Below are 56,456 nucleotides of genomic sequence, written 5' to 3'. Positions count from 1 at the left end.
GGACAGCGGCGGCGAGGACATGGTCGACCTCCAGGACGGAGGCGTGCCGGTGACCGGCAGGCGCGGGACGCCGGGTGCTCGACGCCCGGCACCCCGGCCCCACGCGGGACCGGACCTCCCGAACACGGAGACCGTACGTCGGCCCGGCGGTGCCCGCCAGCACGGTTCAGACGACGGTCAGCGGGCGCGGCGGCCCGGCGGCCGCGGGCGGGCGGGCCGCCCGGTCCAGGCGGGCCAGCACCCCGACGGCGGCCCGCAGCCGGTCCGGCGGCAGGGTGAACGGGAGCCGGAGGTGGTCGTCGAAGGCGTGCCCGGTGCCGAAGGCGCGGCCCTCGGCGAGCAGCAGCCCGTGCTCCGCGGCGGCCGCGGTCAGCGCCGTCGAGCTGGTCCCGGGGGGCAGCCGGCACCACACGGCCAGGCCGCCGGTGGGGACCGGCGCCGTCCAGCCGGGCAGCTGCTCGGCGAGCTCGGCCAGCAGGACGGCGCGCCGCTCGCGGAGCAGGGCGCGCCGCTGCTCGAGGATCTCGTCCAGCTGCCGCACGAGCACCGTGGCGGCCAGCTGGTCGAGCACCCCGACGGAGAGCTGGCGGCGGCTCAGCGCCTCGCCCAGCCGGGTGGCCAGCCCGGCCTCGGTGCGCAGCCAGCCGATGCGCAGGCCGCCCCAGACCGCCTTGGACAGCCCCCCGACGGTCACCGTGGCCGCGTCGGGCACGCCGGCGGCGAACGGCGGCGCGGTCGGGGCGTCCAGCTCCAGGCCGGTGGAGACCTCGTCGGCCAGCGTCACCACGCCGTGCTGCCAGAGAGTGGCCGCCAGCCGCCGCCGGCCGGCGGCCGAGAGGGCGATGCCCGTGGGGTTGGAGCAGTCGGGCATCAGGTACGCCAGGCGGGGGCTGCTCTGCCGGGCCACCAGCTGCGCGGTGCGCACGAGCGCGTCGGGGTCGGCGGGGTCGACCGCGGCCGGGACGCAGCGCCCACCGGCCGCCGCGACCAGGCCCACCGCGCCCGGGTACGTGGGGTGCTCGACCAGCACGCGGTCACCGGGCTCCAGCAGGGTGTCCAGGGCGAGGGCGGCGGCGTCGCCCACGCCCGCCGTCACCACCACCTGGTCGGCGTCGGTGGGCAGCCCGCGGGAGGTGAACCAGCCGGCGATCGCCGCGCGCAGCTGCGGCAGCCCGCTGGGCGCGTAGCCGTGGGCGGGCAGGTGCGCCGGCAGCTCGGCGAGCGCCTGCTCGTAGGCGGGCAGGAGCTGGGGCGCCGCCTCCGGTGCCGCGTGGGCCAGGTCGAGCACGCCCGGGGTGGTGCTCGGCGGGGTCCAGCCGGACGGCGCCTCCGGCAGCGCGGTGACGGTGCCCGACCCGTGCCGGGTGCGGGCGAACCCCTCCTCGCGCAGCACCCGGTACGCCGAGGCGACGGTGACCCGGCTGACGTCCAGCTCGCCGGCCAGCTCGCGCTCCGCGGGGAGCCGCACCTCCGAGGGGAGCGCCCCGGCGGTCAGCAGGTCGCGGACCCGGCGCGCCAGCCCCGCGTACAGGGGCGTGGGCAGCCCCGCGACCGGGCCGACGAGCGTGGCGAGCTCTCTGGCCGCGGTGGACCGCTCCGATCCGGGTGGCATGCGGCCACCATGCCGGATTGGCCTGCGAAAAGCCAGCGTGGACGATGCCACTCTCCTGGTCATGGATGCAGGCGGAACCGTCGCGCTGCTGCTGGTCCTGCTCGGGCTGGGCTACCTGTCGGTGGCCACGCTCCGCGTCACGCTGCGGGGTGGCCTCGGCCCGGGTGATCCGCCGGCCAGCCATCCCCGCGTCGACCCGGCGGGCTTCCCGGTGCTCGCCCGGCCGCGCGGCGCGTTCGACCGGCGTCGTCAGCGGCGCGACCGGCGGGCCAGGACCGCCGCCGTCGCCGCGGCGGTCCACACCGTGCGCGAGAGGGCCACGGCGCGCGGGACGTCGGCGGGGACCGGCGGCCGGCCGTCCCCGAGCGCCGGCCGCTCCTCGACCCTGCTGCCGTAGACGTTGCGGCCGCCCAGGCGCAGGCCGAGCGCACCGGCGAGCGAGGCCTCGCAGCGCCCGGAGTTGGGGCTGGGGTGGGCCGCGCCGTCGCGGCGCCAGGCGCGCAGGGCGCCCGTGGCCGACCCGCCCACCAGGGGCGCGCAGCCGACCGTCAGCGCCGCGGTCGCCCGGGCGGGCAGCCAGTTGGCGACGTCGTCGGCGCGGGCGGCGGCCCAGCCGAAGCGGGCGTACCGCGGCGACCGGTGGCCGACCATGGCGTCGAGGGTGTTGACCGCGCGGTAGCCCAGCAGCCCCGGGAGGCCGGCAACCGCACCCCAGAACAGCGGGGCGACGGCGGCGTCGGAGGTGTTCTCGGCGACCGACTCCACCGTCGCGCGGGCCAGCTCGCCGGACCCGAGCCCGCTCGGGTCGCGCCCGGCCAGCGCGGGCAGCGTGGCCCGGGCGGCGGGCAGGTCACCGGTGGCCAGGGCCCGGTGCATCCGCGCGGCCACCCGGCCGAGCGACGTGCCGCCCAGGACGGCCCAGGTCGCCGCGGCGGTCACCGCGGTCCGCAGCGCGGGGCGGGAGCGGGTGGCGCGGTCGGCGGCCAGCCCGAGCGCGGTGGCGCCGCCGACGAGCAGGGCCCAGTGACCGGCGCCGGCCGCGCGGGAGTCGCGCCACGTTCGGCGCTCGAGCGCGGCGGCGGCCCGCCCGAAGCCGGCCACCGGGTGCCCCCGCCGCGGGTCGGCGAGCGCGAGGTCGGCCAGCGCGCCGAGGGCCAGCCCCAGGGCGGTCGCGGGATCGGAGCTCGGGCGCACCGCGCCATGGTGCCAAGCCCGGGCCGGCACCCCCTCCCTAGGATCGGCGCATGCGCCTGTTCGGCCGTTACGACGGCGTCGCCCGGCCGATCGTCACCTACGGCAGCAACCCGGTCCTGCACCGCCGCTGCACCGAGGTGACCGCGTTCGACGACGCGCTGCGGCGGCTGGTGCTCGACATGTTCGCCAGCATGGAGGCCGCCGACGGCGTCGGGCTGGCCGCCAACCAGATCGGCGTGGACGCCCGGGTGTTCGTCATCGACTGCCCGGACGCCGACGGCGAGGACGTCGTCGGCTACGTCGTCAACCCCGTGCTGACGGTGCTCCAGCCGGTCGGCGACGACCCCGCCGAGGAGGTCACCGAGGAGGGCTGCCTGTCGGTGCCCGGGCCCTACGCCGAGCTGCCGCGCGCCTTCCGGGCCCGGGTCGACGGGGTCGACCTGCACGGCGACCCGGTGTCGATCGAGGCCACCGGCATGGCCGCCCGCTGCCTGCAGCACGAGGTGGACCACCTCGACGGCACCGTCTACGTCGACCGGCTGCCGGCGGAACTGCGGGAGCGGCTGCTGGCCGAGGCCGCCGGCCCCGGTGGGGAGCTCCCCGCCTGATCGCGCAGCGGAAAACCAGGTGAGCGCGCCGGGAGGATCGCCGATGATCTCCGCCGGCACCCGCACCGCAGGAGAGAAGGCACCACCCGTGACACCGCTGACCGAGGCCGAGATCCGGCGCTCGTTCGTCAACTGCTCGCGCGGCGAGGCGAAGACCCTCACGCTGCCCAAGGACCTCGACGGGCTCGACTGGGCCGAGCAGGAGGTGCTGGGCTGGCGCGACCCGAAGGCGCCGCTGCGGGGCTACCTGGTCGCGCAGGTCGACGGCGAGACCGTCGGGATCGCCGTCCGCGCCGCCGAGAGCAGCATGTCCGGCCGCACGACGGCGATGTGCCTGCTCTGCCAGACCGCCCAGCCGGGTGACGCCGTCTCGCTGTTCACCGCCCGCCGCACCGGTGAGGCCGGGCGCAACGGCAACACCGTGGGCACCTACATCTGCGCGGACCTGCGCTGCTCCACCCGGGTGCGCGCGGAGATCCCGCCGTGGCTGAGCGACCGCGACCCCGACGAGGTCGTCGCGGAGCGGGCTCTCGAGCTGCGCGAGCGCGTGCGGGGATTCCTGGGTTCGGTGCGCCGGCCCTGACCGGCCGGTGGGTGGACCGGCCCCCGGCGGGGTAGCCAGCCGCCCATGGCGCTCCCGCGGACCCTCGTGCTCGTGCTCGCCGGTGGCAAGGGCAACCGGCTGGAGCTGCTCACCGAGACCCGCGCCAAGCCCGCCGTGCCGTTCGCCGGGGTCTACCGGCTCATCGACTTCCCGCTGTCGAACTGCGAGCACTCGGCGATCTCCGACGTGTGGGTGTCGGTGCAGTACCAGCCGCAGTCGGTGAACGAGCACCTGGGCGGCGGTCGCCCCTGGGACCTGGACCGCACCAACGGCGGCCTCATGATGCTGCCGCCGTTCCAGGGCAGCGAGCGGGGTGGTTTCACCGAGGGCACCGCCGACGGCCTGTGGCGGCAGGCCGAGCTGATCCGGCAGTTCGCCCCGGACGCGCTCGTGGTCGTGAGCTCCGACGCCGTCTACAAGCTGGACTACCGCGAGGTCGTCGACAGCCACCTGGGCTCCGGTGCCGAGGTGACGATGGTGACCACCGAGGTGGAGCCGGACGACGCCTCCCGCTACGGCATCGTCGAGGTCGGGGAGGGGGGGCGGGTGACCGGCTACGCCTACAAGCCCGACGACCCGGCGACGACGACGGCGACCAACGAGGTGTTCGTCTTCTCCCCGCAGCCCACGCTGGACCGGCTCGAGGCGCTGAGCCGCGATGTCGGCGAGGAGGGCCTGGAGGACCTCGGCGACCACCTGCTGCCGGCGCAGACGAAGGACGGGCTCGCCCGCGCCCACCCGCTGGACGGCTACTGGCGCGACGTCGGCACCATCGAGTCCTACTGGCGGACGAACCGCGAGTTCCTCGACGAGGACCCGCCCCTGGACCTCGACGACCCGCGCTGGCCGGTGCACACGCGGGGCGGGCGGCACAGCGCCGCCCGGGTGCTCGACGACGGGAGGATCGAGAACAGCCTGCTGGCCGGCGGTACCCGGATCTCCGGCGACGTGCGCGGCTCGGCTCTCTCCCCGGGCGTGGTGGTCGAGCGGGGCGCCACCGTCGTCGACTCGGTGCTCCTCCCCGGCGTCCGGGTGCGCGCGGGCGCGACGGTGACGCGGGCGGTCCTCGACGACGGGGTGGACGTCGGGCGGGGCGCGTCGATCGGCGGCGACGGCGAGATCACCCTGGTGGGCCGGGCGGCGCGGGTCGCCGGCGGCACCGAGCTCGCCGCGGGGGCCCGGTTCCCCGAGCCGGAGGGGTGACCGGCGGGAAGCCGCCGCCGCGGGCGGGCGTTGCAGGCGGCATGACCCAGCCGTTCGAGATCGACCTGCACTCGGAGTTCCTCCGCGCCGACCTGCTCCTCGCCATGGGGCAGCCGGACGCGGCGGCGCGCATCCTGCAGCCGGTCGTGGACGCCGAACCGCGCAACGAGGCGGCGCTGGAGCTGCTGGCCCGCGCCTACTTCGGCTCGGCGCAGCTGGGGCCGGCCGAGGCGGCGCTGGCGCGGCTGGTGGAGCTGGCGCCGAGCAACGGGTGGGCGCGCCGCGCCCTCGCCCGCACGCTGGAGCGGCAGAGCCGGGGCGGCGAGGCGGCGGTGCACCACCGGGTCGCCGACGCCCTGGGCGCCGCCTGACCGGGCTGGCCGGCCCCGGCGGCGCGCTCTGGGAGCATGGCGGCAGGGCCGCGCCGCCCCGTGGCCCTGCCCGCGGCGCGCGCCGGCCGTCCCCCACCCCGATCCGAGCGCCCGCTCGTCCAGGAGATCCGATGACCCGCCGCACCGTGCCCGGCACCCTGCTCGCCCTCGCCCTCGCCCTCGTGCTGACCGCCTGCGGCGGGGAGGACGGGACCGGCTCCTCGATCCAGGAGCCGACCTCGGTGGTCGCCGAGCAGATCAGCACCGACCTCTCGGAGGCCCCGCAGGTCCCGGCCTCGGACGCCCCGGCCCCGACCGAGCTCGTCGTCGAGGACGTCGTCCGGGGCGGCGGCGAGGAGGCCGTGGAGGGCACCACCGTCGCGGTGAAGTACGTCGGCGGCTTCTACGAGACGGGCGAGGAGTTCGACTCGTCCTGGAGCCGCGGCGCGGACGAGACGCTGCCGGTGACCCTCGGTGCCGGCCAGGTGATCCCGGGCTTCGAGCAGGGCATCGCCGGCATGCAGGTCGGTGGCCGCCGCGTGATCACCATCCCCAGCGAGCTGGGCTACGGCGACCAGGACCGCGGGCCGATCCCGGGCGGCTCGACGCTCGTCTTCGTGGTCGACCTGGTGGAGGTCAGCGGCTGACCTGGCGTTCCGCACCGGCGGCTGCGCGGGCTGTCACGGCGCGCGCGTCCGCCGGCCCGGCGGCGCTTCCGGCGGGGCACCGGTGGGCACCGACACCCGCATGAGCATCCTCGGCAAGCTGATGGGCACGGCGCAGAGCGCGACTCGGGGCGGGCGGGGCACGGGCCGTGCTGCCGCCGGGCGGGGGATGGGCCGCGCGACCTCCGCGCGCCGCGGCACCGGGCGCGGCCGCGCGGCCCCCACCTCCGGCGGCGGCATCGGGCGGATGGTGCAGGGCCTCCTCCGCGGGCGCTGAGCTGGCCCGCCGGGTTCACTCGCAGATCTCCAGCCGGGTCACCGTGCCGTTGTGCGGGGTGACCGCGGGCATCGCGTCGGGCCCGAGCCCGGCCGCGACGGCCTGGGCGGCGCGGATGGTGTCGCCGTGCGTCACCAGCGCCACCACGTCGGCCGGGGGCTCGGCGCACAGCTGGGTGAGGTAGGCGGCCACCCGCGCGTGCAGCTCGGCCAGGCTCTCGCCACCCTCGGCGGACCAGTGGGCGTCGGACCAGTCGACGACGTCCCACAGCTCCCGGGACGGCCGCCCCTCGAGCACCCCGTAGCCCTGCTCGCGCAGCGCGGGGGTGGTGGTGAAGGGCAGCCCCGTGGCCCGGGCGCAGTGCTCGGCGGTCTGCACCGCCCGCAGCAGGTCGCTGGAGAGCAGCACGCCCGGCCGCAGCCGGGCCAGCTCCGCGGCGGCCGCCTCGGCCTGGGTGTGGCCCAGGGGCGTCAGCGGCACGTGGGCCACCTGGCCCTGCATGCGGCCGGCCGCGTTCCACTCGCTCTGCCCGTGGCGCACGAGCAGCAGGGTGAGGGGTCGGGCCATGGCAAGGAGGCAGCGTAGGGCAGGGGTCCGCGGGCCCGCGCGCGCCGCCTCGTACCGTCGTGGGTGTGAGCATCCCCGTCCGCCCCGGCGCGGCCCGTCCCGCGACCGCCCCGGGCGCCCCGGATCCGCTGGCCCCCCTGCTCGACCTGCCGGGCGTCCGGGACGCCGCCGACGCGGCGCGGGCGGGTGTCGACCGCCTGCTGGGGCACCGGGTGCTGCGCCGGGAGTCCGCCGGGGTGAGCACCGAGTCGGCGCTCCGCGGGGCCCGCGCCTCGGCCGCGCTGGCCGGCGTCGACGTGCCGCTCGCCGAGCTGCGGGCCGGGTCGGTCCACGACCCGGTGGTGCAGGGTGCGCTGCGGGTCTCGGCGGGGCTGGGCTCGATGGTCGAGACGTGGCCGCGGGCGCCCGGGCAGGTGCTGGCCCGCCTGCACGTGCTGGCCGCCGCCGACCTCACCGACCGGGCCGACCTCGGCCGCCCCGCCCCGCACGCCGGTCCGCGGCTGGCCGGGCTGTTCTCGCTGGCCGGCGCCCCCACCGCCGTGCCCGCGGTGCTGGTCGCCGCGCTCGTGCACGGCGAGATCGCGGCGCTGGCCCCGTTCGGCACCGCCGACGGCGTCGTTGCCCGGGGCGCGGCCCGGCTGACGGGGATCGCCCGCGGGCTGGACCCCAAGGCGGTCTCGGTGCCCGAGGTCGGCTTCGCGGAGCTGGGGCGGGAGGCCTACGGCGAGGCGCTCGCCGGCTACGCGGCGGGCAGCCCCGAGGGCGTGGCGGCCTGGCTGGTGCACTGCTGCCGGGCCACCGAGCACGGCGCCCTGGAGGGCCTGGCCATCTGCGAGAGCCTGCTCCGCGGCTGAGACTGGGGGCATGCGCACCCTCGACGTCCCGGGGCTCGGCCCCGTCAGCCGCATCGGTCTGGGCACCTGGCAGTTCGGGTCCCGCGAGTGGGGGTACGGCGACAGCTACGCCGACCGGGCCGCCCGCGACATCGTGCGCCGGGCCCGCGAGCTCGGCATCACGCTGTTCGACACCGCCGAGGTGTACGGCTTCGGCCGCAGCGAGCGGATCCTCGGCGAGGCGCTGGGGGAGGAGCGCGACCAGGTCGTCCTCGCCAGCAAGATCTTCCCGGTGGCGCCCTTCCCGAAGGTGGTGCAGCAGCGCTGGGCCGGCAGCGCCCGCCGGTTGGGCGTGGACCGCATCCCGCTCTACCAGGTGCACCAGCCCAACCCGGTGGTGCCCGACACCGTGACGATGCCCGGGCTGCGGGCGCTGCTGGACGAGGGGCGGATCGGCGCGGCCGGCGTCTCCAACTACCCGCTGGACCGCTGGCGGGCCGCCGACGCCGCGCTCGGCGCCCCGGTGGTCGCGAACCAGGTGCAGTTCTCCCTGGCGCACGCCGGCCCGCTGGAGGACCTGGTGCCCTTCGCCGAGCGCGAGGACCGGCTGGTCATCGCCTACAGCCCGCTCGCGCAGGGCCTGCTCGGCGGGAAGTACTCGGTGGGGAACCGGCCCGGGGGCGTGCGCGCGGTGAACCCCCTGTTCGGCACCGAGAACCTGCGCCGGGTCGAGCCGCTCCTCGACGTCCTGCGCCAGGTGGCCGACGCGCACGACGCCACCCCCGCGCAGGTGGCGCTGGCCTGGCTGGTCGCCCAGCCGCGGGTGGTGGTCATCCCCGGCGCCTCCAGCGTGGAGCAGCTGGAGTTCAACGCCGCGGCCGACGAGCTGGCGCTGGCCGACGACGAGGTGGCGGCGCTGACCGCGGCCGCGCGGGCGTTCACCCCGGTGTCCGGCGTCCGGACCCTCGTCGACGGGCTGCGGGAGCGGTTCGGGCGCTGACCTCAGGCGCCGCGGCGGCGACGCCGGCCCGGGGCCGGGTCGTCGGGCAGCAGCCCGGCGCGCAGCGCCCGGTGCCGGGCGTACCAGGCCAGCCCGACGACGGCGGCGCCCACGCCCATCGCGGCGCCGGTGACCACCGGCGCGGGCGGCACCGAGAAGCGGGAGCGCATGCTCACCGGCCGCTCGAACCGCAGCACCGGCCAGCCGTGCTGCAGCGCGGCCTTGCGCAGCCCGCGGTCGGGGTTGACCGCGGTGGGGTGGCCGACGACGGAGAGCATCGGCAGGTCGGTGATCGAGTCGCTGTAGGCGTAGCAGTCGGCCAGGTCGTAGCCGCCCTCGGCGGCGAGCCGGCGGATCGCCTCGGCCTTGTTCTCGCCGTAGGCGTAGAACTCGATCTCGCCGGTGTACCGGCCGTCCTCGGTCACCATGCGGGTGGCGACGACGCGGTCGACGCCCAGCATCTCGCCGATCGGCTCGACCATCTCCGCACCGCTGCTGGAGACGATGACGATCTCCCGGCCGGCGGCGCGGTGCTCCTCGATGAGGTCGGCGGCCTCGGCGTAGACCAGCGGGTCGACGATCTCGTGCAGCGTCTCGCGCACGATCTCGTGCACGGTGGCGGCGTCCCAGCCGGTCACCATCGCGGTGAGCTGGGTGCGCAGCCGCTCCATCTGCTGGGCGTCGGCTCCGGCGAGGGAGAAGACGAACTGCGCGTACGCGGTCTTGAGCACGACCCGGCGGTTGATCAGCCCGCCGTTGAAGAACGGGCGTCCGAACGCCAGGGTGCTGGACTTCGCGATGACCGTCTTGTCCAGGTCGAAGAACGCCGCGGAGCGGGACACGTGAGCCACGGTAGCTGGATCGGCAGGTAGCGGACCGGGGTGGACGGTGTCCACACCCGAAGGGGTCATCCACAGTTCTGCTCCCGTGCTGGTCCCGGCCGCCCGGGGTCCGGTGGGCTCGCCCCGTGCCCGCCCCACCGCCCTCCCGCCTCCTCGTGGTCAGCACCGACGAGGACCTCCTCGACGAGCTGCTGCGGCTGGTCGCGGCCGCCGGTGCCGAGGCGGAGCTCGCCACCGGTGGCCCGGCGCTGCGGCGCGCGCACCGGGAGGCGGCGCTGGTGCTGGTCGGCGCCGAGGCGCTGGCCACCGGGGTGCTGCGCGCGCTGCCCCGCCGTCCGGGGGTGGTCGTCGTCACCCCCGCCGAGCTCCCCTCGGAGGGGTGGGCGGCGGCCGTCGAGGCCGGTGCGGAGCGGGTCGCGGTGCTCCCGTCGGACGAGGGGTGGCTGCTCTCCCGCTGCGCCGCGGCGGTCCGGGCGCCGGCCGAGCGGGGCCGCCTCGTCGCCGTGGGCGGTGCCTGCGGCGGTGCGGGCGCGAGCACCCTGGCCGCCGCGGTCGCCCTCGCCGCCCCCGGGGGTGCCCTGCTGGTCGACGCCGACGCCTGGGGCGGCGGGCTGGACCTGCTGCTGGGGGCGGAGCTCGCCGAGGGGCTGCGCTGGCCGGAGCTGGCGGGGCTCCGCGGCGAGGTGGCCGGCGACGCGCTGCTGGCCGCGCTGCCGGGGGTCGGGGGCGTCCACCTCGTCTCCGCCGACCGGGCCGGCGCGGCACCGATCCCCGACGCGGCGCTGGGCGCGGTGGTGGCGGCCGGCCGCGGCACCGGACGGTCCGTCGTGGTCGACCTGCCCCGCCCGGGCTGCGCGGGCCCGGGGCGCGCGGCGCAGGAGGTGCTGGCCGACGCCGACCTCGCCGTGCTGGTGGTGCCCGCGCGGCTGCGCGCCGCCACGGCCGCCCGGCAGCTGGTCGGGGCCGAGGGCTCTCCGTGGTCGGCGGCGCGCCTGGTCGTGCGCACCCAGCCCGGCGGTCTGCTGGCCGGCGACGTCGCCGAGGTGGTGGGCCGGCCGGTGGTCGCCGAGCTGCCGCACGACCGGGGTGCCGTCGCCCGGGCCGAGCGCGGGCAGCCGCCCGGTGCGCAGCCGCGGTCGCCGCTCGCCGTCGTCGCCCGGCGGCTGCTGACCGAGGTCGCCGGCCGGTGACCGAGCCGTCGCTGCTGGACCGCGTGCGCGCGCGGCTCGCCGTCGTCGACGAGGTGCCCTCGCGGGCGGGGGTGGCCGCGCTGGTGCGTGCCGAGGCCGGCGGGCTGCTGGGCGACCGCGACGTGCTGCTCGCCGCGCGCGACGCCGCCGACGAGCTGGCCGGCGCCGGGCCGCTGGAGCCGCTGCTGCGGCTGCCCGGGGTCACCGACGTCCTGGTCAACGGGCCCGGCGAGGTGTGGCTCGACCGCGGGGCCGGGCTGGAGCGCGCTGCCGGCGTCCGCTTCGCCGACGACGACGCGGTGCGCCGGCTGGCGGTGCGGCTGGCCGCCTCGGCCGGGCGCCGCCTCGACGACGCCGCGCCGTGGGTGGACGTCGGTCTCCCCGGGGGCACCCGGCTGCACGCCGTGCTGCCGCCGGTCTCGGCGGGTGGCACCTGCCTCTCGCTGCGGGTGCTGCGCCGGTGCGCGCAGGCGCTGGCCGACCTGGAGGCGGGCGGGGCGCTGCCCGGCGAGAGCGGGGCGCTGGTGCGCGCGGTGGTGACCCGGCGGATGGCCTTCCTGGTCACCGGCGGCACCGGCTCGGGCAAGACCACCCTGCTCTCGGCGCTGCTGGGCGAGGTCGACGCGGCCGAGCGGCTGGTGCTCTGCGAGGACGCCGCCGAGCTCACCCCGCCGCACCCGCACGTGGTGCGGCTGCTCACCCGGCCGCCCAACGTGGAGGGCGCCGGCGCGGTGGGCCTGCGGGACCTGGTGCGGCAGGCGCTGCGGATGCGTCCCGACCGGCTGGTGGTGGGGGAGGTGCGCGGCGCGGAGGTGGTCGACCTGCTCGCCGCGCTGAACACCGGGCACGACGGCGGCTGCGGCACCCTGCACGCCAACCGGGCCGCCGAGGTGCCGGCGCGGCTGGAGGCGCTGGGCGTGGCCGCCGGGCTGGGCCGTGCCGCGGTGCACAGCCAGACCGCGGCCGCCCTGGACGTGGTGCTGCACCTCCGGCGCACGGCCGCCGGCCGGCAGGTGTCCGAGATCGGGCTGCTGCGCCGCCAGGGGGAGCTGGTGGTGGTGGAGCCGGGCTGGCGGGCCGACGGCGGGGCCTGCCCGGCGGGTGACGCCCTCCGGCGGCTGCTGGCCGGCCCGTGAGCGCGGCGCTGCTGGCCGTGGCGGGCGCGGTGCTGCTGTGGCCCGACAGGCGCGCGGTCGCCCGGCGGCGGTTGCACCGCCCCGGTCCGGCCGCCGGGCTCCGCTGGCGGGTGCCGCTGCCGGTCGTGGCCGCGGTCGCCGCGGGCGGGGCGGGCGCGCTGCTGGCCACACCGCTCGTCGCGGCGCTCGCCGCCGGCTGCGCCGGGCTCGCGGCGCAGGCCCGGCTGACCGGCCGCCGGGCCGCCGGTGACGTCACCCGCCAGGCGGTGCTCGCCGACGCGCTGGGTGCCGTCGCGGCGGAGCTGCGCGCGGGCCGGACGCTGGCGGAGGCGGTGCGCTCGGCCGCCGCCGACTGCCCCGATCCGGTCGTCGGCTCGGCGCTGGTGCGGGCCGTCCGCGCCCCGGCAGCGCAGGGGGACGGCACGCAGGACGACGCCGACGGGACGCCCGCCGCGCTGGCCCGGCTGTCGGCCGCGGTCGCCCTCGGCAGCCGCACCGGCTGCTCGCTGGCCGCGGTGGTGGCCGCGGTCGAGGGCGACCTGCGGGCCCGGCTCGCGCGGCGGCGGGAGCTCCTCGTGGCCACCGCCGGGCCCCGGGCGAGCGCCCGGCTGCTGGCCGGCCTACCGGTGCTGGGGCTGGCGATGGGCAGCGGCGTCGGCGCCGACCCCTGGCACGTGCTGACCACCACGGCGACCGGGCAGGGGCTGCTGGTGGCCGGGGTGCTCCTCGAGGTGGCCGGCGTCGCGTGGACCGGTCGCCTGGTGCGCCGGGTGGCGCGGTGACCGTCGCCCTCCCGGTGCTGCTGCTCGCCGCGGCGGTGGCGCTGTGGGTGCCCGGCGCGGCCGTGGCCGGGGAGCGGGTGCGCCGGGTGGCCGCGGGCGCTGCATGCCGCGGCGCCCGACCGGGACGCCGAGGAGCGGGCCGCCCTGCTGCGAGAGCTCCCCGTGGCCTGCGAGCTGCTCGCCGCCTGCCTGGGGGCGGGGCTGCCGCTCGCCGGCGCGCTGGCCGCGGTCGCCGGGGCGGTGCCCGGGCCGCTGGGCCGGCGGCTGCACGGCGTCGCCGCGCTGCACCGCATGGGTGCTCCCCCGCGGCGGGCGTGGGCCGGCCAGCCGGCCGAGCTCGGCGGCCTGGCCCGCGTGCTGGTGCGGGCGGGCGAGTCCGGCGCCGCCGCGGTGCCGGCGCTGCACGCGCTGGCCGGGGAGACCCGCGCCGCGGCCCGCGCGCAGGCCCAGGCGGCGGTGCAGCGGGCCGGGGTGCGGGTGCTGGCCCCGCTCGGGCTGTGCTTCCTGCCCGCGTTCGTCTGCCTGGGCGTGGTGCCGCTGGTCCTCGGCATCGCCGGCGACGTCTTCGGCTGAGCGTCCACAGCGCCCGCCCTCCTCCACAGATCGCGCGCGCGGCTGGGACCGGCCCGTCCCGCCCCGGAGGCTCGGGGCACCGCCCCGCCGGGGCCCGACCGAGAGGACCGCGATGACCGCCGACCAGACCACCCACGCCCCTGCCACCGCCTCCGAGCCGATCGCCCCCCAGCCCGCTGCCCCCGGACGCCGCCCGGGTCGCCTGGCCCGCCTGCGGAGCCGGGCGGAGGCGGGGATGAGCACCGCCGAGTACGCCGTCGGCACCGTGGCCGCCTGCGCCTTCGCCGCCGTGCTGTACCGCGTGGTCTCCGGCGACAGCATCGTCGACGGCCTCACCGACCTGGTCGAGGCCGCGCTGGCCACCCTCTCCTGAGCGTGCGACGCCGGGGGCCCCGGCGGGGCGAGGCCGGGATGGTCACCGCCGAGACGGCGGTGGTGCTGCCGGTGCTGCTCCTCGTGCTGGCCGGGGCCGTCGCGGCCGTCACCGTGGTGGGTGCCCAGCTCCGCTGCGTCGACGCCGCCCGGGAGGGCGCCCGGGCGGCGGCGCGCGGGGAGGGCGCCGCGGTCGTGGCGGAGTGGGCCGGCCGGGCCGCGCCGGCCGGTGCGCGCACCGGGCTCAGCGGCACCGGCGAGGAGGTCCGGGTCACGGTGACGGCCGAGGTGCGCCCGCTGGGGCCGCTGCCCTGGCGGGTCACGGTGGCGGCGGAGGCCGTCGCGTGGCGGGAGCCTGCCGCGAGCGTCCCGGGATGAGCGGCGAGCGCGGCTCGGCCACGGTGTGGGTGGTGGTGCTGACCGCCGTCCTCGTCGCCGTCACCGCCGGTGCGGTGCTGGTCGGGCTGGCCACGGTGACCCGCCACCGGGCCGGGACGGCGGCGGACCTCGCCGCGCTCGCCGCAGCCGGCCGGGCGGTGCTCGGCGACCCCGCGCCGTGCGGTGCGGCGGCCGAGGTCGCCGCCGCCAACGGCGCCGACCTCGTGGGCTGCCGGATCGGGCCCGGGGCGGTCGTGGCGGTCGAGGTCCGCGTCGCCCTCCGGCTGGGCCGGCTGGGCGTGCACGACGCCACCGGCCGGGCGCGCGCCGGGCCGGTGCCCGCCGGGTCAGAAGACGAGGTCCTCCTCGGCCGGCCCGGGCGGGTCACCGGCGACCGCGGTGGCCGGCGGTCCGGCGGGGACCGGCGTCCCCGCGGGCGCGTCCTCCCCGTCGTCGGAGGCGTCCCCGTCGTCCGTGCCGTCATCCGCCGCCGGGCGCTCGTCGGCCGCGACCAGCTCGTCCAGCACGACGTCGAGCACCCGCACCGCGCCGGCCTTGTCCAGCGGGTCGTTGCCGTTGCCGCACTTGGGCGACTGCACGCACGACGGGCAGCCGGCCTCGCACTCGCAGCTGGCCACGGTCGCCCGGGTGGCCTGCAGCCACCGGCGCAGCGCCGCGTACCCGCGCTCGGCGAAGCCCGCGCCGCCCGGGTGCCCGTCGTAGACGAACACCGCGGCGGTGCCGGTGTCGGGGTGCACCGCCGTCGACAACCCGCCGAGGTCCCACCGGTCGCACGTCGCCAGCAGCGGCAGGATGCCGATCGCCGCGTGCTCGGCGGCGTGCAGCGATCCGGGCAGCGCCGCGTCGTCCACGTCGGCCCGCTGCACCGCCTCGGAGTCGAGGGTCAGCCAGACCGCCTTGGTGCGCAGCTGGCGCGGCGGCAGGTCCAGCGGGAACTCCGCCAGCACCTCGCCGGTGCCCAGCCGCCGCCGCTGGTAGGCCACCACCTGGTTGGTCACGTCGACGACGCCGGTGTGCGCGGTCACCGTGCCCAGCCGCCGCGTCCGCTCGACCGAGACGATCGACAGGTCGGTCACGTCGCGGGCCACGGTGGTCCAGTCGGGGCTCTCCGGGTGCACGACGGCACAGGCGTCGTCGAGGTCGAACTCGTCGACGACGAAGGTGTCGCCGCGGTGCACGTAGAGCGCGCCCTCGTGCACCGTCGAGTGCGCGGCCCCGCCGTCGACGGTGCCCAGCAGCCGCCCGGTGCCCGCCTCGATGATCGCCACGGGCTCGTCGCCGCTACCGCGGATGTCGACGTCGGGTCGGCCGCGCCCGGCCCAGTACCAGCCGGCGGGGCGGCGGCGCAGCTGCCCGGCGGCCACCAGCTCCTCGAGCTGCGCCTCGGCCACCGGACCGCCGAAGTCGGCGAGGTCTTCGGGCACCAGCGGCAGCTCGGCCGCGGCGCAGCACAGCTGCGGGCCCAGCACGTAGGGGTTGGCCGGGTCGGTCACGGTGGCCTCGACCGGCCGGCCGAACACCGCCCGCGGGTGGTGGGCCAGGTAGTGGTCCAGCGGGTCGTCGCGGGCGACGAAGACGACCAGCGACTCCCGCTGCGCCCGCCCGGCGCGGCCGGCCTGCTGCCACAACGAGGCCAGCGTGCCCGGGTAGCCGGCCAGGACGACGGCGTCGAGCCCGGCGATGTCGATGCCGAGCTCCAGGGCGTTGGTGGTCGCCACGCCCAGCAGGTCGCCGGCCGACAGCGCCCGCTCCAGCTCCCGGCGCTCCTCGGGCAGGTAGCCGCCGCGGTAGGAGTCCACCCGGGCCACCAGGTCGGGACGGCCGCGGTCGTGCAGCAGCCGGCGGGCCTGCTCGGCCACGGACTCGGCGCTCCGGCGGGACCGGACGAACGCCAGCGTGCGGGCGCCGCGCTCGACCAGGTCGGCGAGCAGCCCCGCGGCGTCGGAGGCGGCCGAGCGGCGCAGCGGCGCCCCGTGCTCGCCGGTCCGCTCGGTCAGCGGCGGCTCCCACAGCGCGAAGGTGGCCCCGGGGCGCGGCGAGCCGTCGTCGGTGACGGCGACGACCTCCGCGCCGACCAGCCGGGTGGCGGCGGCGGCCGGGTCGGCGACGGTGGCCGAGGCGAGCACGAACACCGGCTCGGCGCCGTAGCGCCGGCAGATGCGCCGCAGCCGCCGCAGCACGTGGCCCACGTGCGACCCGAAGACGCCGCGGTAGGCGTGGCACTCGTCGATCACCACGTAGGCGACCCGGCGCAGCGTGCTCGACCAGCGCTGGTGGGCCGGCAGGATCCCGCGGTGAAGCATGTCGGGGTTGGTGACGATCCACCGCGAGTGCCGCCGGACCCAGTCCCGCTCCTCGGCCGGGGTGTCCCCGTCGTAGGCGGCCGGCCGCACCGACGGGTCGGCCAGCTCGGCCACCAAGGCCAGCTGGTCGCGGGCCAGGGCCTTGGTGGGGGCGAGGTAGAGGACGCAGGCGCGCGGGTCCTCGGCCAGCCGGGACAGCGCCGGCAGCTGGTAGGCCAGCGACTTCCCCGAGGCGGTGCCGGTCGCGACGACGACGTGCCGGCCGTCGCGGGCCGCCTGCGCCGCCGCCACCTGGTGCTGCCACGGGGCGCGCACGCCGCGGGCGACCAGCCGGTCGCGCAGCCCGGGCTCGACCCACCCCGGCCAGCCGGCGGTGCGGCTCTCGCGCACCGGCAGGTGGTGGACGTGGGTGACGGGCTGCTCGTCCTCGGCCGTGCCGGCGAGCAGGGCGGTCAGCAGCTCGCCGCCGCCCGGCACCTGCCCACCGGACGCCACGCCACCCCCGGACCGTTCGTCCGTGCCGGGAGGGGGAGCCGACCGGACCGGGTGGAGCGTGGTCACGGACCCCACTGTCACACCCCGGCGCAACTCCCGGCGGCCCCGGAGAACACGGGGGCGGAGGGGCTCACACGGAGTGTGATCTGTCTTACACTTCGCCGCGTTCGTGTCCCGGCGGGTCCCTCCGGTGCGCGGACGCCGACCTCCGCCCGGGCAGGGGAGCACGGCGCCTCCCGGGCGGCCGCCGACGCCTGGAGGACCCATGTCCGAAGGTTCGCTGTCCGGCGGGGAGACGGCGCTCGTCGCCGTCGTCCTCGTCGTCTCCCTCGCCGCCCTGGGCTTCGCCGCCTACCTGGTCCGCGCGGTCGTCGCCGCCGACCAGGGGACGGAGAAGATGCGCGAGATAGCGCGGGCGGTGCAGGAGGGGGCGGCGGCCTACCTGCGCCGGCAGTTCCGGACGCTGGCGTTCTTCGCCGTCGTCGTCTTCGCCCTGCTGCTGGTGCTCCCGGTCGCCGAGGGCGGCCTGGGCACCCGGCTGGGCCGCGCGGTCTTCTTCCTCGTCGGCGCGCTGTTCTCGGCGCTGGTGGGCTTCATCGGGATGACGCTGGCCACCCGCGGCAACGTCCGGGTCGCCGCGGCGGCGCGCGACGGCGGCTACCGGCCCGCCTTCCGCATCGCGTACCGCACCGGCGGCGTCTGCGGGATGATCACGATCGGGCTGGGCCTGTTCGGCGCCGCGCTCGCCCTGCTCCTGTTCGACGAGACCGCACCGGTGGTCCTCGAGGGCTTCGGCTTCGGCGGCGCGCTGCTGGCGATGTTCATGCGCGTGGGCGGCGGGATCTTCACCAAGGCCGCCGACGTCGGCGCCGACCTCGTCGGCAAGGTGGAGGCCGGCATCCCGGAGGACGACCCGCGCAACGCCGCGACCATCGCCGACAACGTGGGCGACAACGTCGGCGACTGCGCGGGCATGGCCGCCGACCTCTTCGAGTCCTACGCCGTCACCCTCGTCGCCGCGCTCATCCTCGGGCAGGTCTTCTTCGGCCCCGTGGGCATGGTGTTCCCGCTCGTGGTCGCCGCCATCGGGGTCGTCGCCTCGGTCGTCGGCGTGCTGGCCACCAACCCGGGCAAGGCCGACCGCAACGGCCTGGCCCCGATCAACCGCGGCTTCTTCGTCTCCGCGGCGGTGTCGCTGGTGCTGGTCGCGGTCGCCGCCTTCACCGTGCTCCCGGCCACCGGCGGGGGCGTCGACCTCCCGGTCAGCCCCCAGGTGCTCGGGCTGGTCGCGGTGCTGGTCGGCGTCGTCCTGGCCGCGGCGATCCAGCAGCTCACCGGCTACTTCACCGAGACCAGCCGCAAGCCGGTGAAGGACGTCGGCCGCAGCTCGCTCACCGGCCCGGCCACCGTCATCCTGTCGGGCATATCGCTCGGGCTGGAGTCGGCGGTCTACGCGGCGCTGCTCATCGGCGGCGCGGTCTACGGCGCCTTCCTCATCGGCGGCGGGGCCGCTCTCTACGCCGTGGCGCTCGCCGGCTGCGGCCTGCTGACGACGGCCGGCGTCATCGTCTCCATGGACACCTTCGGCCCGGTCAGCGACAACGCGCAGGGCATCGCCGAGATGTCCGGCGACATCGACGACGAGGGCGCGCGGGTGCTCACCGACCTCGACGCCGTCGGCAACACCACCAAGGCGATCACCAAGGGCATCGCCATCGCCACCGCCGTCCTCGCGGCCACCGCCCTCTTCGGCTCCTACAACGCCCAGGTCGCCCTCGCGCTCGAGGAGGCCGGCACCACCCTCGGCGACGCCTTCAGCCTGGTGAACCCGAACAACGTCGTCGGCGCGGTGCTGGGCGCCGCGGTGGTCTTCCTCTTCTCCGGCCTGGCGGTCAGCGCGGTGTCCCGGGCCGCCGGGCGGGTGGTCTTCGAGGTGCGCGAGCAGTTCCGCACCCGGCCCGGGATCATGACCTTCGCCGAGCGCCCCGACTACGGCGCGGTCGTCGACATCTGCACCAAGGACTCGCTGCGCGAGCTGGCCACGCCCGGGCTGCTGGCCGTGCTCGCCCCGGTCGCCGTGGGCTTCGGCCTGGGCATCGGGCCGCTGGCCGCCTACCTCGTCGGCGCGATCGCGGCCGGCACCCTCATGGCGGTGTTCCTCTCCAACTCCGGCGGGGCGTGGGACAACGCCAAGAAGATGGTCGAGGACGGCAGCTACGGCGGGAAGGGCAGCGAGGCCCACGCCGCCACCGTCATCGGCGACACCGTCGGCGACCCGTTCAAGGACACCGCCGGGCCCGCGATCAACCCGCTGATCAAGGTGATGAACCTGGTGGCGCTGCTCATCGCGCCCGCGGTGGTCGCGCTGTCGGTGGGGCAGGACGCCAACACGCCGGCGCGGGTGGCGATCGCGCTGGCGGCCGTGCTCGTCGTCGTCGCCGCGGTCGTCGTCTCCAAGCGCCGCTCGGTCGTCGTCGGTGACGCGGCGCCGGCCCCGGCGGGCTCGGAGCTGACCGCCAGCGCCCCCTGAGGCTGCCCCCTTCGCGGGACGCCGTCTTCCACCTGCGGGAACACCGCCGCACGATCCACGTTGGTCGGGGTGGCGGCACGCCCACGGAAAGGTTGCGCCCGGCACACCGTCACCGGCGTGGCTTACCGTGGCCCGCCGAGGGGCGTTCCGCGGTGGCGCCCGCCCGGTCCCGGACCCCCGGAGCCGGTGCACCCCGGGCCGTCCGGCCCGGACCGGCACACCGCACCCGCACCACCTCAGCACCACCGACAGGAGTCCCGTGCCCACGAAGACCACGCAGCCCGGCACCGAGAACGAGCCCACCACGGGCGGCGCCGCGAAGACGCCGGCCCGCCGGGGCTCGGCCGCGTCCGGCGGCCGGCCGCTGGTCATCGTCGAGTCGCCGACGAAGGCCAACAAGATCGCCGGCTACCTCGGCAACGGCTACGTCGTCGAGGCGAGCGTCGGCCACATCCGCGACCTGCCGCGCAACGCCGCCGACGTGCCGGCCGAGCACAAGGGCGCTGCCTGGGCCCGGCTCGGGGTCGACGTCGACAACTCCTTCGAGCCGCTCTACGTGGTCAGCCCCGACCGCAAGCAGCAGGTGACCCGGCTCAAGCAGCTGGTCAAGAACGCCAGCGAGATCTACCTCGCGACAGACGAGGACCGCGAGGGCGAGGCCATCGCCTGGCACCTGATCGACACGCTGAAGCCGCGCGTCCCCGTGCGCCGGATGGTCTTCCACGAGATCACCCCCGAGGCGATCGCCCGCGCCGTCGCCAACCCGCGCGACCTGGACACCCACCTGGTCGACGCGCAGGAGACCCGCCGCATCCTCGACCGGCTCTACGGCTACGAGGTCAGCCCGGTCCTCTGGAAGAAGGTGCTGCCCAAGCTGTCGGCCGGCCGCGTCCAGTCGGTCGCGACCCGCATCGTGGTCGAGCGCGAGCGGGAGCGGATGGCGTTCACCTCGGCCGACTACTGGTCGCTGGAGGGCACCTTCGCCGTCGCCGGTCAGCGCGCCGGCGCCGACGCGGGCGAGCCCACCACCGTGCGGGCCAAGCTGGTCAGCGTCGACGACAGCCGGGTGGCCACCGGCCGGGACTTCGACGCCGCCACCGGCCGGGTCACCGGCGACGTCGTGCACCTCGACGAGGCCGGCGCCCGCGGCCTGGCCGCCCGGCTCGAGGGCCGGCAGGTGGGCGTCAGCCGGGTCGACGAGAAGCCCTACCGCCGTCGCCCGTACGCACCGTTCACCACCTCGACGCTGCAGATGGAGGCCGGCCGCAAGCTCGGCTGGTCGTCGGCGCAGACCATGCGGGTGGCGCAGCGGCTGTACGAGAACGGCCACATCACCTACATGCGCACCGACTCGACGAACCTGTCGCAGGAGGCGATCAACGCCGCCCGGCAGCAGGCCCGCGAGCTCTACGGCGACGCCTACGTGCCGGCCGAGGCCCGCCGCTACGCGAAGAAGTCCAAGGGCGCCCAGGAGGCGCACGAGGCCATCCGCCCCGCCGGGGACAGCTTCCGCACGCCGGGCCAGCTCGCCGCCGGGCTCGCCCGCGACGAGTTCCGGCTCTACGAGCTGATCTGGCAGCGCACCGTCGCCTCCCAGATGGCCGACGCCGTCGGCCAGACCGTCAGCGTCCGGCTGGCCGGGCGCAGCGCGACCGACGAGGCGGTCGAGTTCACCGCCAGCGGCCGCACGATCACCTTCCCCGGCTTCCTCCGCGCCTACGTCGAGTCCCGCGACGAGGGCGCGCAGAAGGACGGCGACGACGACCACGGCAGCGACGACGCCGAGCGCCGGCTGCCCCGCCTGGAGCGCGGCCAGCAGCTCGACACCCAGGCGCTGGACGCCAAGGGGCACACCACCCAGCCGCCGTCCCGCTACACCGAGCCCAGCCTGGTGGCGCGCCTGGAGGAGCTGGGTATCGGCCGGCCGTCCACCTTCGCCTCGATCATGCAGACGATCCAGGACCGCGGGTACGTGTGGAAGAAGGGCAACGCGCTGGTGCCCTCCTTCATCGCGTTCGCCGTGACCAACCTGCTCGAGCAGCACTTCGCCCAGCTGGTCGACTACGACTTCACCGCCTCGCTGGAGACCGAGCTCGACGAGATCGCCGGCGGCACCCTGGGCCGGGTCGACTGGCTGACCGAATTCTACTTCGGCGGTGAGGGCCGGCACGCCGGCGCGATCGCCCAGTCCGGCGGCCTCAAGCAGGTCATCGGCCAGCGGCTCGAGGAGATCGACGCCCGCGGCGTCAACTCCATCCCGCTCCGCGCCACCGACCCCGAGGGGCGCCCGGTCGTCGTGCGGGTCGGCCGCTACGGCCCCTACCTGCAGGCCGGCGGGGAGGACGGCGCCCGGGTCAGCATCCCCGAGGACCTCGCGCCCGACGAGCTGACGACGGAGAAGGTCCGCGAGCTGCTCGAGGCGCCCTCGGGCGACCGCGAGCTCGGCACCGACCCCGAGTCCGGGCACCCGGTGGTGGTGAAGGCCGGCCGCTACGGCCCCTACGTCACCACCGTCGTCCCCGAGGGCAGCAAGGAGTCCCCGCGCACGGCGAGCCTGTTCTCGTCCATGTCCCCCGAGACGGTGACGATCGAGGACGCGCTCAAGCTGCTCACCCTGCCCCGCACCGTGGGCACCGCGCCCGACGGCGAGGAGATCCAGGCGCTCAACGGCCGCTACGGCCCGTACCTGAAGAAGGGCACCGACTCCCGCTCCCTGGACGGCGAGGAGAAGCTCTTCACCACCACTCTGGACGAGGCGCTGGCGATCTTCGCCCAGCCGAAGCAGCGCGGCCGGGCGGCCGCCAAGGCCCCGCTCAAGGAGCTGGGGCCCGACCCGGTCACCCAGGGCGTGGTCACCGTGCGGGAGGGGCGCTTCGGCCCGTACGTGACCGACGGCGAGACGAACGCCAGCCTGCGCAAGGGCGACGACGTCGAGTCGATCACCATCGAGCGCGCCGCCGAGCTCCTGGCCGACCGCCGCGCCCGCGGCCCGGCGACCAAGAAGAAGGCCGCCAAGAAGACCACCGCGAAGAAGACGGCGGCCAAGAAGACGACGGCGAAGAAGCCCACCGCCAAGAAGACGACGTCCGCCGACGCGGTCACGGCAGGCTGATGCAGGGTCCCGTCCCGCTCCCCTCTCACGAGCCCGGGGGGAGCCCCGGGACGGGGCCGCAGGACGTCGCGATGCGGGCCCGGGCGCGCTCGTTCGGCTCGGTGGCGGCCGGGTACGCGGCGCGGCGCCCGACCTACCCGGTGGACGCGGTGGAGTTCCTGCTCGGCCGCGGGGGAGTGCTGGACGTGCTCGACGTCGGCGCGGGCACCGGCCTGCTCACCGAGGTGGTGGCCGGGCTGGGTCACCGCGTCCGCGCCGTGGACCCGTCGCCGGAGATGCTCGCCGAGCTCACCGCCCGCCTGCCCGGTGTCGCGACCGCGGTCGGCACCGCCGAGCAGCTCCCGGTCGGGGGCGCCTCGGCCGACGCGGTCGTGGCGGGCCAGGCGGCGCACTGGTTCGACCCCGCGCCCGCCGCCCGCGAGCTCCGCCGGGTGCTCCGCCCGGGCGGGAGGGTCGGCCTGGTCTGGAACACCCGCGACGAGCGCGTGCCGTGGGTGGCCGCGCTCGGAGAGCGCATCGCCGACGAGGCGCGCGGCCACGAGGCCGACCGGGCCGTCGTCGAGAGCCTCGCCGCCGAGCTCGCGGCCGCCGTCGAGGTCGTCGAGTCCGCGGTCGTGCAGCGGGTGGGTCCCGAGGACGTCGTCGCCGGGATCGCCACCCGCAGCTACGTCGCGGTGATGGACGACGCACGCCGCGCGGAGTTCCTCGGTGGCATCCGCGAGCTCTTGGCCCGGCACCGGGACACCCGGGGGCGGTCGGAGCTCGAGCTGCCCTACCGGACGCACGCCTACCGGCTCACCCTGCGCTGACGCCGCCCGCGGCCCGCTACCCCGACGGGCGGGTGCCGACGGCGAAGACCCGCCGGAAGGGCAGCAGCGTCGTGCCGTCGGGGCGCGGCGGGTAGGCGGTGCGCAGCGCCGCGGCGTACGCGGCGGAGAACGCGGCCGCGGCGTCGTCGTCCAGCCGGGCGAGGACCGGGCGCAGCACCGTCGAGCGCACCCACCCCAGCACCGGGTGCGGGCCGCGGAGCACGTGGAGCAGAAGGACCACGCTGCCCCCCACCGCTCGCACGCTCGCGGCGGGCCCCTGCAGCGCGGCCGTCGAGCACGGTGTCGGTCCGCGGTGCCGCGTCGGCGGTCCGGCCGGCCCACTCCCGGCTCCGGCACAGGTCGGCGAGCAGCACGTGGGTGGCGGCGCGGAAGTTGCCCGGCACCTGCACCGCGAGCCACCCGCCCGGCGGCAGCGCCGCGGCCCAGCGCCCCATCAGCTCCGGGTGTCCGGGCACCCGGTGGAGGACGGCGTTGCTCACGACGACGTCGACCGGTGCGGTCGGAGCCCAGTCGCGCACGTCGCCCAGCCGGTACTCCACCTGCCCGCGGGCAGCGGCCCTGGCGGCGGCGAGCATCTCGGGGGAGGAGTCGACGCCGGTGACGCGGGCGCCCGGCCACCGCTGCGCCAGCGTGGCGGTCAGCGAGCCCTCGCCGCAGCCGAGGTCGACGACCCTCCGCGGGGCTACGGCACCCACCCGGGCGAGCAGGTCGGCGAAGGGGCGGGCGCGCTCCCCGGCGAAGCGGAGGTACGCGCCGGGCTGCCACGCGCCGTCCGCTGGACCACCGGTACCCGTCACCGCCCGCGACCTTGGTGCGCCGGGTGACCAGTGGGCGGACCACAGGTGACGGATTGGCCCGACCGGGCGTCGAGGGGCCGGAATCGTCGCGGCCGACCGGTACCGTTGCCCCGCCGGGGCCCGCTCCGCCCCGGTGCCCTCCGACCTTGGGAGCCCGCGATTCCGGCCGAGCCGACGCCCCCGGTACCCCCGTCCGACGGGGCTGCCGGTGCTGCCCCGGGCGACGGCCTGCCGCCCGCGGGCTCACCGGTTCCGCCGTCCGCGGGCCCGCCGCTGACCGACGTGGGCGAGGTGGGGGCACCCCCGGGCGCGGCCCCCGCGGGCGGGTCCTCGGTCGCGGACGGGTCCGGTGCGGTGGGCACGGTGGCCAAGATCCGCGCCGTGCTGCGGGTGCGCGACTTCCGCAAGCTGTGGTTGTCCACGCTGCTGTCCAGCTTCGGCGACTGGCTCGGCCTGCTCGCCATCACCGTGACCGCCACGATGACCTTCGACGACTACGCCGCGCAGAACTTCGCGCTCGCGGGGGTCCTGCTCTTCCGGCTGCTCCCGGCCATCGTGCTCGGCCCCGTGGCAGGGGCCTTCGCCGACCGGTTCGACCGCCGGAAGACGATGGTGGTCACCGACGTCCTGCGGTTCGCCCTGTTCGCCTCGATCCCGATCGTCGACAACCTGATCTGGCTGTTCATCGCCCAGTTCGTGATCGAGGCCTTCAGCCTGTTCTGGATCCCGGCGAAGGACGCCGCCGTCCCCAACATGCTGCGCAAGGACCAGCTGGAGCCGGCCAACCAGCTCTCCCTGGTCACCACCTACGGGCTCACCCCGGTGGCCGCGGCGATCGTGTTCGCCCTGCTCACCAGCGTGGGCGGCGAGCTCAGCGCCGTCCTGCCGGGCGTGGACGAGGTGGACCTCGCCCTCTACCTGAACGCGCTCACCTTCCTGGTCGCGGCCTTCGTCATCTGGAACCTGCCGTCGATCAGCGGCCGCCGGGCGGAGGGGGCGGTCGTCGGCCAGCAGGAGAGCTTCCTCGGCTCGCTGGTCAAGGGGTTCTCCTTCGCCGGGCACACCCGCCTGGTCCGGGGCCTGGTCGTGGGCATCACCGGGGCCTTCGTCGCGGCGGGCGCGATCATCGCCACCGGGCAGGCCTACGTGAACGTGCTCGGGGGCGGCGAGGCGGCGTACGGCATCCTGTTCGGGGCCGTCTTCGTCGGCCTGGGCCTGGGCATCGGCATCGGCCCCAGCGTGGCGCGCGACCTCGCCCGCGAGCGCATCTTCGGGCTGGCGATCGTCGGCGCCGGGGTCGTCGTGGTGCTGCTGTCGCTGTCCTTCGCGCTGTGGATCTCGCTGCTGCTCGTGGTCGTCATGGGCTTCTTCGCCGGCATGGCGTTCCTGGCCGGCATCACCCTGATCGGCACCGAGGTGGAGGACTCGATCCGGGGTCGCACCTTCGCGATCGTGCAGTCCCTGGTCCGCGCGGCGCTGATCATCTCCCTGGCCCTCGTGCCGATCGGGGTGGGGCTGATCGGTCGGGAGGACCTGGACCTCGGCGCCGTCGTGCTGCCGCTCTCCGGTGAGCGGATCATGCTGTTCGCGGCCGGGGTGCTGGCCGTCGGCGTCGGGCTGCTGGCCTACCGGCAGATGGACGACCGGCGCCCCATCCCGCTGTGGGCCGATGTCGTCACCGCGCTGCGCCGCGACACCACCGCGCGCCGCCGGCTGGCCGGCGGCGGGGTGCTCATCGCCTTCGAGGGCGGCGAGGGGGCCGGCAAGTCCACCCAGGTGCGCCGGCTGCAGGAGTGGCTCGCCGACGAGGGGCTGACCGCCCGGGCGTCGTTCGAACCCGGCGCCACGCCGCCGGGGGCCGGGATCCGCTCGATCGTGCTCGACCGCGCCCAGGTGGGCATCGCCCCGCGGGCCGAGGCGCTGCTCTACGCCGCCGACCGCGCCCAGCACGTGCACGAGGTGCTGCGCCCCGCCCTCGACGCCGGCGAGGTCGTGATCACCGACCGGTTCATCGACAGCTCGCTGGCTTACCAGGGCGCCGGGCGCACCATCCCCCTGGACGACGTGCGCATGCTCTCCCGCTGGGCCGCCCAGGGGCTGCGGCCCGACCTGACGGTGCTGCTCGACCTGCCGCCCGAGGTGGGGCTGGCCCGCGCCCGCGGCCGCGCCGCCGCCGACCGGCTGGAGTCGGAGTCGCTGGACTTCCACCAGCGCGTGCGGCGGACCTTCCAGGAGCTCGCCGAGGCCGAGCCCGACCGCTACCTGGTGCTCGACGCGCGCCGGTCGCCCGACGAGCTCGCGGCCGCCATCCGGGTGCGGGTGGCCGAGCTCCTCTCCGGGCTGCCGCTGCAGACCCCCGCCCCGCCGGCGGCCCAGCCGCAGGGCGCCCCCCAGCCGCGGCAGGACGACCGCGGCCCCGGGGCGCACCACCCCCATGCCCAGACCGGCGCCACGCCGCAGCTGCACCCGTGACCGCACCGGTGGTGGCGCCGGAAGAGGGCGTCTGGACGCAGGTGGTCGGGCAGCCGGCCGTGGTGGCCGAGCTGCGGGCCGCGATCGCCGACCCGACCGCGATGACCCACGCCTGGCTGTTCACCGGGCCGCCCGGCTCCGGGCGGTCCGTGGCCGCGCGGGCGTTCGCCGCGGCGCTGCAGTGCCCCGACGGCGGGGACGGCACCTGCCACGCCTGCCGCACCGTGCTCGCCGGGACGCACGCCGACGTCCAGCGGATCGTCCCCGAGGGCCTCTCCATCGGCGTCGCCGAGGTGCGCGAGCTGGTCCGCATCGCCGGCCGGGCGCCGTCGCAGGGCCGCTGGCAGGTGGTGGTGGTCGAGGACGCCGACCGGATGACCGAGCAGGCCTCCAACACCGTGCTGAAGATGCTCGAGGAACCGCCGCCGCGCACGGTGTTCCTGCTGTGCGCGCCCAGCCTGCACCCCGAGGACGTGCCGGTCACCATCCGCTCCCGCTGCCGGGTCGTCGGGCTGCGCACCCCGCCGGTCGACGCCGTCGCCGACGTGCTGGTGCGCCGGGACGGGATCGACCCCGCACTGGCCTCCTGGTCGGCGGCCGCCTCCGGCGGTCACGTGGGCCGGGCCCGGCGGCTGGCGCGGGACGAGACCGCCCGGCTGGCCCGCAAGGCGGTGCTCGACGTGCCGCTGCGGCTGGTCTCGCTGGCGGCCTGCCTGGACGCCGCCGACGACCTGGTGGGCGCGGCGAAGGAGGAGGCCGACGAGGCGTCCGCCGCCCTCGACGGCGCCGAGACCGAGGCCGTCAAGGCCAGCCTCGGGGTGGGCGCGCGCGGGCCCGGCGTCGCCGCCGCCAGCCGCGGCGCCGGCCAGCTCAAGGAGCTGGAGAAGCGGCAGAAGTCGCGGGCCACCCGCCTCGGGCGCGACTCGCTGGACCGCGCGCTGGTCGACCTCGCGGGGCTCTACCGCGACGCGCTGCTCCTCGACGCCGCACCCGGCACGGAGCTGCAGCTGAACCACCCCGACCGCCGCGCCGACGCCGAGGAGCTGGCCCGCCGGATCGGGGCGGAAGGGGCGCTGCGCCGCATCGACGCCGTCCTGGCCTGCCGCACGGCGCTGGAGCAGAACGTGAAGCCGCAGGTGGCCCTGGAGGCCCTCACCGTCGCGCTCCGCCTGCCGTCCTGAGCCGCCGCACCCGCGGCCCGTGGCGCCCGCGCCGGGCGCTGCGGGAGGGCCACCCCTGCGCCGGTCCGGCGGTGACCGTGTCGTAGGCTGTGCGGGCAGTCCGCCGCCTTAGCTCAGTCGGTAGAGCATCTCACTCGTAATGAGAAGGTCGTCGGTTCGATTCCGACAGGCGGCTCGCACAGCACGGGCCCGTCCACCTGGACGGGCCCGTCGTCGTCCCGGGGTCCGCGCACCCGCCGCGGTCACCCGGCCACGGGGTCGGCTGACGGCGGCACGCCCCGGGAGGGGTGTGCCGCCGTCGGTGCGTCCGGCGCCCGGTCCGGAGGCCGGGCGGGGGTTCAGTGGTGCGCGGACCCGTTCTTGGCGCGCTCGATCGAGGCGCGGATCTCGTCCTCGGCGGCCTCGCGGCCGACCCACTCGGCGCCCTCGACCGACTTGCCCGGCTCGAGGTCCTTGTAGGTCTCGAAGAAGTGCTGGATCTCGAGGCGGTCGAACTCCGACACGTCCTCGATCTCCTTGAGGTGCGCCACCCGCGGGTCCGTCGCCGGCACGCAGAGGACCTTGTCGTCCCCTCCCGCCTCGTCGGTCATGCGGAACATGCCGATGGCCCGGCACGTCACCAGGCACCCGGGGAACGTCGGCTCCTCGAGGATTACCAGGGCATCGAGCGGGTCGCCGTCCTGCCCGAGGGTGTTCTCGATGTAGCCGTAGTCCGCCGGGTAGCGGGTGGAGGTGAACAGCATCCGGTCCAAGCGGATGCGTCCGGTCTCATGGTCCAGCTCGTACTTGTTCCGCTGGCCCTTCGGGATTTCTACCGTCACGTCGAACTGCACGGACGTAGTGTGGCCCACGGGGGGCTGCGCGGTCGGCGCAGGCCCCCTTCTGGGGGGTGGGCACCATCTCGTCGAGCGGCTCGACGATCGTCACGGCCAACTACGGCCGCTTCCGGCGGCGCATGATCACCGGCATCGCCCTGCTCGTCACGCTGCTCGTCGGCGGCGGCATCGGGCTGGGGATCTTCCTCGGCACCGACGCGGGGGGCGAGGACGGGGCCATCGCCGTCCCGGACGCCGTGCTGCCCGACCTCGGCGAGGCCGATCCCGTCCTGGCCGCGCTCTCCGCCGATGCGCCGGTGCCCGATGCCGCCGCCCTCGAGGCCGCCCTCACCCCGTTGCTCAGCGGCCCGCCGCTGGGGCCGGGCACCACGGCGCAGGTCGTCGACGTCGCCACCGGTGAGGTGCTGTACGACCGGGACGCCGGCGCTCCGCTGACCCCCGCCTCCACCGCCAAGCTGCTCACCGCGACCGCGGCGCTCACCACCCTCGACCCGGCCGGGACGTTCGAGACCCGGGTGGTCGCCGGCTCCGCGCCCGGTGAGGTGGTGCTCGTGGGCGGTGGCGACCCGACCCTGTCGCGCACCGAGCCGTCGCAGACCTACCCCGGTGCCCCGACGATGGCCGACCTCGCCACCCAGGTCGTGGGCGCGCTCCCCGCGGGCACCCCCGTCACCCGCATCGTGGTCGACAGCGCGCTGTTCAGCGGTCCGCTGACCGCCAGCGGCTGGGGCCCGGGCGACGCGCCCTCCAGCTACGCCGCACCCATCACCGCCACCGCCGTCGACGGCGCGCGGGTCAGCCCCGGGGCGCTCGCGCGCAGCGGCCAGCCCGGCCTCGACGCCGGCGCGGCGCTCGCCGACGCCCTCGGCGCCCCCGGTGCCGCGGTGGTCCTCGGCCAGGCCCCGGCCGGCGCCCGCACCCTCGGCACCGTCGAGTCGGCGCCCGTCGCCCGGCTGGTCGAGCAGGCGCTCTCGCAGTCGGACAACGTGCTCGCCGAGGTGCTGGCCCGGCACGTCGCGCTCGCCCGGGGGGAGGCGGCCACCTTCGACGGGGCGGCGCGGGCCGTCGTCGAGGCGCTGGACGAGCTGGGGCTGGACGTCACCGGCGTCACGCTGGCCGACGGCAGCGGCCTGTCGCGGGAGAACGTCGTGACCGCCGAGCTCCTCACCGCGGTGGTGCGCGGCGCCGCCGACGGCAGCCTCGGCGACGCCGCCGGGCTGCTGCCCGGCCTGCCGGTGGCCGGCTACGACGGCACGCTCGCCGACCGCGGCGACGACGACCCGGCGACCGCGCCGGGCACGGTGCGTGCCAAGACCGGCACGCTGCTGGGCGTCAACGCGCTGGCCGGGACCGTGGTCACCGCTGACGGCCGGCTGCTCGCCTTCGCCGTGGTGGCCGACGAGGCGACCGGCAGCGAGCTGGCGGCGGAGTCCGCGCTCGACCAGTTCGCCGCCACCCTCGCCGCCTGCGGCTGTTGAAGGTAGAAGGACCCTGCTGCCCCCCACCGCTCGCAGGCTCGCGGCGGGCCCCTACAGCAGGGCCTACGGTGAAGCGATGAGCAGCGCCTCCTCGATGGTCGACTGGGACCTGGCCGGACGCACGGCCCGCCGGCTGGTCGCCGGCGGCCCGAGCACCACCCGGGAGGAGGCGGCCGCGGTCGTCGCCGAGCTGCACCGCGCCGCCGCCACCGCGATCGCGCACGTCGAGGAGCTCACCGGGCTGCGGCCGGTGCCCGGCGGGCCGGTCCCCGAGGTCGCCGTCGTCGACCGGCCGGGCTGGGCCGACGCCAACGCCCGCGGCATGGCCGCCCTGCTCGACCCGCTGGTGGAGAAGCTCGCCGAGCGCACGGGCCACCGCCCCGGCGCCCTCGCCACCGCCATCGGCTCGCGCGCCACCGGCGTCCAGGCCGGCGGCCTGCTGGCCTTCCTCGCGTCGCGGGTGCTGGGCCAGTACGAGATCTTCGGCACCGGCGGCCGGCTGCTGCTGGTGGCCCCCAACATCGTCGCCACCGAGCGCAAGCTGGGCGTCGACCCCTCGGACTTCCGCCTCTGGGTGTGCCTGCACGAGGTCACCCACCAGCTTCAGTTCACCGGCGTCCCGTGGCTCGGGGGCTACCTCGAGGAGCAGGTCGCCGAGTTCGTCGCTGCCACCGACCTGGCGCCCGACGTGCTGCGCGAGCGGCTGCAGGACCTGCTGCGCAGCCTCGCGGACGCCGTGCGGGGCGGCGGGGACGGCGCTCCCGAGGGGCTGCTGGCGCTGGTCCGCGACCCGCGGCAGCGGGAGGTGCTGGACCGGGTGACCGCGGTCATGAGCCTGGTCGAGGGCCACGCCGAGTACGTGATGGACGGCGTCGGCCCCGACGTCGTGCCCTCGGTGCGCACCCTGCGCAAGCGGTTCGCCCAGCGCCGCAAGGGCCGCGGGCCGCTGGACCGCGTGCTGCGCCGGCTGCTGGGCCTGGAGCAGAAGATGAAGCAGTACGCCGACGGGCGGCACTTCGTCGGCGGCGTCGTCGGCCTCGCCGGCATGGAGGGCTTCAACCGCGTCTGGGAGGGCCCGGCGAACCTGCCGCTCATCGAGGAGCTCACCGCGCCGCACCTGTGGGTCGAGCGGGTGCTCGGGCGCCCCGCCCTGCCCGCCTGAGCCCGGTGGCCGGGCCTCCCCGCGCGGTCGCGGAGGTGCGGCGCGCCGTCCGCGACGGGCTGCGCGGCGACGACCGGGCGGTCCTCGCCGCCTGCAGCGGGGGAGCGGACTCGGTGGCGCTGGCCGCCGCGCTCGCCTTCGAGGCCCGCTCCGCGGGCGCCCGGGTCGGCGGGGTCACCGTCGACCACGGCCTGCAGGCGGGCTCGGCGGCGCGCGCGGAGAGCACCGCCGCGCTGCTGCGCGGACTGGGTCTGGACCCGGTGCTCGTGCTCACCGTCCGGGTGGGGGACGACGGCGGCCCCGAGGGAGCGGCCCGCACCGCGCGGTCCACCGCGCTGGCGGCCGCGGCGCGGGAGCACGGTGCCCGCATCGCGCTCGGGCACACCCTCGACGACCAGGCCGAGACCGTGCTTCTCGGGCTCGGCCGCGGCTCGGGCCCCCGGTCGGTCGCCGGGATGGTGGCCGAGCGGACCGCCGACGGCGTGGGGTGGTGGCGACCGCTCCTGGGTGTCCGCCGCGCCACCACCCGGCAGGCGTGCGCCGACCAGGGCCTGCCGGTGTGGGACGACCCGTGGAACGCCGACCCCGCCTACACCCGGGTGCGGCTGCGCACGCAGGCCCTGCCGCTGCTGGAGGAGGTGCTCGGCGGCGGGGTGGCGCCCGCGCTGGCCCGCACCGCCGGGCTGCTCCGGGAGGACCTCGACGCCCTCGACGCCCTGGCGGCCGCGGAGCTCGCCCGGCTGGCGGCGGAGTCGGGTGACGGCGGCCTGCCCGCCCGGCCGCTCGCGGAGCTGCCGGCCGCGCTGCGCCGCCGGGTGCTCCGCGGCTGGCTGAACGGCTCCGGCGTCCCCGACCTGCAGGCGGTGCACCTGCGGGCGGTGGAGACCCTCGTCACCGGCTGGCGCGGCCAGGGCGCGGTCGACCTACCCGGCGGCGCAGGCGTCGTCCGGGCGTCTGGCACCCTGGAGCTGCTGCCGCCGGGAACCCGGCGCGGCACCCCCGGACCCGCACCCCACGAGGAGCTCACTCCGTGACGGAGACTGCCAGCACGCCCGGCGCACTCGGTCCCGACCACGGCTACGGCCCGGACATCGACCACGTCCTGCTCGGCGAGGAGCAGATCCGCGAGAAGATCGCCGAGCTGGCCGCGACCATCGCCGCCGACTACGCGGGCCGGGAGGTCCTCCTCGTCGGCGTGCTCAAGGGCGCGGTGCTCTTCATGAGCGACTTCGCCCGGGCGCTCCAGCTGCCCACCCAGATGGAGTTCATGGCGGTCTCGTCCTACGGCTCCTCCACCAGCTCCTCGGGCGTCGTGCGCATCCTCAAGGACCTCGACCGGGACATCACCGGCAAGCACGTGCTGGTGCTCGAGGACATCATCGACTCCGGGCTGACCCTCTCCTGGCTGCTGAAGAACCTGGGCGGCCGCTCGCCGGCGTCGCTGGAGGTCTGCGCCCTGCTGCGCAAGCCGGACGCGGTCAAGGTCGAGGTGCCGGTCCGGTACGTCGGCTTCGACATCCCCAACGAGTTCGTCGTGGGCTACGGCCTGGACTACGCCGAGCGGTACCGCGACCTGCCCTACATCGGCACCCTCAAGCCCGAGGTCTACGCCTGAGCTGACATCGCTCGGCCGGGTGCGTTGCCAGGTCGCGCGCAGGAGATCCACAGGTGCACCGGTGTACCGTCGATCCCGACGACGCTGCACCCGAGCGCCGGGGTCCGTACCCGGGCCGTTCGAGGCGTCCCCGGGACGATCAGGAGGGTCGACGGGCGCTCCACGGCGCCCGGCATCGGTGTATGGAACGCAAGAAGATCTTCCGCTCCGTGTGGTTCTGGGTCGTCCTGGTCATCCTGCTGGCCCTGACCGTCTCGTCGCTGTTCAGCGGTGAGGGCAGCCGCCAGGAGATCACCACCTCGACGGCCCTCGAGCAGATCGAGAGCGGCAACGTCGAGACGGCGACGCTCAACACCCGGGAGCAGACGCTCGAGCTGGACCTGGCCGACGAGGTCGAGGGCAGCACCGAGGTCGTGACGTCCTACCCCGTCGCCGTCGAGGGCGACATCGTCGAGCTGCTGCGCGCCCAGGACGGCGAGGAGTTCGACACCAACGTCACCCAGGACAGCCTCCTGGTGAGCCTGCTGGTCAGCTTCCTGCCGTTCCTGATCCTCCTGCTGCTGCTCTTCTGGCTGTTCAACTCCATGCAGGGCGGCGGCCGCGGCGTCATGGCCTTCGGCAAGTCCAAGGCCAAGCAGATCACCAAGGACATGCCGAAGACGACGTTCGCCGACGTCGCCGGCGCCGACGAGGCGATCGAGGAGCTCCACGAGATCAAGGAGTTCCTCGCCAACCCGGTGAAGTTCCAGGCCGTCGGCGCCAAGATCCCCAAGGGCGTGCTGCTGTTCGGCCCGCCCGGCACCGGCAAGACCCTGCTCGCCCGCGCCGTCGCCGGTGAGGCCGGCGTGCCGTTCTTCTCCATCTCCGGCTCGGACTTCGTCGAGATGTTCGTCGGTGTCGGCGCCAGCCGCGTCCGCGACCTGTTCACCCAGGCCAAGGAGAACTCCCCGGCGATCATCTTCGTCGACGAGATCGACGCCGTCGGGCGCCAGCGCGGCGCCGGCATGGGCGGCGGCCACGACGAGCGCGAGCAGACGCTGAACCAGATGCTCGTCGAGATGGACGGCTTCGACGTCAAGGGCGGGGTCATCCTGATCGCGGCCACCAACCGGCCCGACGTCCTCGACCCGGCGCTGCTGCGCCCGGGCCGCTTCGACCGGCAGATCGCCGTCGACCGTCCCGACCTCGAGGGCCGCAAGAAGATCCTCGAGGTGCACGCGAAGGGCAAGCCGCTCGCGCCCGACGTCGACCTGGAGACCGTCGCCCGCCGCACGCCCGGCTTCACCGGCGCGGACCTCGCCAACGTCCTCAACGAGGGTGCGCTGCTCACCGCCCGGAACAACGGCTCGCTGATCACCGACGCCGTCCTCGAGGAGGCGATCGACCGCGTCATCGCCGGCCCCGAGCGGAAGACGCGGGCGATGAGCGAGAAGGAGAAGAAGGTCACCGCCTACCACGAGGGCGGCCACGCCCTGGTGGCGCACGCGCTGCCCAACCTGGACCCGGTGCACAAGGTGACGATCCTGCCGCGCGGCCGCTCCCTCGGGCACACGCTCGTGCTGCCGACCGAGGACAAGTACACCCAGACGCGCTCGGAGATGATCGACACCCTCGCCTACGCCCTCGGCGGGCGCGCGGCCGAGGAGCTGGTCTTCCACGAGCCGACCACCGGCGCCGGCAACGACATCGAGAAGGCCACCGCCATGGCCCGCGCGATGGTCACCCAGTACGGCATGAGCGCCAAGCTCGGCGCGGTGAAGTACGGCAGCAACGAGTCCGAGCCGTTCCTCGGCCGCGACATGGGGTCCCGCCCCGACTACTCCGAGGCCGTCGCCGCCGACATCGACGCCGAGATCCGCGCGCTGATCGAGGCCGCGCACGACGAGGCGTGGGAGATCCTGGTCGAGTACCGCGAGGTCCTGGACCAGCTGGTGCTCGAGCTGATCGAGAAGGAGACGCTGTCCAAGGACGACATGGCCCGCATCTGCGCGCCGGTCACCAAGCGCCCCGCACTCGCGCCGTACAACGGCTTCGGCAAGCGCACCCCGTCCGACCAGCCGCCGGTGCTCACGCCGGCCGAGCGCGCCGGCCAGAACGGGTCGGGCCACCCGGCTCCCGTCGGGGACGTCGGGGCCCCGGTCCAGCGGTGAGCCGGGCCGACCGATGAGCGAGATCCCGGCCGAGCCGGAGGACCAGCTGCTGACCCCGGCCCCCGGGGTCGACCAGGAGCGGGCCGCCGCGGCGATCCGCGAACTGCTGATCGCGGTCGGCGAGGACCCCGACCGGCCGGGGCTGCAGGACACCCCCGCGCGCGTCGCGCGGGCCTACGCGGAGACCTTCGCCGGCCTCTGGCAGGACCCGTTCGACATCCTCGCGACGACGTTCGACGAGGACCACGACGAGCTGGTGCTGGTCAAGGACATCCCGATGTACTCGACCTGCGAGCACCACCTGGTGCCCTTCCACGGGGTCGCGCACGTCGCCTACATCCCCGGGGAGGACGGCCGGGTCACCGGGCTGTCCAAGCTGGCCCGGCTGGTCGAGGTCTACGCCCGCCGCCCCCAGGTGCAGGAGCGGATGACCCGGCAGATCGCCGACGCGCTCAACGACGCCCTCAAGCCGCGCGGCGTGCTGGTCGTCATCGAGGCCGAGCACCTGTGCATGGCGATGCGCGGCATCCGCAAGCCCGGCTCCTCCACGGTCACCTCCGCGGTCCGGGGCATCTTCCGCGAGAACGCGGCCACCCGCAGCGAGGCGATGGGCCTCGTCCTCGGCCGGTGAGCCCGGTGGAGCTGCCGCGGACCGGGCGCTGCCTGGTGATGGGCGTCCTCAACGTCACGCCGGACTCCTTCTCCGACGGCGGCTGCTTCGCCGACCCGGCCGACGCGGTCGCGCACGGGCTGGCGATGCACGCCGCGGGCGCGGACTACGTGGACGTCGGCGGTGAGTCCACCCGCCCGGGCGCCGACCGGGTCGACACCGAGGAGGAGTGCCGCCGGGTGCTCCCGGTGATCCGCGAGCTCTCCGCCGCCGGCGTGCGCACCAGCGTCGACACCACCCGCGCCGAGGTGGCCGAGGCGGCGCTGCGCGCGGGCGCGGTGCTGGTCAACGACGTCAGCGGTGGGCTGGCGGACAAGAACATGGCCGACCTGGTCGCCGAGGCCGGCGTGCCGTGGGTGCTCATGCACTGGCGCGGGCACAGCCGGGAGATGTACGCGGCCGCGCAGTACGGCGACGTCGTGACGGAGGTCTGCGCCGAGCTCACCGCCCGGGTGGAGGACGTCGTCGCCGCCGGCGTGCGGCCCGAGCAGCTGGTGCTCGACCCCGGGCTGGGCTTCGCCAAGCGGGCAGAGCACAACTGGGCGCTGCTGGCCGGGCTGGACCGGCTCGTCGCCGTCGGCCTGCCCGTGCTGGTCGGGGCCTCGCGCAAGACGTTCCTCGGCCGGCTGCTGGCCGGGCCCGACGCCGAACCCCGCCCCGCCGAGGAGCGCGACGCCGCCACCCTGGCCACGACCGTGCTCGCCGCCGAGGCCGGAGCGTGGGGCGTGCGCGTCCACGACGCCGCCGCCTCGGTGGACGCCGTCCGCACCGTGGCCGCCGTGCGCGCGGCGAGAGGAGCCCGCCGTGGCCACCCCTGACCGCATCGCCGTCCGCGGCATCCGCGCCCACGCCCACCACGGCGTCTACGACTTCGAGCGCGAGCGTGGCCAGGTGTTCCTCGTCGACGCCGTCCTGGAGCTCGACACCTCCGCGGCCGCGGCGACCGACGACCTCGCCCGCACGGTGAACTACGCCGACCTCGCGCAGCGGCTGCACCGCGTGCTGTCGGGCGAGCCGGTCAGCCTCCTGGAGACCCTCGCCCAGCGGCTGGCCGACGTCTGCCTCGCCGACGAGCTGGTCGACGCGGTGGAGATCACCGTGCACAAGCCCGAGGCGGAGCTCGGGGTGCCGTTCGACGACGTCGTCGTCAGCATCCGGCGCGCACGCCGATGAGCCGGGCCGTCCTCTCCCTGGGCGCCAACCTGGGTGACCGCGCGCAGGCCCTGCGCGCCGCGCTCACCGCGCTCAAGGACGAAGGCGTGCTCGTCGCCCGCTCCACGCTGTACGAGACCCCGCCGTGGGGGCCGGTCGAGCAGCCGCCGTACCTGAACGCGGTCGCCGTCGTCCGCGGCGACCGCGACGCCGCAGGGTGGCTGGCGCGGGCGCACGAGCTGGAGCAGGCCGCCGGCCGCACCCGCGAGGTGCGCTGGGGCGCCCGCACCCTCGACGTCGACGTGGTCACGGTGACCGGCGACGACGGCGCGCCGGTGCTCTCCGACGACCCCGCGCTGACCCTGCCGCACCCCCGGGCGCACGAGCGGGCGTTCGTGCTCGTCCCGTGGGCGACGCTGGACCCGACCGCCGTGCTCCCCGGCCGCGGGCCGGTCCGAGACCTGGTGGCCGCGCTCGACCCCGCCGAGGTGGCGGCGGTCGTGCGCTGGGACCACCTCCACTAGGCCGTGGCACCCGTCCGCCGCCGCGACCTCGCCGTCCTCGCGCTCGGGCTCGCGCTCGCCACGTGGCTGCTGGTGCGCGCCTGGTACGGGGACCTGCCGCCGCTGCGCTGGTGGCTCCCGGCGCCGCTGGCCGTGCTGGCGCTCGCCGAGGCGCTCGGCGCGCGGGTGCTGCGCCGCCGGCTGCACGCGCTGCGCGAGGCGCGAGCGGGCCGCGGCCCCACCGGGCGCGACGCCGCTGGCGTGCGCCCGGTCGAGCCGATGCTGGTCGCCCGGCTCGCGGTGCTGGCCCAGGCCAGCGCCTACGTGGGGGCGGTCTTCGCCGGCGCCTGGCTCGGCGTCCTCCTCTACGCCGGCCCCGCGGTCGGCCGCCTGCAGGCCGCCGGGAGCGACACGGTGACCGCGGTCCTGGGCCTGCTGGCCTCCCTCGCGCTGGTCGCCGCGGCACTGCTCCTGGAGTCCGCCTGCCGCGTCCCGCCCGGTTCGGCCGACGACGACCCGTCCCCCGGGGTGGCCGCGTAACCGGGCGACCGCGCAAGAACGGTCAAGCACGACCACCGGCCGAGCCGCCACCCTGGACGCATGACGGGACGTGACCGGCTCCGCGAGCTGCTCGACGCGGTGCTGGACGAGGGGAACCACACCCTTGCCGAGATGGCCGGGGACGCCTACGCCTCGCCCTTCCACTTTAGCCGCACCCTGTCGCGCGACGCCGGTGAGGCGCCGGTGGCGATGCGGCGGCGGGTGATGCTGGAGCGCGCCGCCTGGCAGCTGCAGCAGGGGAGCAGCGTCACCGACGCGGCGTGGGCGGCGGGCTACGACTCGGTCGAGGGGTTCAGCCGGGCCTTCACCCGCGCCTACGGCCGCCCGCCCAGCGCGGCCGACCCCGGCTCCGGGCACTGGCTGCCGGCACCCAACGGCATCCACTTCCACCCGCCCACCTCCCTGTGGGTGCAGAGCACGGAGCACGCGATGAACCCGCTCACCGAGCAGCTCGTGGCCCACGACCTCGACGACACCCGCCACCTCCTCGACGTCGCGAAGGGGCTGACCGGCGAGGAGTTCCGGGCGCGGCGGCTGCCCGGCCTCGTGGTCCTGCCGTGGGACGGCCCGGAGGAGTCGGTGCAGGCCGTCCTCGAGCACCTGGTGTTCTCGCTCGAGATCTGGCTCGCCTCGATCGAGGGCCGCGACCAGCCCGGCCGGCCCGGGGACCTCGACCCGGCGGGGCTGCTGGCGCGGCACGACGCCGTGGCGCCCCGGTGGCTGGCCACGGTGCGCGACGTCGACCGCCGGGGCGGCTGGGACGACCGGCTGGTCGACGCCCTCTGCGACCCACCGGAGAGCTTCGTGCTCAGCAGCGTGGTCGCCCACGTGCTCACCTACTCCGCCCACCGGCGCCAGCTGGTGCGGCACCTGCTCCGGACGGCCGGCCACGACGCCGGCACCGGCGACCCCATCCTCTGGCTCCGCGCGCGCCGCGGCGAGACCCCGGGAGGCACCCCGTGCTGACGTACCACACCGCCACCACCCTCGACGGCTACATCGCCGACTCGGACGACTCGCTGGACTGGCTGTTCCGCCAGAAGGGCGGGGACGCCGGGGAGCTGGACTTCGACGCCTTCATGGGCCGGGTCGGTGCCATGGTCATGGGGTCGACGACCTACGAGTGGGTCCTCGCGCACGAGGCCGGCAAGCCGTGGCCCTACGCGCTGCCCACCTGGGTGATGACGCACCGGGAGCTGCCGGCGGCCGGCGGCGACGTCCGGTTCACCTCCGCCGACGTCCGCACGGTGCACGCGGAGATGACCGCCGCCGCCGGTGACCGGGAGCTGTGGCTGGTCGGTGGAGGAGACCTCGCCGGCCAGTTCGCCGAGGCCGGCCTGCTCGACGAGGTCGTCGTCTCCATCGCGCCGGTGACCCTCGGGGCGGGGCGGCCGCTGCTGCCGCGGCGGCTGGACCTCGAGCTGGTCCAGGCCGCCGCCACCGGGTCGTTCGTGACCGCGCGGTACCGGGTGGTCGGCCCGCTGCTGGAGGACCGGCCCCGCTGATATGACTCGGCGGTAGTCCTTCACGGACACCTCCGGAGGTGCCAGAAGGGACCTTGCAAGGTTCCTGTCCGGCGAAGGTCGGCGTTGCTGCGCCTGGCCTTCCGGCGCCCCCGGAGGTGGGTCGTGTCAGTTCATGCTGCTCCTGTCACGTCGTCGACGGTCTCGCTCGCGGTCGACGTGGGGAAGTCCTCGTTCGTCTGGTCCCTCACCGACGCTGCACGGATTCGGATGCTGGGACCGGTCGAATGCTCGATGAGTGGCCCAGCGCTCCGAGAAGTCGTGGCTTGCGTGGAGCGGGTGCTGCCGCCGGAAGCACAGGTCAAAGTGGGTGTTGAGGCCGCCGGCCACTATCACCGGCCGCTGTTGGCACCGACCGCCTGGCCCGCCGGCTGGGAGCTGCTCGAGCTCAATCCAGCGCACGTCACCGAGCAGCGGCGGGTGATGGGCCGGCGGCGGGTGAAGACCGATGCGATCGATCTGGAGGCGATCACCGAGCTGCTGCTGGCCGGCCGCGGGGTAGCCGTCACGACGCGGGCGGCGGTGCTCGGTGAACTGACGTCCTGGTCGGCGCACCGGACCCGCCGAGTGGCGATCCGCACCGCGACGAAGAACCAGCTGCTCGGCCAGCTCGACCGCGCCTTCCCCGGCCTGACCCTGGTGCTCCCGGACGTGCTGGGAACCAAGATCGGCCGACTGGTCGCCGCGGAGTTCGCCGATCCAGCCCGGCTGACCGCGCTCGGCGCGAGCCGGCTGATCCGCTTCGCCGCCACTCGCAACCTGCGGCTTCGCCGCCCGTTGGCCGAGCGTCTGGTCACCGCCGCCCGCGACGCCTTGCCGACCGCCGACGCCGCGGCCGCCCGGGCTGTGCTCGCCGCCGACCTCACGCTGCTGGGCAATTTGGACGCCCAGATCGGCGCGGCCGAGGCCGAGCTGGCCCGGCTCCTGCCGGCCAGCCCGTTCGCCACGCTGACCAGCGTGCCGGGCTGGGGCCTCGTCCGGGCCGGGAACTACGGCGCGGCCCTCGGCGACCCCGCCCGCTGGCCAGGACCCCGGCAGGTCTACCGCGCCGCCGGCCTGTCTCCGATGCAATACGAGTCCGCCGGCCGCCGCCGCGACGGTGGCATCAGCCGCGAGGGCAGCGTGCAACTCCGTCGCGCCCTGATCGACCTCGGCATGGGCTTGTGGCTCAACGACCGGTCCGCCCGCGACTACGCCGCCGCGCTGAAGGCTCGCGGCAAGCGCGGCGGCATCATCGCCTGCGCCCTGGCCCACCGCGCCAACAAGATCGCCTACGCTCTCGTGCGCGACCAGGCCCCCTACGACGCCGCCCGTTGGAGCACGCGGGAGGACTGATCGCGAACCTTCACAACTCCGGCCGGTGGTGCCACCCTGGACCGCACGAAGGGCCGGATCAGACGCCGCAGCCGCTATGGCGGACACCCTCGGGTGTCACGCCGCGCCTAGCTTGGCGCCCGGCCCTTCGCCATGACAGCAGCCCGAACGACGCCAGATGACCCCGCCCACCGCGGAGGTCGCATACGTCAGCGTGGGCACTCGGCACCGATCCAGCGACACACCACCGACCAAGATCGCCCCCGCCGCGCTCCGCTACGCGGAGCCGATGCCGCACGCCCGCGCCCCCGCTTGACACGACCTACCGCCAGCTAGGCGGAGGCGGCGCCGGCGGTCTCGGGGGCGCGGCCCTCCACCGAGCGGCGCAGCGCCGAGTGCAGCGACTCGGGGGTGAGGACGCCGAGGAAGTGGTCGCCGTCGAGCACGGCGACCCAGCCGGCCTCGTGCTGGAGCATCGTGGCGAACGCCGTCTTCAGCGACGCCTCCCGGGGCACCCAGGCCTCCATCCGCCGGGCCGCACCGCCGACGGTGCCGCTGCCCCCGGCGCGGTCGGGCGAGAGCCAGCCGTGCAGGCGGTCGCTGCCGTCGAGCACCACGGCCCAGCGCGCGCCGGAGCGCTGCAGCGCCGCCCGCGCGTCGGCCAGGCCGTCGTCGGCGTGCAGCACCGGCGGGTGCTCGAGGTCCTCGGCGGCGATGCCGGTCACGGCCAGCCGCTTGAGGCCGCGGTCGGCGCCGACGAAGTCGGCCACGAAGTCGTTGGCCGGCCGGCCGAGCAGGTCGGCGGGCGTCGCGAACTGCTCCACCCGGCCGCCGTGGCTCATCACGGCGATGCGGTCGCCGATGCGCACCGCCTCCTCGATGTCGTGGGTGACGAAGACGATCGTCTTGCGCACCGTGGACTGCAGCCGCAGGAACTCCGCCTGCAGCCGCTCGCGCACCACCGGGTCGACGGCGGAGAACGGCTCGTCCATCAGCAGCACCGGGGGGTCGGCCGCGAGCGCCCGGGCCACGCCCGCCCGCTGCCGCTGCCCGCCGGAGAGCTGCCCGGGGTAGCGGTCGCCGTGCACCGCCGGGTCCAGGCCGACGGTGGCGAGCAGCTCGTCGACCCGGGCCCGGGTCTCCGCCTTGCCCCAGCCCAGCAGGCGCGGGACGGTGCCGACGTTGGCGCGGATGGTCTGGTGCGGGAAGAGCCCGACGTTCTGGATCACGTAGCCGATGCGACGGCGCATCTCCACGGGATCGGCGCGGGTGACGTCGTCCTCGCCGATGACGATGCGGCCGGTCGTCGGCTCGATGATCCGGTTGATCATCTTCATCGTCGTCGTCTTGCCGCAGCCGGAGGGCCCGACCAGGACGGTCAACTCGCCCGCGGCGAAGGTGAGGTCGAGCTCGGCCACGCCCACGGTGCCGTCGGCGTAGACCTTGCTGACGCCCTCCAGCCGGATCTCCACCGCCTCACCGGACTCGCTCGCGGACGGGGGAGTGTGCGCAGTAGCGTCCACGGTGTGACCCTCCTGGGAGGCGCCCGGTGCTGAGCGCGGGAGCGGGGACGTACGCGGTGCGTGCCGCGGACGCGGCGCCGAACCCGTGGTTCGACGCGTCGTACGTGGTCGAGAACTGGGGCACCATTCTGCGGTACCTGGGCGAGCACGTCAGGCTGACCGTCGCCGCCGTCGTCATCGGGGCGCTGATCGCGCTGCCGCTGGCGCTGCTCGCCCGCCGCGTCCGGTGGCTGGCCGCGCCGGTGCTGGGCTTCTCCTCGATCGTCTACACGATCCCGTCGCTGGCGATGTTCGCGCTGATCTTCCCGTTCACCGGGCTGACGGCGACGACGGTGCTGGTGGGGCTGGTCGTCTACTCGCTGGTGATCCTGGTGCGGAACTTCCTGACCGGGCTTCAGGGCGTGCCCGGTGACGTGCGGGAGGCCGCCGAGGGCATGGGCTACGGCCGGTTCCGCCTGTTCTGGCAGATCGACCTGCCGCTGGCCCTGCCGGCCTTCATAGCGGGGCTGCGGATCGCCACGGTGTCCACCGTCGCGCTCACCACGGTGGGGGTGCTGGTCGGGCACGGGGGGCTCGGGCAGCTGATCTTCGGCGGCTTCAACTCGAACTTCTACCGGGCCGAGATCGTCACCGGGGCGGTGGGCTGCGTGCTGCTGGCGCTCTTCGCCGACGTCCTGCTCGCCGGCGCCGAGCGGCTGCTCACCCCCTGGGCGAGGGCGCGGTCGTGACCGGCTTCGGCGACGCGCTCGTCTACCTCAACGACCCGTTCAACTGGACCCGGCCCGGCGGGCTGCTGGACCTGCTCGTGGAGCACCTGGCCGTCTCCGGCATCGCCGTGCTCGCCGCGCTGGTGCTGGCGCTGCCGCTCGGCATCGCGCTGGGCACCAGCGGGCGGGGCGGGGGCGCGGTCGTCGTCCTGTCGAACGTGAGCCGTGCGGTGCCGACGCTCGCGCTGCTCACCCTCTTCGCGGTCAGCCCGATCGGCTTCGGCAACCGCGCCACCGCCATCGCCCTGGCGGTGTTCGCGTTCCCGCCGATCCTCACCAACACCTACGTCGGGTTCCGCGGTGTGGACGGCGACGTCCGCGAGGCGGCGCGGGCCATGGGCATGACCCGCGGCCAGGTGCTGCGCGGGGTGGAGCTCCCGCTGGCGCTGCCGCTGGTGATGACCGGTGTGCGCACCGCCGCCGTGCAGGTGGTGGCCACAGCAGGGCTCGCCGCCCTGGTCGGCGGGGGCGGGCTGGGCCGGGTGGTCAACCTCGGCTTCGGCCAGCAGGACTACGGGCTGATCATCGCCGGGGCGATCGTGATCGCGGCGCTGGCGCTGCTCACCGAGCTGGTGCTCGTGGCGCTCACCTGGGCGGTGCGACCGGGGCCGCGGCGGTTGCCCTTCGTCACCGGCAGGCGGCGGACGGTGCGCGGTGAGCCCGAGCTGACGGCCACCGGCGTGCCGCAGTGATCACGCCTTGATAACGAAGCCCGCGGCAGCGGAAACCCGATTGCGTCGTGCACAACGGGACGGTTCGATGGAGCCCGCGGGAGACCTCCCGCCAGACACGCGTGCCTGGCCGGCACGGGACACAGAAGGCGGGGCGTCCAACCATGCGCGCACGCACCAGGACCATCGCACCACTGCTCTTCGCGGTCGCGCTGACCGCGGCCTGCGGCGAGTCGGGCTCCTCCGGTACCGGTGGGGGTGAGACGGGCGGCGGTGGCGGCCAGGCCTCCGGCGACGCCTGCGCCCCGGTCGCCGGCGACCAGCTCGTCGTCCTCGAGGACGACCAGAACCTGCAGAACGCCGACAACATCATCCCCGCGGTCAACGCGCAGGCCGCCCAGGCCAACCCGGCGCTGCTGCCGGCGCTGGACCAGGTGTCGGCCGAGATGACCACCGAGGAGCTGATCCAGCTCAACGCCGCGGTGGAGGTGCAGCGGGAGAGCGCCGAGGACGTCGCCGCCGGCTGGGTCGAGGAGAACATCGACGCCGCGGCGCTAGAGCAGGGCAGCGGGGTGATCGCCGTCGGCGGGGCCAACTTCCCCGAGTCGACCATCCTCGCCAACGTCTACGCCGACGTGCTCCAGCTCGCGGGCTTCGACGCCACCGTCCAGGAGGTGGGCAACCGCGAGCTGTACCTGCAGGCGCTGATCAACAACGAGATCCAGGTCTTCCCCGAGTACCTCGCCACGGTCACCGAGTTCATCGAGGGCGACGACGCCACCCAGGTGGCCAGCGGCGACGTCGAGGAGACCCGGCAGGCGCTCGAGCCGCTCGCGGCCGAGGCCGGTCTGGTGTTCGGCGAGCCCTCGGAGGCAGCGGACCAGAACGCGTTCGCGGTCACCCAGGCGTTCGCCGACGAGCTCGGCGTCACCACCCTCTCGGAGCTCGCCGAGGCGTGCGGGGACGGGTCGCTGGTCCTCGGCGGCCCGACCGAGTGCCCGACCCGCCCGTTCTGCCAGCCCGGGCTGGAGGAGACCTACGGTCTCGAGTTCGCCGACTTCCGCGAGCTGGACACCGGTGGCCCGCTGACCCGCGCCGCGATCGAGCGGGGCGAGGTCTCCATCGGCCTGGTCTTCAGCTCCGCCGGCTTCCTCGCCGGAAGCTGATCGCCCGGCTCAGTACCAGCCGCCGGGGGGCAGCTGCTCCCCGGCGGCGACGGGCGTCCCCACCCGGTTGCCCTCGGGCGCCAGCGGGCAGGACCAGCGCGGGTCGTAGGCGCAGGACGGGTGGTAGGCGAAGTTGAGGTCGACCACCAGCCGCTCGCCGTCGCCCCCGAGGTCGGCGCCCTTCACCGTGTCGAGCAGGTAGCGCCCACCCCCGTAGGTGCTGCCACCGGCGGTGCCGTCGCGCAGCGGCAGGAAGACCCCGCCGCCGTAGAGGGTGACCCACCACACGTCGAGCGTGCCGATGCCGGGCAGCGCGACGGCCCCGATCCGGTCCAGCGGGACGACGCCGTCGGCCGCGGTGGGTATCTCCAGCCGCAGCGGTCCCGCCGGCTCGAGGGCGGGCTCGAAGCGGAGCGCCGGGTCGTACGGTGCCACCGGCAGCCCCCGGAACGCCGCCCGCCCCGAGGCGTCCAGCGGCGACTGCGGGTGGTCCGCGAACAGCTCGTCGCGACCCTCCCGCCACCGGAGCCAGCCCTGCTCGGGATCACGGTGGGCACGGACGTCGGCGTGCAGCGCGGCCACGCGGCGGCGCCAGTCGAGCAGCGAGAGGTTCACCCCGGCACTGTGGCACCTGGGACCACTGTGGGCACGGGTGCGCTTCCTCCCGGTGAGCGCCGCACGTCGCTACGCTGGGTGCCATGCCCCGCCGCGAGGACGACGTCGCCCGCGGCCCCGCCCTCGGTGGCACGCGCACGCTCCTGCAGGCCGGCGGGTTCGTGCTCGCCCTCGGGGCCACCCTCGCCGTCTTCCTCACCGACAACGCGCAGCTGCTGCGGGTCGCCGTCGTGGCGGTGGCCTGGGCGTTCGTGCTCGCCACCTTCGCCGCCGGCCGGCGCGGCACCGACCGGGCGCACGCGGCGGCCCGGGAGGCCGAGCTGCGCCGCGCCTACGAGCTGGAGCTGGAGCGCGAGGTCGCCGCGCGCCGCGAGTACGAGCTGGAGCTGGAGAACGAGCTCCGCCGCGAGGCCGAGGGCGGCATGCGCGAGGAGCTCGACGCGCTGCGCGGTGAGGTCGCCGCGCTGGGCGGCCTCCGCGACGAGGTGGCCCGCGTCGCCGGCCTGCGCGGTGACCTCGCCGCGCTGGGGCAGCTGCGCGACGAGGTGGCCCGGGTGGCGTCGCTCCGGGACGACGTCGCCGCGCTGACCGGCCTGCGGGCGGAGCTCGGCCAGCTCGGTGCGCTGCGGGAGGACGTGGGGCGGCTGCGGGCCGAGCTCGCCGAGCAGCTGTCCAGCGAGATGCTGGTCGAGCGGATCGTCATGCGCACCCAGGCCAGCCGGCTGGACGGTCCGCCCCGCACCCTCGAGGGCGCGGCGTGGAACGACGACGCCCCGCCGCGGGAGTTCACCGGTGGCTGGCCGGCGATCCGGCTGGAGGAGCCGCGACCCACCCAGCAGTTCGAGCAGGTGCGCACCAGCACGTGGTCCGCGGTGGCGCCGCCCGCCGCGGCACCGGTCCCGCCGCAGCCGCCCGCCGCAGCCGTCCCGCCGCCGGTCCGCCCGCCCGTGCCGCCCCGGCCGGTGGCCCCCTCGGGCTTCGACCGGCACGAGCGCGCGGCGGCGCACGAGGACGACCCCTGGCTCGGCTCCGCCGCCCCGCTCCGCAGCGCCGACGAGCGGCCCGCGCCGCCGGTCACCGTGCACTCGCCGGTGGTCACGCCGTCGTCGACGCTGCCCCCGGCCCCGCCGGCCGCCCCGCCGCAGTCGCCGCTGGAGTGGCTCGCCGCCCGGTCGCTGGTGGAGCCGCCCGCCCCGCCGCGCGCCGAGGACGCGCCGCGCCGCCGGCGCACCGACGACGTCGCGGAGCCGCGGCCGGCCGAGTCCGCCCCGACCACCGCCCGGCCCGCGGTGACCCCGGACCGGGCGGCGCCGCAGGAGCAGGACGGCCCGGCGGCACCGGTCCGCATCGAGCAGATCCTGGCGCAGAACGGGGTCAGCCCCAGCTCGGGCGGCCGCCGCCGGCGGCGGTACCGGGAGGACGGCGAGGGCGACGACGTCCTGGCCCGGGTCCTCGGCCGCTGAGCCCTAGCGCGGGCCGCGGGACAGCCCGCCGCCGTCGATCACGAGCGTCTGGCCGGTGACCCACCCGGCGCCGTCGCCCAGCAGGTAGGCCGCGGCCTCGCCGATGTCCTCCGGGGTGCCCAGGCGTGCCATCGGGTAGACCGCCGCGGCCTCGGCCTCCCGGCCCTCGAACAGCGCGCCGGCGAAGCGGGTCTTCACCACGGCCGGGGCCACCGCGTTCACCCGCACCTTGGGTGCGAGCTCCACCGCGAGCTGGGTGGTCAGGTTGATCAGCGCCGCCTTGCTCACCCCGTACGCGCCGATCTCCTGGGAGGAGCGCAGCCCGGCCACCGAGGCGACGAACAGCACCGCGCCGCCGTGCTCGGACATCCACGCGCGCCAGGCCTCCTGGACCAGGCCCAGCGAGGCGACCACGTTGGTGTCGAGGATCTTGCGGGCCGCGTCCAGGTCGAGATCCATGAGCGGCCCGTACGCGGGGTTGATGCCGACGTTGCCCACCAGGGCGTCGAGGCTGCCGAACGTCTCGACGGCGGTGCGCACCGCCGTCGCCCGGTGCTCCGGGTCTCCGGCGTTGCCGGCCACCGCGACGGCGACCTCCGGCCCGCCGAGCGACTCCACCGCCTCGGCCAGCGCCTCCGGCTTCCGGGCGGTGAGCACCACCCGGGCACCGCGCTCCACCAGGCTCCGGGCGATGCCCAGGCCGATGCCGCGGCTGCCCCCCGTGACCAGTGCGGTCTTCCCCTCGAACGTGTGCACGCTGCCTCCCTCGCCGATGTGCCGGCCGTCACGGTAAGGGCGGCGCGCACCCTGCCCCGCGGCCGGGTGCCGCAGGGCACGTGAGCCAGCACACAGCAACCAGGCGTTGCGGCCGCGGCACGGGCGTCACACACTCGCCATCGGCACGTCGCCCGCGTGACACGGAACGGTTGCAGCGGGCGCCGGCCGGAGCTCCACCCCGCACGGCCACCGCGATCTGCCCGGATCGCTCCCGACGTCCGGTACCCGCCAGGGACTGGAACGAGAGGTGCACCGATGCCTGCCTCCCGCAGGACCGTCCGCTCGCTGCTGGGCCCCGCCCGCACGCACGCCCGCGCATCCGACGCCCCCGCCCGCCTCCGCGTCGGTGTCATCGGCGCCGGCCGCGTCGGCGCCGTCCTGGGCGCCGCGCTCGCCGCCGCCGGCCACGACGTCGTCGCCGCCTCGGGCCTGTCGGCCGCCTCCGCCGAGCGCGCCGCGCGCCTGCTGCCCGGCGTCCCCCTGCTGCCGGCCGACGCCGTCGTGGCCGCCGCGGACCTCGTCGTCCTCGCCGTCCCCGACGACACGCTGGCGGGGCTCGTCTCCGGGCTGGCCGAGACCGGGGCCTGGCGCGCCGGGCAGCTGGTCCTCCACACGTCGGGCGCGCACGGGCTGGCCGTGCTCGCCCCCGCCGAGGAGGCCGGGGTTCTCGCCCTCGCCCTGCACCCGGCGATGACCTTCACCGGCGCGCCCGAGGACGCCGAACGGCTCGACGGCGCGCCCTTCGGCGTGACCAGCCGGCCCGAGCACCGCCCGGTCGCCGAGACGCTGGTGCTGGAGATGGGCGGGGAGCCGTTCTTCGTCGCCGAGGCCGACCGCCCGCTGTACCACGCGGCGCTGGTCACCGGCGCCAACCACCTGGTCACGCTCGTGGCCGAGGCGGCCGACCTGCTGCGCACCGCCGGGGTGGCCGAGCCCGGGCGCGTGCTCGGCCCGCTGCTCACCGCCGCCCTCGACAACGGCCTGCGCCGAGGAGACCGCGGGCTCACCGGCCCGGTGAGCCGCGGCGACGCCGGCACGGTCGCCCACCACCTGCGGACCCTCGGCGAGCGCGCCCCCGGGTCGGTGGCCGCCTACGTCGCCATGGCGCAGCGGACCGCCGAGCGGGCCGTCACCGCCGGCCGGCTGCGCCCCCACGACGCGGCACCGGTGCTCGACGTCCTGGCCGCCGCGCACGACGACGTCGCGGGCCCGCGGTGACCACCGGCACCCGCCCGGCCGTCGCCGGGTCCGCCGCCGAGCTGCGCCGTCTGGTGTCCGCGCTGCCCGGCCCCGTCGCCCTGGTGCCCACCATGGGGGCGCTGCACGAGGGGCACCGCACGCTGGTCCGCGCCGCGCGCGAGCGGGCCGGCGGCGTCGTCGTCTCGGTGTTCGTGAACCCGACCCAGTTCGGCCCCGGCGAGGACTTCGACCGCTACCCGCGCACGTGGGACGCCGACCTCGCCGCCCTGGCCGAGGAGGGCGCCGACGTCGTCTTCCACCCCCCGGTCGAGGAGGTCTACCCGCCCGGTGCGGCCGGGGTGACCGTCGACCCGGGGCCGCTGGGCTCGGTGCTCGAGGGCGCGGTGCGGCCCGGTCACTTCGCCGGCGTGCTGACCGTCGTCGCCAAGCTCTTCGGCCTGGTCCGGCCCGACCTGGCGCTGTTCGGTGAGAAGGACTACCAGCAGCTCACCCTGATCCGGGCGATGGCCCGCGAGCTCGCCCTGGGGGTCGAGGTGGTCGGCGTCCCGACCGTCCGCGAGGACGACGGGCTCGCGCTGTCCAGCCGCAACCGCTACCTCTCGCCGGAACAGCGGGCTCGCGCCGCGACGTTGCACCGGGCGCTGACCGCAGGAGCCGCCGCCGGCCCGCAGGGTGCCGACGCCGTCCTGGCCGCCGCCCGCGCCGTCCTGGCCGGGGCGCCCGACCTGGTCCAGGACTACCTGGAACTGACCGATACCGATCTGGGACCGGCGCCGGCCGCCGGCCCCGCCCGGCTGCTCGTCGCCGTCCGCGCGGGCAGCACCCGACTCCTCGACAACACCGCAGTCCGGCTGGGAGGCCCGCGATGATGCGCACGATGCTCAAGTCCAAGATCCACCGTGCGACGGTCACCCAGGCCGACCTGCACTACGTGGGCTCGGTGACCGTGGACGAGGACCTCCTCGACGCCGCCGACCTGCTGCCCGGTGAGCAGGTCGCGATCGTCGACATCACCAACGGCGCCCGCCTGGAGACCTACGTGATCCCCGGCGAGCGGGGCACCGGCGTCATCGGCATCAACGGCGCCGCCGCGCACCTGGTGCACCCCGGCGACATGGTCATCCTCATCAGCTACGGCGTGATGGACGAGACCGAGGCCAAGAGCTACATCCCCAAGGTCGTGCACGTCGACGGCGCCAACCGCGTCGTCGAGCTGGGCGGGGACCCCTCGGCCCCCGTGCCCGGGGCTGCCGACCAGCGTCGCAGCGACCTGGGCGTGCCGGTCCGGTGACGCCGTGCTGCTGACCGTCGACGTCGGCAACAGCCAGACCGTCCTCGCCACCTTCGACGGCGAGCGGCGGGTCGGCTCCTGGCGGGTGACGACGGCGCCCCGCGCCACCGCCGACGAGCTGCGCATGCTGTGGCGCGGACTGCTCCGCGACACCGAGGTCACCGGCGTCGCGGCCTGCTCGACGGTGCCCGCGCTGCTGCCGGCGCTGCGCCAGCTGCTGGACTCCCTCGAGGTGCCGGTGGTGCTCATCGGCCCCGGCGTGCGCACCGGCGTCCCGCTGCACGTGGACAACCCGCGTGAGGTCGGTGCCGACCGGGTCGTCACCGCCCTGGCGGCCGCCGAGCTGTTCGGCCGGGCTCCGGACGGCGGCCGCCGGCCCGTGGTCGTCGTCGACTTCGGCACCTCCACGAACGTCGACGCCGTCGGTCCCGACGGGCAGTTCCTCGGCGGCGCGCTGGCGCCCGGGGTGGAGGTGAGTCGCGACGCGCTGGCCAGCCGGGCGGCCCAGCTGCGGTCGGTCGAGCTCTCCTGCCCGCCGCACGCGATCGGCAAGAACACCGTCGCCGCGCTCCAGTCGGGGCTGGTCCTCGGCTTCGCCGGTCTCGTCGACGGCCTCGTCGGGCGCATCTCGGCCGAGCTCGTGGCGCAGTTCGGCACCCCGCCGGTCGTCGTCGCCACCGGCGGGCTGGCGCCGCTGCTGGTGGACAGCTGCCGCACGATCGGCGAGCGCGAGCCCGACCTCACCGTGCACGGGCTGCGCCTGGCCTTCCAGCGGCAGCAGGCCGCGGAGCGGCGGCCGGCCGCCCCGTAGGCTCGGGCCCCGTGACGGACGTGGGACCGAACGGGACGGGCGGCGACGACGGCGGCGAGGAGCTGCCGGAGCAGATGCGGGTCCGCCGCGCCAAGCTCGACCGGCTGCGCGACTCGGGCGTCGACCCCTACCCGGTGGGCGTCCCGCGCACGACCACCCTCGCCGCGGTCCGCGGCGGCCACCCCGAGCTCGACCCCGACACGATGACCGGCGAGCGCGTCGGCGTCACCGGCCGGGTGATCTTCTTCCGCAACACCGGCAAGCTCTGCTTCGCCACGCTGCGCGAGGGGGACGCCGAGCTGCAGGTGATGCTCTCCCGCGACCGCGTGGGCGAGGAGGCGTTGGCCGCCTGGAAGTCCGACGTCGACCTCGGTGACCACGTCTTCGTCGAGGGCGAGGTCGGGACGTCGCGCCGCGGGGAGCTCTCCGTCTTCGCCGACTCCTGGCAGCTGACCGCGAAGGCGCTGCGCCCGCTCCCGGTGGCGCACAAGCCGATGAGCGAGGAGCTGCGGGTGCGCCGCCGCTACGTCGACCTCATCGTGCGCGACGAGGCCCGCCGCACCGTCCGGCAGCGGGCCACCGTCATGTCCACCCTGCGCGCGGGGCTGGCCCGGCGGGAGTTCATCGAGGTCGAGACCCCGATGCTGCAGACCGTGCACGGCGGTGCGGCGGCCCGGCCCTTCCGCACCCACATGAACGCCTTCGATCTCGACCTCTACCTGCGCATCGCGCCGGAGCTGTTCCTCAAGCGGTGCATCGTCGGCGGGCTGGACCGGGTCTTCGAGATCAACCGCAACTTCCGCAACGAGGGCGCCGACAGCTCGCACTCGCCGGAGTTCGCGATGCTGGAGTTCTACGCGGCCTACCTCGACTACCAGGACATCGCCGTCATCACGCGGGAGCTGGTCCAGGAGAGCTGCGCGGCGCTCTTCGGCGACCACGTCGCCCGCCACCACGACGGCACCGAGCTCGACCTGTCGGGGGAGTGGCGGCAGGTCCGCCTGTTCGACCTGGTGAGCGAGGCGGTGGGGGAGCAGGTCTCCCCGGACACCCCGATCGAGCACCTCCGCGCGCTGGCCGAGCGGCACGAGGTGGGCATCGACCCGGCCTGGATCCACGGCAAGGTGGTCGAGGAGATCTTCGAGGCGCTGGTGCAGCCCTCGCTGCAGGAGCCCACGTTCGTCATGGACTACCCGGTGGACACCTCGCCGCTGACGCGGGCGCACCGGACCGATCCCGGCGTCGCCGAGAAGTGGGACCTCTACATCGGCGGCATCGAGCGGGGCACCGGCTACTCCGAGCTCGTCGACCCCGTCGTCCAGCGCGAGCGCTTCACCCAGCAGGCGCTGCTGGCCGCGGCCGGCGACCCCGAGGCGATGGTGCTCGACGAGGACTTCCTCGAGGCCCTCGAATACGGCATGCCGCCCACCGGCGGGGTGGGAATGGGCATGGACCGGTTGATGATGACGCTGACCGGGCTCGGCATTCGGGAGACGATCCTGTTCCCGTTGGTCCGGCCAATCAGTTCCTGATCCGCGCGTACCCTGATTTCTCCGGGCGTGAGGAATCGCGCAGCCATTTCCCAATTTTCGTCATTCGTGCTGTAATGATCCCCGCACCCGCCGGGTGCTATTTCCGTCCAGCCCCCGGGCTGCAGCGAATGAGCGAGGAACGAATGGCGCGAAAGGTCCAGGTCATCCTGAGCGACGACCTCGACGAGAATCTCCCGGCCGACGAGACCGTCAGCTTCGCGCTGGACGGCACGTCGTACGAGATCGACCTGGCGGAGAAGAACGCCCAGGAACTGCGCGACGCCTTCTCCCGGTACATCTCCGCGGCGCGCAAGGTCGGCCGCGGCACCCGCGCCTCGGGGGGCGGCCGGTCCCGCGCCACCGGTGGCGGCGGGCGCATGGACCGCGAGCAGGCCGGGGCCATCCGCGACTGGGCCCGCAAGAACGGGCACGCGGTGAGCGACCGCGGCCGCATCCCGGCCAGCGTCGTCGAGGCCTACGAGGCCGCCCACTGAAAGGACCCCCTCGCCCCCCGGCACTCGCTCCGCTCGCGCCGGGACCCTGCGAGGGGGCCGTTCCAGAGCGTCGCCCGGCCCGGCTCCCCTCAGGGGGGTCGGGCCGGTGGCGTCCCGGGCCGCGGTGGAGGCCGGTAGGCCGACAGGGGGCGTGGTGCCGGTTGGCGTCCTGGGTCGCGGTGGAGGCCGACAGGCCGACGGTGGGCACCGTCCGCTCACGGCGTAACGGGGGCGGAACACCGCCCACCCGGGGCCCGTTGCACCGGGCAGCCATCCACCGCACCGCCGGAACGACGACGGGGCGGCGTGGTCCGCGACTACAGTGGAAAGACCGGTGCCCCCGCGCGCCGACGGACGTCGGGTGCTCCTCTCCAGCACGGGGAGGGCAGTGCCGGACCAGCCGGTCAGAGGAGAAGCAGCAGATGTTCGAACGGTTCACCGACCGAGCCCGACGGGTGGTCGTCCTGGCGCAGGAAGAAGCCAGGATGCTCAACCACAACTACATCGGCACCGAGCACATCCTCCTGGGCCTGATCCACGAGGGTGAGGGTGTCGCCGCCAAGGCCCTGGAGTCCCTCGGCATCTCGCTCGAGGGCGTCCGCCAGCAGGTCGAGGAGATCATCGGGCAGGGCCAGCAGGCGCCGTCCGGTCACATCCCCTTCACGCCGCGGGCGAAGAAGGTGCTGGAGCTGTCGCTGCGCGAGGCGCTGCAGCTCGGCCACAACTACATCGGCACCGAGCACATCCTGCTCGGCCTGATCCGCGAGGGCGAGGGCGTTGCCGCCCAGGTCCTGGTGAAGCTCGGCGCCGACCTCAACCGCGTGCGCCAGCAGGTCATCCAGCTGCTGTCGGGCTACCAGGGCAAGGAGCCCGCCGCGGCCGGCGGCCCGGCCGAGGGCACGCCGTCGACCTCGCTGGTCCTCGACCAGTTCGGCCGCAACCTGACCCAGGCCGCGCGCGACTCCAAGCTCGACCCCGTCATCGGGCGGGCCAAGGAGATCGAGCGGGTCATGCAGGTCCTGTCGCGCCGGACGAAGAACAACCCGGTCCTCATCGGCGAGCCCGGCGTCGGCAAGACCGCCGTCGTCGAGGGGCTGGCGCAGGCCATCGTCAAGGGCGAGGTGCCCGAGACGCTGAAGGACAAGCAGCTCTACACCCTCGACCTCGGCGCGCTCGTCGCCGGTTCCCGCTACCGCGGTGACTTCGAGGAGCGCCTCAAGAAGGTGCTGAAGGAGATCCGCACCCGCGGCGACATCATCCTGTTCATCGACGAGATCCACACCCTCGTCGGGGCGGGTGCCGCGGAGGGCGCGATCGACGCCGCCAGCATCCTCAAGCCGATGCTGGCCCGCGGCGAGCTGCAGACCATCGGCGCCACCACGCTGGACGAGTACCGCAAGCACCTGGAGAAGGACGCCGCCCTCGAGCGCCGCTTCCAGCCGATCCAGGTGGGCGAGCCGACGCTGGCCCACACGATCGAGATCCTCAAGGGCCTGCGCGACCGGTACGAGGCGCACCACCGGATCAGCATCACCGACGGCGCCCTGGTGGCCGCGGCGACGCTGGCCGACCGGTACATCTCCGACCGCTTCCTGCCGGACAAGGCGATCGACCTGATCGACGAGGCCGGTGCCCGGATGCGGATCAAGCGGATGACCGCCCCGCCGGACCTGCGCGAGTTCGACGACAAGATTGCGGCCGTCCGCCGCGAGAAGGAGTCGGCGATCGACGCGCAGGACTTCGAGAAGGCCGCGTCGCTGCGCGACACCGAGAAGCAGCTGCTGGGCGAGAAGGCCGAGCGCGAGAAGCAGTGGAAGGCCGGCGACATGGACGTCGTCGCCGAGGTCGACGACGAGCAGATCGCCGAGGTGCTGGCCAACTGGACCGGCATCCCCGTCTTCAAGCTCACCGAGGAGGAGACCACGCGTCTGCTCCGCATGGAGGACGAGCTCCACAAGCGGATCATCGGCCAGGAAGAGGCCATCAAGAGCGTCAGCCAGGCGATCCGGCGCACGCGGGCGGGCCTCAAGGACCCGCGCCGTCCCGGTGGCTCCTTCATCTTCGCCGGCCCCTCGGGTGTCGGTAAGACGGAGCTGGCGAAGGCGCTGGCGCAGTTCCTGTTCGGTGAGGACGACGCGCTCATCCAGATCGACATGGGTGAGTTCCACGACCGCTTCACCGTGTCCCGCCTCGTCGGTGCCCCTCCCGGTTACGTCGGTTACGACGAGGGCGGCCAGCTGACCGAGAAGGTGCGGCGCAAGCCGTTCTCGGTGGTCCTCTTCGACGAGATCGAGAAGGCGCACGCGGACGTGTTCAACACGCTGCTGCAGGTTCTCGAGGACGGCCGGCTCACCGATGGTCAGGGCCGGATCGTGGACTTCAAGAACACGATCCTGATCCTCACCACGAACCTCGGTACGCGGGACATCTCCAAGGCCGTGGGGCTCGGTTTCCAGGCCGGTAACGACGACCAGTCGAACTACGACCGGATGAAGCTCAAGGTCAACGAGGAGCTCAAGCAGCACTTCCGGCCGGAGTTCCTCAACCGCATCGACGACATCGTCGTGTTCCACCAGCTGACCGAGAAGGAGATCATCCAGATCGTCGACCTGATGGTCAGCCGGGTGGAGAGCCAGCTGGCCAACAAGGACATGGCGCTGGAGATCACGCCCGCGGCGAAGAAGCTGCTGGCCGCCCGGGGCTTCGACCCGGTGCTGGGTGCCCGGCCGCTGCGCCGCACCATCCAGCGCGAGATCGAGGACGCGCTCAGCGAGAAGATCCTCTACGGCGAGCTGTCCAGCGGGCAGATCATCGTGGTGGACGTCGACGACGCCGAGGGCCCCGCGCAGAAGTTCACCTTCCGCGGCGAGGCCAAGCCGGTCGACCTGCCCGACACCCCGCCGGTCGCCCTCTCGGGCGCCGAGGGTGACGAGGACGGTCCGGCCGCGGCCGCCGAGTAGCACCCGCACGACCGACAGGGCCCGCTCCCGCCGCGAGGTGGGGGCGGGCCCTGCCGCGGTCCCGGCCCCGGCCCCGGCCGCACCCCCCCGCGCCGTGGCCATGATCAGGGCACCTGATCATCGGGTGTCCTCCCTCAGCGCAGACGGTGAGGGAGGACGCCGCACGATCAGGTTCCCCGGAGTCAGGTGGTGGTCGCACCGCCTCGATGAGGGGTGGATGCGGTGGCGGTCACCAGGTCGACGTTGCGGGTGTTCTGGCGGGCGATCGCGGAGG

The 56,456-nt window shown here is 75.8% G+C and carries 53 protein-coding genes, 1 tRNA gene and 2 pseudogenes; 45 read left to right on the top strand and 11 right to left on the bottom strand.

The features are described 5' to 3' along the window. Window positions 1–166 precede the first annotated feature (166 nt). Entirely contained in the window at window positions 167–1,612 is a 1,446-nt protein-coding gene (locus tag E9529_RS07595; protein WP_236830537.1) for a PLP-dependent aminotransferase family protein, read from the bottom strand. Between the two features lie 249 nt (window positions 1,613–1,861). Next, entirely contained in the window at window positions 1,862–2,806 is a 945-nt protein-coding gene (locus E9529_RS07590) for a cobalamin biosynthesis protein (RefSeq protein ID WP_236830536.1), read from the bottom strand. A 50-nt stretch (window positions 2,807–2,856) separates the two neighbouring features. Here E9529_RS07590 and def point away from each other — a divergent pair, with 50 nt between their 5' ends. The 6 genes from def (at window position 2,857) to E9529_RS07560 (ending at window position 6,534) form a co-directional block, all read left to right on the top strand. After that, window positions 2,857–3,414 carry a peptide deformylase gene (def, locus tag E9529_RS07585; protein ID WP_236830535.1) on the top strand — a complete coding sequence of 186 codons (558 nt, stop codon included), beginning with the start codon at window positions 2,857–2,859 and terminating at the stop codon, window positions 3,412–3,414. Window positions 3,415–3,457: 43 nt separating this feature from the next. Beyond that, complete coding sequence (locus tag E9529_RS07580) at window positions 3,458–3,997, top strand: FBP domain-containing protein (RefSeq protein WP_236830534.1); 540 nt, start codon at window positions 3,458–3,460, stop codon at window positions 3,995–3,997. A 45-nt stretch (window positions 3,998–4,042) separates the two neighbouring features. Continuing rightward, the gene (locus E9529_RS07575) at window positions 4,043–5,221 is read left to right on the top strand and encodes a glucose-1-phosphate adenylyltransferase family protein (RefSeq protein WP_236830533.1); all 1,179 of its coding nucleotides are present in this window, start codon (window positions 4,043–4,045) and stop codon (window positions 5,219–5,221) included. Between the two features lie 41 nt (window positions 5,222–5,262). Next, on the top strand, window positions 5,263–5,592 hold the full coding sequence (locus E9529_RS07570) for a tetratricopeptide repeat protein (protein ID WP_236830532.1): 330 nt from the start codon (window positions 5,263–5,265) through the stop codon (window positions 5,590–5,592). Window positions 5,593–5,723: 131 nt separating this feature from the next. Then, window positions 5,724–6,239 carry an FKBP-type peptidyl-prolyl cis-trans isomerase gene (locus E9529_RS07565; protein ID WP_236830531.1) on the top strand — a complete coding sequence of 172 codons (516 nt, stop codon included), beginning with the start codon at window positions 5,724–5,726 and terminating at the stop codon, window positions 6,237–6,239. A gap of 82 nt (window positions 6,240–6,321) precedes the next feature. Beyond that, window positions 6,322–6,534 carry a hypothetical protein gene (locus E9529_RS07560; protein ID WP_236830530.1) on the top strand — a complete coding sequence of 71 codons (213 nt, stop codon included), beginning with the start codon at window positions 6,322–6,324 and terminating at the stop codon, window positions 6,532–6,534. A gap of 15 nt (window positions 6,535–6,549) precedes the next feature. On the opposite strand, the gene E9529_RS07555 is transcribed toward E9529_RS07560, so the two are convergent. Beyond that, window positions 6,550–7,101, bottom strand: a complete 552-nt coding sequence (locus tag E9529_RS07555; protein ID WP_236830529.1) for a histidine phosphatase family protein — start codon at window positions 7,099–7,101, stop codon at window positions 6,550–6,552. A gap of 65 nt (window positions 7,102–7,166) precedes the next feature. On the opposite strand from E9529_RS07555, the gene E9529_RS07550 reads away from it, so the two are divergent. After that, window positions 7,167–7,955: an oxidoreductase gene (locus E9529_RS07550; RefSeq protein ID WP_236830527.1), complete on the top strand. Its 789-nt coding sequence runs from the start codon at window positions 7,167–7,169 to the stop codon at window positions 7,953–7,955. Between the two features lie 10 nt (window positions 7,956–7,965). Beyond that, window positions 7,966–8,934, top strand: coding sequence for an aldo/keto reductase (locus E9529_RS07545; protein WP_236830526.1), 969 nt, complete (start codon window positions 7,966–7,968; stop codon window positions 8,932–8,934). A 2-nt stretch (window positions 8,935–8,936) separates the two neighbouring features. Here E9529_RS07545 and E9529_RS07540 read toward each other — a convergent pair whose 3' ends face one another. After that, window positions 8,937–9,776: an HAD family phosphatase gene (locus E9529_RS07540; RefSeq protein WP_236830525.1), complete on the bottom strand. Its 840-nt coding sequence runs from the start codon at window positions 9,774–9,776 to the stop codon at window positions 8,937–8,939. A gap of 125 nt (window positions 9,777–9,901) precedes the next feature. Between E9529_RS07540 and ssd the strand changes: the two genes are divergently transcribed. The 7 genes and pseudogenes from ssd to E9529_RS22960 form a co-directional block, all read left to right on the top strand. After that, window positions 9,902–10,966 (top strand): septum site-determining protein Ssd, encoded by a 1,065-nt coding sequence (gene ssd / locus E9529_RS07535; RefSeq protein ID WP_236830524.1) that lies wholly within the window; start codon window positions 9,902–9,904, stop codon window positions 10,964–10,966. Next, the gene (locus E9529_RS07530) at window positions 10,963–12,102 is read left to right on the top strand and encodes a TadA family conjugal transfer-associated ATPase (protein ID WP_236830523.1); all 1,140 of its coding nucleotides are present in this window, start codon (window positions 10,963–10,965) and stop codon (window positions 12,100–12,102) included. Before ssd ends, E9529_RS07530 begins: the two co-directional genes overlap by 4 nt. Next, on the top strand, window positions 12,099–12,884 hold the full coding sequence (locus E9529_RS07525) for a type II secretion system F family protein (protein ID WP_236830522.1): 786 nt from the start codon (window positions 12,099–12,101) through the stop codon (window positions 12,882–12,884). Before E9529_RS07530 ends, E9529_RS07525 begins: the two co-directional genes overlap by 4 nt. Window positions 12,885–13,046: 162 nt before the next feature. Next, entirely contained in the window at window positions 13,047–13,457 is a 411-nt protein-coding gene (locus tag E9529_RS07520; RefSeq protein WP_236830521.1) for a type II secretion system F family protein, read from the top strand. 112 nt (window positions 13,458–13,569) lie between these two features. Then, entirely contained in the window at window positions 13,570–13,830 is a 261-nt protein-coding gene (locus E9529_RS07515) for a DUF4244 domain-containing protein (protein ID WP_236830520.1), read from the top strand. A gap of 2 nt (window positions 13,831–13,832) precedes the next feature. Continuing rightward, window positions 13,833–14,207, top strand: coding sequence for a TadE family type IV pilus minor pilin (locus tag E9529_RS07510; protein WP_236830518.1), 375 nt, complete (start codon window positions 13,833–13,835; stop codon window positions 14,205–14,207). Further along, window positions 14,204–14,530, top strand: a pseudogene (locus E9529_RS22960) (Rv3654c family TadE-like protein); the annotation flags it as partial. The gene E9529_RS07510 and the pseudogene E9529_RS22960, both read left to right, overlap by 4 nt. A 24-nt stretch (window positions 14,531–14,554) precedes the next feature. Here the strand turns inward: E9529_RS22960 and E9529_RS07505 are convergent. Further along, the gene (locus E9529_RS07505) at window positions 14,555–17,092 is read right to left on the bottom strand and encodes a DEAD/DEAH box helicase (protein ID WP_236830516.1); all 2,538 of its coding nucleotides are present in this window, start codon (window positions 17,090–17,092) and stop codon (window positions 14,555–14,557) included. A gap of 199 nt (window positions 17,093–17,291) precedes the next feature. Between E9529_RS07505 and E9529_RS07500 the strand changes: the two genes are divergently transcribed. The 3 genes from E9529_RS07500 to E9529_RS07490 all read left to right on the top strand — a co-directional run bounded on the left by E9529_RS07500 (window position 17,292) and on the right by E9529_RS07490 (window position 23,477). Beyond that, a complete protein-coding gene (locus tag E9529_RS07500; RefSeq protein ID WP_236830514.1) occupies window positions 17,292–19,556 on the top strand; it encodes a sodium-translocating pyrophosphatase in 2,265 nt (754 codons plus the stop codon). Window positions 19,557–19,815: 259 nt separating this feature from the next. Further along, the gene (gene topA, locus E9529_RS07495; protein ID WP_236830512.1) at window positions 19,816–22,668 is read left to right on the top strand and encodes a type I DNA topoisomerase; all 2,853 of its coding nucleotides are present in this window, start codon (window positions 19,816–19,818) and stop codon (window positions 22,666–22,668) included. A gap of 71 nt (window positions 22,669–22,739) precedes the next feature. After that, window positions 22,740–23,477, top strand: a complete 738-nt coding sequence (locus tag E9529_RS07490; protein WP_236830510.1) for a class I SAM-dependent methyltransferase — start codon at window positions 22,740–22,742, stop codon at window positions 23,475–23,477. Window positions 23,478–23,493: 16 nt separating this feature from the next. On the opposite strand, the gene E9529_RS07485 is transcribed toward E9529_RS07490, so the two are convergent. Together E9529_RS07485 and E9529_RS07480 are read right to left on the bottom strand one after the other, a co-directional pair. Beyond that, window positions 23,494–23,718, bottom strand: coding sequence for a hypothetical protein (locus E9529_RS07485; RefSeq protein ID WP_236830540.1), 225 nt, complete (start codon window positions 23,716–23,718; stop codon window positions 23,494–23,496). Between the two features lie 199 nt (window positions 23,719–23,917). Beyond that, window positions 23,918–24,193: pseudogene (locus E9529_RS07480) on the bottom strand (methyltransferase domain-containing protein); the annotation flags it as partial. A 465-nt stretch (window positions 24,194–24,658) separates the two neighbouring features. Between E9529_RS07480 and tmk the strand changes: the two are divergent. The 3 genes from tmk to E9529_RS07465 all read left to right on the top strand — a co-directional run bounded on the left by tmk (window position 24,659) and on the right by E9529_RS07465 (window position 28,123). Next, entirely contained in the window at window positions 24,659–26,767 is a 2,109-nt protein-coding gene (gene tmk, locus E9529_RS07475; RefSeq protein ID WP_236830508.1) for a dTMP kinase, read from the top strand. After that, on the top strand, window positions 26,764–27,948 hold the full coding sequence (locus E9529_RS07470; protein WP_236830506.1) for a DNA polymerase III subunit delta': 1,185 nt from the start codon (window positions 26,764–26,766) through the stop codon (window positions 27,946–27,948). The genes tmk and E9529_RS07470 overlap by 4 nt, the downstream gene beginning before the upstream one ends. A gap of 102 nt (window positions 27,949–28,050) precedes the next feature. Continuing rightward, window positions 28,051–28,123: transfer RNA gene (locus E9529_RS07465), tRNA-Thr, on the top strand. Window positions 28,124–28,286: 163 nt separating this feature from the next. Here the strand turns inward: E9529_RS07465 and E9529_RS07460 are convergent. Next, the gene (locus E9529_RS07460; protein WP_236824949.1) at window positions 28,287–28,781 is read right to left on the bottom strand and encodes an inorganic diphosphatase; all 495 of its coding nucleotides are present in this window, start codon (window positions 28,779–28,781) and stop codon (window positions 28,287–28,289) included. Window positions 28,782–28,837: 56 nt separating this feature from the next. On the opposite strand from E9529_RS07460, the gene dacB reads away from it, so the two are divergent. The 13 genes from dacB to E9529_RS07395 all read left to right on the top strand — a co-directional run bounded on the left by dacB (window position 28,838) and on the right by E9529_RS07395 (window position 40,933). Continuing rightward, window positions 28,838–30,262, top strand: a complete 1,425-nt coding sequence (dacB, locus tag E9529_RS07455; RefSeq protein WP_236830504.1) for a D-alanyl-D-alanine carboxypeptidase/D-alanyl-D-alanine-endopeptidase — start codon at window positions 28,838–28,840, stop codon at window positions 30,260–30,262. A 76-nt stretch (window positions 30,263–30,338) separates the two neighbouring features. Then, entirely contained in the window at window positions 30,339–31,424 is a 1,086-nt protein-coding gene (locus E9529_RS07450; protein ID WP_236830502.1) for a zinc-dependent metalloprotease, read from the top strand. Window positions 31,425–31,429: 5 nt separating this feature from the next. Beyond that, complete coding sequence (tilS, locus tag E9529_RS07445; protein WP_236830500.1) at window positions 31,430–32,458, top strand: tRNA lysidine(34) synthetase TilS; 1,029 nt, start codon at window positions 31,430–31,432, stop codon at window positions 32,456–32,458. Further along, the gene (gene hpt / locus E9529_RS07440; RefSeq protein ID WP_374201321.1) at window positions 32,455–33,039 is read left to right on the top strand and encodes a hypoxanthine phosphoribosyltransferase; all 585 of its coding nucleotides are present in this window, start codon (window positions 32,455–32,457) and stop codon (window positions 33,037–33,039) included. Before tilS ends, hpt begins: the two co-directional genes overlap by 4 nt. Before the next feature lie 182 nt (window positions 33,040–33,221). Next, complete coding sequence (gene ftsH / locus E9529_RS07435; protein ID WP_236830499.1) at window positions 33,222–35,189, top strand: ATP-dependent zinc metalloprotease FtsH; 1,968 nt, start codon at window positions 33,222–33,224, stop codon at window positions 35,187–35,189. Between the two features lie 13 nt (window positions 35,190–35,202). After that, on the top strand, window positions 35,203–35,820 hold the full coding sequence (gene folE / locus E9529_RS07430) for a GTP cyclohydrolase I FolE (protein ID WP_236830498.1): 618 nt from the start codon (window positions 35,203–35,205) through the stop codon (window positions 35,818–35,820). Continuing rightward, a complete protein-coding gene (folP, locus tag E9529_RS07425) occupies window positions 35,817–36,677 on the top strand; it encodes a dihydropteroate synthase (RefSeq protein WP_236830497.1) in 861 nt (286 codons plus the stop codon). Before folE ends, folP begins: the two co-directional genes overlap by 4 nt. Further along, entirely contained in the window at window positions 36,664–37,032 is a 369-nt protein-coding gene (gene folB / locus E9529_RS07420; protein ID WP_236830496.1) for a dihydroneopterin aldolase, read from the top strand. The genes folP and folB overlap by 14 nt, the downstream gene beginning before the upstream one ends. Beyond that, window positions 37,029–37,535: a 2-amino-4-hydroxy-6-hydroxymethyldihydropteridine diphosphokinase gene (gene folK, locus E9529_RS07415; protein ID WP_236830495.1), complete on the top strand. Its 507-nt coding sequence runs from the start codon at window positions 37,029–37,031 to the stop codon at window positions 37,533–37,535. Before folB ends, folK begins: the two co-directional genes overlap by 4 nt. Window positions 37,536–37,538: 3 nt before the next feature. Continuing rightward, a complete protein-coding gene (locus tag E9529_RS07410; RefSeq protein ID WP_236830494.1) occupies window positions 37,539–38,054 on the top strand; it encodes a DUF3180 domain-containing protein in 516 nt (171 codons plus the stop codon). Between the two features lie 60 nt (window positions 38,055–38,114). Next, the gene (locus E9529_RS07405) at window positions 38,115–39,041 is read left to right on the top strand and encodes a helix-turn-helix domain-containing protein (RefSeq protein WP_236830493.1); all 927 of its coding nucleotides are present in this window, start codon (window positions 38,115–38,117) and stop codon (window positions 39,039–39,041) included. Beyond that, window positions 39,035–39,580: a dihydrofolate reductase family protein gene (locus E9529_RS07400; RefSeq protein WP_236830492.1), complete on the top strand. Its 546-nt coding sequence runs from the start codon at window positions 39,035–39,037 to the stop codon at window positions 39,578–39,580. Before E9529_RS07405 ends, E9529_RS07400 begins: the two co-directional genes overlap by 7 nt. Before the next feature lie 123 nt (window positions 39,581–39,703). Then, window positions 39,704–40,933, top strand: coding sequence for an IS110 family transposase (locus E9529_RS07395; protein ID WP_308195260.1), 1,230 nt, complete (start codon window positions 39,704–39,706; stop codon window positions 40,931–40,933). Between the two features lie 311 nt (window positions 40,934–41,244). Here the strand turns inward: E9529_RS07395 and E9529_RS07390 are convergent, their stop codons facing one another. Continuing rightward, window positions 41,245–42,435: an ABC transporter ATP-binding protein gene (locus E9529_RS07390; protein WP_236830490.1), complete on the bottom strand. Its 1,191-nt coding sequence runs from the start codon at window positions 42,433–42,435 to the stop codon at window positions 41,245–41,247. Between the two features lie 56 nt (window positions 42,436–42,491). Between E9529_RS07390 and E9529_RS07385 the strand changes: the two genes are divergently transcribed. The 3 genes from E9529_RS07385 (at window position 42,492) to E9529_RS07375 (ending at window position 45,039) form a co-directional block, all read left to right on the top strand. Then, window positions 42,492–43,163, top strand: a complete 672-nt coding sequence (locus E9529_RS07385) for an ABC transporter permease (protein ID WP_236830489.1) — start codon at window positions 42,492–42,494, stop codon at window positions 43,161–43,163. Continuing rightward, a complete protein-coding gene (locus tag E9529_RS07380; RefSeq protein ID WP_236830488.1) occupies window positions 43,160–43,894 on the top strand; it encodes an ABC transporter permease in 735 nt (244 codons plus the stop codon). Before E9529_RS07385 ends, E9529_RS07380 begins: the two co-directional genes overlap by 4 nt. A gap of 143 nt (window positions 43,895–44,037) precedes the next feature. After that, the gene (locus E9529_RS07375; RefSeq protein ID WP_236830487.1) at window positions 44,038–45,039 is read left to right on the top strand and encodes a glycine betaine ABC transporter substrate-binding protein; all 1,002 of its coding nucleotides are present in this window, start codon (window positions 44,038–44,040) and stop codon (window positions 45,037–45,039) included. 9 nt (window positions 45,040–45,048) lie between these two features. Here E9529_RS07375 and E9529_RS07370 read toward each other — a convergent pair whose 3' ends face one another. Beyond that, on the bottom strand, window positions 45,049–45,654 hold the full coding sequence (locus tag E9529_RS07370; RefSeq protein WP_236830486.1) for a DUF1684 domain-containing protein: 606 nt from the start codon (window positions 45,652–45,654) through the stop codon (window positions 45,049–45,051). An 83-nt stretch (window positions 45,655–45,737) separates the two neighbouring features. Here E9529_RS07370 and E9529_RS07365 point away from each other — a divergent pair, with 83 nt between their 5' ends. After that, entirely contained in the window at window positions 45,738–47,117 is a 1,380-nt protein-coding gene (locus tag E9529_RS07365) for a DUF6779 domain-containing protein (RefSeq protein ID WP_236830485.1), read from the top strand. Window positions 47,118–47,120: 3 nt separating this feature from the next. On the opposite strand, the gene E9529_RS07360 is transcribed toward E9529_RS07365, so the two are convergent. Continuing rightward, window positions 47,121–47,873, bottom strand: a complete 753-nt coding sequence (locus E9529_RS07360; protein WP_236830484.1) for an SDR family oxidoreductase — start codon at window positions 47,871–47,873, stop codon at window positions 47,121–47,123. Window positions 47,874–48,149: 276 nt separating this feature from the next. Between E9529_RS07360 and E9529_RS07355 the strand changes: the two genes are divergently transcribed. The 7 genes from E9529_RS07355 (at window position 48,150) to E9529_RS07325 (ending at window position 56,182) form a co-directional block, all read left to right on the top strand. After that, window positions 48,150–49,112, top strand: coding sequence for a Rossmann-like and DUF2520 domain-containing protein (locus tag E9529_RS07355; protein ID WP_236830483.1), 963 nt, complete (start codon window positions 48,150–48,152; stop codon window positions 49,110–49,112). Further along, the gene (gene panC, locus E9529_RS07350; protein ID WP_236830482.1) at window positions 49,109–49,963 is read left to right on the top strand and encodes a pantoate--beta-alanine ligase; all 855 of its coding nucleotides are present in this window, start codon (window positions 49,109–49,111) and stop codon (window positions 49,961–49,963) included. The genes E9529_RS07355 and panC overlap by 4 nt, the downstream gene beginning before the upstream one ends. Next, entirely contained in the window at window positions 49,960–50,385 is a 426-nt protein-coding gene (gene panD, locus E9529_RS07345; RefSeq protein WP_236824928.1) for an aspartate 1-decarboxylase, read from the top strand. The genes panC and panD overlap by 4 nt, the downstream gene beginning before the upstream one ends. A 4-nt stretch (window positions 50,386–50,389) precedes the next feature. Further along, window positions 50,390–51,196 (top strand): type III pantothenate kinase, encoded by an 807-nt coding sequence (locus E9529_RS07340; RefSeq protein WP_236830481.1) that lies wholly within the window; start codon window positions 50,390–50,392, stop codon window positions 51,194–51,196. Between the two features lie 74 nt (window positions 51,197–51,270). Next, window positions 51,271–52,728: a lysine--tRNA ligase gene (gene lysS / locus E9529_RS07335; RefSeq protein ID WP_255708498.1), complete on the top strand. Its 1,458-nt coding sequence runs from the start codon at window positions 51,271–51,273 to the stop codon at window positions 52,726–52,728. Window positions 52,729–52,871: 143 nt separating this feature from the next. Further along, window positions 52,872–53,222: an Lsr2 family protein gene (locus E9529_RS07330; RefSeq protein WP_236830538.1), complete on the top strand. Its 351-nt coding sequence runs from the start codon at window positions 52,872–52,874 to the stop codon at window positions 53,220–53,222. A 422-nt stretch (window positions 53,223–53,644) separates the two neighbouring features. Further along, a complete protein-coding gene (locus tag E9529_RS07325) occupies window positions 53,645–56,182 on the top strand; it encodes an ATP-dependent Clp protease ATP-binding subunit (protein ID WP_236830479.1) in 2,538 nt (845 codons plus the stop codon). The last annotated feature ends 274 nt before the right edge of the window (window positions 56,183–56,456 follow it).

The organism is Blastococcus sp. KM273128 (genome assembly GCF_021698975.1).
In the GTDB taxonomy this organism is placed as follows: domain Bacteria; phylum Actinomycetota; class Actinomycetes; order Mycobacteriales; family Geodermatophilaceae; genus Blastococcus.
The sequence above is the reverse complement of the archived record's forward strand: the minus strand, read 5'-3'. Positions and strand labels throughout refer to the sequence as shown.

Bases quoted from the DNA above. Each gene is read 5' to 3' on its own strand.
- E9529_RS07595 (WP_236830537.1), bottom strand. From the start codon at position 1,612: ATGCCACCCGGATCGGAGCGGTCCACCGCGGCCAGAGAGCTCGCCACG.
- def (WP_236830535.1), top strand. From the start codon at position 2,857: ATGCGCCTGTTCGGCCGTTACGACGGCGTCGCCCGGCCGATCGTCACC.
- E9529_RS07580 (WP_236830534.1), top strand. From the start codon at position 3,458: ATGATCTCCGCCGGCACCCGCACCGCAGGAGAGAAGGCACCACCCGTG.
- E9529_RS07575 (WP_236830533.1), top strand. From the start codon at position 4,043: ATGGCGCTCCCGCGGACCCTCGTGCTCGTGCTCGCCGGTGGCAAGGGC.
- E9529_RS07570 (WP_236830532.1), top strand. From the start codon at position 5,263: ATGACCCAGCCGTTCGAGATCGACCTGCACTCGGAGTTCCTCCGCGCC.
- E9529_RS07565 (WP_236830531.1), top strand. From the start codon at position 5,724: ATGACCCGCCGCACCGTGCCCGGCACCCTGCTCGCCCTCGCCCTCGCC.
- E9529_RS07555 (WP_236830529.1), bottom strand. From the start codon at position 7,101: ATGGCCCGACCCCTCACCCTGCTGCTCGTGCGCCACGGGCAGAGCGAG.
- E9529_RS07545 (WP_236830526.1), top strand. From the start codon at position 7,966: ATGCGCACCCTCGACGTCCCGGGGCTCGGCCCCGTCAGCCGCATCGGT.
- E9529_RS07515 (WP_236830520.1), top strand. From the start codon at position 13,570: ATGACCGCCGACCAGACCACCCACGCCCCTGCCACCGCCTCCGAGCCG.
- E9529_RS07500 (WP_236830514.1), top strand. From the start codon at position 17,292: ATGTCCGAAGGTTCGCTGTCCGGCGGGGAGACGGCGCTCGTCGCCGTC.
- E9529_RS07490 (WP_236830510.1), top strand. From the start codon at position 22,740: ATGCGGGCCCGGGCGCGCTCGTTCGGCTCGGTGGCGGCCGGGTACGCG.
- E9529_RS07450 (WP_236830502.1), top strand. From the start codon at position 30,339: ATGAGCAGCGCCTCCTCGATGGTCGACTGGGACCTGGCCGGACGCACG.
- ftsH (WP_236830499.1), top strand. From the start codon at position 33,222: ATGGAACGCAAGAAGATCTTCCGCTCCGTGTGGTTCTGGGTCGTCCTG.
- folE (WP_236830498.1), top strand. From the start codon at position 35,203: ATGAGCGAGATCCCGGCCGAGCCGGAGGACCAGCTGCTGACCCCGGCC.
- folK (WP_236830495.1), top strand. From the start codon at position 37,029: ATGAGCCGGGCCGTCCTCTCCCTGGGCGCCAACCTGGGTGACCGCGCG.
- E9529_RS07405 (WP_236830493.1), top strand. From the start codon at position 38,115: ATGACGGGACGTGACCGGCTCCGCGAGCTGCTCGACGCGGTGCTGGAC.
- E9529_RS07375 (WP_236830487.1), top strand. From the start codon at position 44,038: ATGCGCGCACGCACCAGGACCATCGCACCACTGCTCTTCGCGGTCGCG.
- E9529_RS07365 (WP_236830485.1), top strand. From the start codon at position 45,738: ATGCCCCGCCGCGAGGACGACGTCGCCCGCGGCCCCGCCCTCGGTGGC.
- E9529_RS07355 (WP_236830483.1), top strand. From the start codon at position 48,150: ATGCCTGCCTCCCGCAGGACCGTCCGCTCGCTGCTGGGCCCCGCCCGC.
- panD (WP_236824928.1), top strand. From the start codon at position 49,960: ATGATGCGCACGATGCTCAAGTCCAAGATCCACCGTGCGACGGTCACC.
- lysS (WP_255708498.1), top strand. From the start codon at position 51,271: ATGCGGGTCCGCCGCGCCAAGCTCGACCGGCTGCGCGACTCGGGCGTC.
- E9529_RS07330 (WP_236830538.1), top strand. From the start codon at position 52,872: ATGGCGCGAAAGGTCCAGGTCATCCTGAGCGACGACCTCGACGAGAAT.
- E9529_RS07325 (WP_236830479.1), top strand. From the start codon at position 53,645: ATGTTCGAACGGTTCACCGACCGAGCCCGACGGGTGGTCGTCCTGGCG.